This is a genomic window from Hansschlegelia beijingensis, assembly GCF_014196425.1.
Taxonomy (GTDB): domain Bacteria; phylum Pseudomonadota; class Alphaproteobacteria; order Rhizobiales; family Methylopilaceae; genus Methylopila; species Methylopila beijingensis.
The window spans coordinates 1-57671 of record NZ_JACIDR010000001.1; the positions used below are offsets into that span (position 1 = coordinate 1).

The 57671-nt window shown below is 68.7% G+C and carries 44 protein-coding genes, 1 tRNA gene and 1 pseudogene (1 of these 46 running past the window's edge); 27 read left to right on the forward strand and 19 right to left on the reverse strand.

What is annotated here, in order from left to right:
- From GGR24_RS00005 to GGR24_RS00015, 3 genes and pseudogenes are all read left to right on the forward strand, one after another.
- A partial coding sequence (locus tag GGR24_RS00005) for an aminomethyl transferase family protein (protein WP_183393257.1) occupies positions 1-541 on the forward strand: 541 nt, incomplete at its 5' end.
- Positions 542-630: 89 nt separating this feature from the next.
- A complete protein-coding gene (locus tag GGR24_RS00010) occupies positions 631-1995 on the forward strand; it encodes an NAD(P)-binding domain-containing protein (protein WP_183393258.1) in 1365 nt (454 codons plus the stop codon).
- Positions 1996-2113: 118 nt separating this feature from the next.
- Positions 2114-4366, forward strand: a pseudogene (locus GGR24_RS00015) (trimethylamine N-oxide demethylase); the annotation flags it as partial.
- Positions 4367-4513: 147 nt separating this feature from the next.
- On the opposite strand, the gene GGR24_RS00020 reads toward GGR24_RS00015, so the two are convergent.
- From GGR24_RS00020 to GGR24_RS00035, 4 genes are all read right to left on the reverse strand, one after another.
- Positions 4514-5212 carry a DNA-3-methyladenine glycosylase gene (locus GGR24_RS00020; RefSeq protein ID WP_183393260.1) on the reverse strand — a complete coding sequence of 233 codons (699 nt, stop codon included), beginning with the start codon at positions 5210-5212 and terminating at the stop codon, positions 4514-4516.
- A 93-nt stretch (positions 5213-5305) separates the two neighbouring features.
- A complete protein-coding gene (locus GGR24_RS00025) occupies positions 5306-6418 on the reverse strand; it encodes an ABC transporter permease (protein WP_183393261.1) in 1113 nt (370 codons plus the stop codon).
- Positions 6419-6423: 5 nt separating this feature from the next.
- Entirely contained in the window at positions 6424-9180 is a 2757-nt protein-coding gene (gene rbbA, locus GGR24_RS00030) for a ribosome-associated ATPase/putative transporter RbbA (RefSeq protein WP_183393262.1), read from the reverse strand.
- On the reverse strand, positions 9177-10244 hold the full coding sequence (locus tag GGR24_RS00035; protein ID WP_183393263.1) for an HlyD family secretion protein: 1068 nt from the start codon (positions 10242-10244) through the stop codon (positions 9177-9179). Before GGR24_RS00035 ends, rbbA begins: the two co-directional genes overlap by 4 nt.
- Before the next feature lie 361 nt (positions 10245-10605).
- Here GGR24_RS00035 and GGR24_RS00040 point away from each other — a divergent pair, with 361 nt between their 5' ends.
- Genes GGR24_RS00040 through GGR24_RS00050 form a run of 3 tightly spaced genes read left to right on the forward strand, consistent with a single transcriptional unit; the run spans position 10606 to position 15020 of the window.
- Positions 10606-12396 carry a PHA/PHB synthase family protein gene (locus GGR24_RS00040; protein WP_183393264.1) on the forward strand — a complete coding sequence of 597 codons (1791 nt, stop codon included), beginning with the start codon at positions 10606-10608 and terminating at the stop codon, positions 12394-12396.
- 9 nt (positions 12397-12405) lie between these two features.
- Positions 12406-13812 carry a bifunctional enoyl-CoA hydratase/phosphate acetyltransferase gene (locus tag GGR24_RS00045; protein ID WP_183393265.1) on the forward strand — a complete coding sequence of 469 codons (1407 nt, stop codon included), beginning with the start codon at positions 12406-12408 and terminating at the stop codon, positions 13810-13812.
- Positions 13809-15020, forward strand: a complete 1212-nt coding sequence (locus GGR24_RS00050; protein WP_183393266.1) for an acetate/propionate family kinase — start codon at positions 13809-13811, stop codon at positions 15018-15020. Before GGR24_RS00045 ends, GGR24_RS00050 begins: the two co-directional genes overlap by 4 nt.
- A 21-nt stretch (positions 15021-15041) precedes the next feature.
- On the opposite strand, the gene GGR24_RS00055 is transcribed toward GGR24_RS00050, so the two are convergent.
- Positions 15042-17441: a phosphoketolase family protein gene (locus tag GGR24_RS00055; RefSeq protein WP_183393267.1), complete on the reverse strand. Its 2400-nt coding sequence runs from the start codon at positions 17439-17441 to the stop codon at positions 15042-15044.
- A gap of 234 nt (positions 17442-17675) precedes the next feature.
- On the opposite strand from GGR24_RS00055, the gene GGR24_RS00060 reads away from it, so the two are divergent.
- From GGR24_RS00060 to GGR24_RS00105, 10 genes are all read left to right on the forward strand, one after another.
- The gene (locus GGR24_RS00060; protein ID WP_183393268.1) at positions 17676-18107 is read left to right on the forward strand and encodes a hypothetical protein; all 432 of its coding nucleotides are present in this window, start codon (positions 17676-17678) and stop codon (positions 18105-18107) included.
- 399 nt (positions 18108-18506) lie between these two features.
- Positions 18507-21245 carry a nitrate/nitrite transporter gene (locus tag GGR24_RS00065; RefSeq protein ID WP_183394404.1) on the forward strand — a complete coding sequence of 913 codons (2739 nt, stop codon included), beginning with the start codon at positions 18507-18509 and terminating at the stop codon, positions 21243-21245.
- Positions 21242-25009 carry a nitrate reductase subunit alpha gene (locus GGR24_RS00070; RefSeq protein ID WP_183393269.1) on the forward strand — a complete coding sequence of 1256 codons (3768 nt, stop codon included), beginning with the start codon at positions 21242-21244 and terminating at the stop codon, positions 25007-25009. The genes GGR24_RS00065 and GGR24_RS00070 overlap by 4 nt, the downstream gene beginning before the upstream one ends.
- On the forward strand, positions 25006-26532 hold the full coding sequence (gene narH, locus GGR24_RS00075; protein ID WP_183393270.1) for a nitrate reductase subunit beta: 1527 nt from the start codon (positions 25006-25008) through the stop codon (positions 26530-26532). Before GGR24_RS00070 ends, narH begins: the two co-directional genes overlap by 4 nt.
- Positions 26529-27227, forward strand: coding sequence for a nitrate reductase molybdenum cofactor assembly chaperone (gene narJ, locus GGR24_RS00080; RefSeq protein WP_183393271.1), 699 nt, complete (start codon positions 26529-26531; stop codon positions 27225-27227). Before narH ends, narJ begins: the two co-directional genes overlap by 4 nt.
- Before the next feature lies 1 nt (position 27228).
- Positions 27229-28002 (forward strand): respiratory nitrate reductase subunit gamma, encoded by a 774-nt coding sequence (gene narI / locus GGR24_RS00085; protein WP_183393272.1) that lies wholly within the window; start codon positions 27229-27231, stop codon positions 28000-28002.
- A complete protein-coding gene (locus GGR24_RS00090; RefSeq protein WP_183393273.1) occupies positions 27999-28949 on the forward strand; it encodes a peptidylprolyl isomerase in 951 nt (316 codons plus the stop codon). The genes narI and GGR24_RS00090 overlap by 4 nt, the downstream gene beginning before the upstream one ends.
- 12 nt (positions 28950-28961) lie before the next feature.
- Positions 28962-29165 carry a hypothetical protein gene (locus GGR24_RS00095; RefSeq protein ID WP_183393274.1) on the forward strand — a complete coding sequence of 68 codons (204 nt, stop codon included), beginning with the start codon at positions 28962-28964 and terminating at the stop codon, positions 29163-29165.
- A 509-nt stretch (positions 29166-29674) separates the two neighbouring features.
- Positions 29675-30286, forward strand: coding sequence for a response regulator FixJ (gene fixJ, locus GGR24_RS00100; RefSeq protein WP_183393275.1), 612 nt, complete (start codon positions 29675-29677; stop codon positions 30284-30286).
- Positions 30287-30479: 193 nt separating this feature from the next.
- On the forward strand, positions 30480-31235 hold the full coding sequence (locus GGR24_RS00105) for a Crp/Fnr family transcriptional regulator (protein ID WP_183393276.1): 756 nt from the start codon (positions 30480-30482) through the stop codon (positions 31233-31235).
- 78 nt (positions 31236-31313) lie between these two features.
- On the opposite strand, the gene GGR24_RS00110 is transcribed toward GGR24_RS00105, so the two are convergent.
- The 7 genes from GGR24_RS00110 to GGR24_RS00140 form a co-directional block, all read right to left on the reverse strand.
- Positions 31314-32156: a metal ABC transporter permease gene (locus GGR24_RS00110; RefSeq protein ID WP_183393277.1), complete on the reverse strand. Its 843-nt coding sequence runs from the start codon at positions 32154-32156 to the stop codon at positions 31314-31316.
- On the reverse strand, positions 32153-33013 hold the full coding sequence (locus tag GGR24_RS00115) for a metal ABC transporter permease (protein ID WP_343066152.1): 861 nt from the start codon (positions 33011-33013) through the stop codon (positions 32153-32155). The genes GGR24_RS00110 and GGR24_RS00115 overlap by 4 nt, the downstream gene beginning before the upstream one ends.
- Entirely contained in the window at positions 33010-33900 is an 891-nt protein-coding gene (locus GGR24_RS00120) for a manganese/iron ABC transporter ATP-binding protein (RefSeq protein WP_343066153.1), read from the reverse strand. The genes GGR24_RS00115 and GGR24_RS00120 overlap by 4 nt, the downstream gene beginning before the upstream one ends.
- Positions 33897-34832 carry a metal ABC transporter substrate-binding protein gene (locus tag GGR24_RS00125; RefSeq protein WP_428978215.1) on the reverse strand — a complete coding sequence of 312 codons (936 nt, stop codon included), beginning with the start codon at positions 34830-34832 and terminating at the stop codon, positions 33897-33899. Before GGR24_RS00125 ends, GGR24_RS00120 begins: the two co-directional genes overlap by 4 nt.
- A 476-nt stretch (positions 34833-35308) precedes the next feature.
- Positions 35309-36091: a L,D-transpeptidase family protein gene (locus GGR24_RS00130; RefSeq protein WP_246397882.1), complete on the reverse strand. Its 783-nt coding sequence runs from the start codon at positions 36089-36091 to the stop codon at positions 35309-35311.
- Positions 36092-36647: 556 nt separating this feature from the next.
- A tRNA-Ala gene (locus GGR24_RS00135) sits at positions 36648-36723 on the reverse strand.
- A gap of 151 nt (positions 36724-36874) precedes the next feature.
- The gene (locus GGR24_RS00140; protein WP_183393278.1) at positions 36875-37300 is read right to left on the reverse strand and encodes a TIGR02300 family protein; all 426 of its coding nucleotides are present in this window, start codon (positions 37298-37300) and stop codon (positions 36875-36877) included.
- A 129-nt stretch (positions 37301-37429) separates the two neighbouring features.
- Between GGR24_RS00140 and aroA the strand changes: the two genes are divergently transcribed.
- From aroA to GGR24_RS00170, 6 genes are all read left to right on the forward strand, one after another.
- Positions 37430-38785 (forward strand): 3-phosphoshikimate 1-carboxyvinyltransferase, encoded by a 1356-nt coding sequence (gene aroA, locus GGR24_RS00145; protein WP_183393279.1) that lies wholly within the window; start codon positions 37430-37432, stop codon positions 38783-38785.
- Positions 38782-39447, forward strand: coding sequence for a (d)CMP kinase (gene cmk, locus GGR24_RS00150; protein WP_183393280.1), 666 nt, complete (start codon positions 38782-38784; stop codon positions 39445-39447). The genes aroA and cmk overlap by 4 nt, the downstream gene beginning before the upstream one ends.
- A gap of 240 nt (positions 39448-39687) precedes the next feature.
- The gene (rpsA, locus tag GGR24_RS00155; RefSeq protein ID WP_183393281.1) at positions 39688-41406 is read left to right on the forward strand and encodes a 30S ribosomal protein S1; all 1719 of its coding nucleotides are present in this window, start codon (positions 39688-39690) and stop codon (positions 41404-41406) included.
- Positions 41407-41540: 134 nt separating this feature from the next.
- A complete protein-coding gene (gene sppA, locus GGR24_RS00160) occupies positions 41541-42494 on the forward strand; it encodes a signal peptide peptidase SppA (RefSeq protein ID WP_183393282.1) in 954 nt (317 codons plus the stop codon).
- 40 nt (positions 42495-42534) lie between these two features.
- Positions 42535-42861 carry an integration host factor subunit beta gene (gene ihfB, locus GGR24_RS00165; RefSeq protein ID WP_343066210.1) on the forward strand — a complete coding sequence of 109 codons (327 nt, stop codon included), beginning with the start codon at positions 42535-42537 and terminating at the stop codon, positions 42859-42861.
- Positions 42858-43205 carry a lipopolysaccharide assembly protein LapA domain-containing protein gene (locus GGR24_RS00170; RefSeq protein ID WP_183393284.1) on the forward strand — a complete coding sequence of 116 codons (348 nt, stop codon included), beginning with the start codon at positions 42858-42860 and terminating at the stop codon, positions 43203-43205. Before ihfB ends, GGR24_RS00170 begins: the two co-directional genes overlap by 4 nt.
- A gap of 2 nt (positions 43206-43207) precedes the next feature.
- Here the strand turns inward: GGR24_RS00170 and cysW are convergent, their stop codons facing one another.
- The 3 genes from cysW to cysP form a co-directional block, all read right to left on the reverse strand.
- Positions 43208-44044, reverse strand: a complete 837-nt coding sequence (cysW, locus tag GGR24_RS00175) for a sulfate ABC transporter permease subunit CysW (RefSeq protein ID WP_183393285.1) — start codon at positions 44042-44044, stop codon at positions 43208-43210.
- The gene (gene cysT, locus GGR24_RS00180) at positions 44041-44862 is read right to left on the reverse strand and encodes a sulfate ABC transporter permease subunit CysT (RefSeq protein WP_183393286.1); all 822 of its coding nucleotides are present in this window, start codon (positions 44860-44862) and stop codon (positions 44041-44043) included. The genes cysW and cysT overlap by 4 nt, the downstream gene beginning before the upstream one ends.
- Positions 44863-44989: 127 nt before the next feature.
- The gene (cysP, locus tag GGR24_RS00185) at positions 44990-46006 is read right to left on the reverse strand and encodes a thiosulfate ABC transporter substrate-binding protein CysP (protein ID WP_183393287.1); all 1017 of its coding nucleotides are present in this window, start codon (positions 46004-46006) and stop codon (positions 44990-44992) included.
- A gap of 212 nt (positions 46007-46218) precedes the next feature.
- Between cysP and GGR24_RS00190 the strand changes: the two genes are divergently transcribed.
- The 5 genes from GGR24_RS00190 (at position 46219) to GGR24_RS00210 (ending at position 51313) form a co-directional block, all read left to right on the forward strand.
- Positions 46219-46881 carry a phosphoribosylanthranilate isomerase gene (locus GGR24_RS00190; protein ID WP_183394408.1) on the forward strand — a complete coding sequence of 221 codons (663 nt, stop codon included), beginning with the start codon at positions 46219-46221 and terminating at the stop codon, positions 46879-46881.
- Between the two features lie 5 nt (positions 46882-46886).
- Positions 46887-48104: a tryptophan synthase subunit beta gene (trpB, locus tag GGR24_RS00195; protein ID WP_183393288.1), complete on the forward strand. Its 1218-nt coding sequence runs from the start codon at positions 46887-46889 to the stop codon at positions 48102-48104.
- A 91-nt stretch (positions 48105-48195) separates the two neighbouring features.
- Positions 48196-49029, forward strand: coding sequence for a tryptophan synthase subunit alpha (trpA, locus tag GGR24_RS00200; RefSeq protein ID WP_183393289.1), 834 nt, complete (start codon positions 48196-48198; stop codon positions 49027-49029).
- A gap of 32 nt (positions 49030-49061) precedes the next feature.
- Positions 49062-49967 carry an acetyl-CoA carboxylase, carboxyltransferase subunit beta gene (gene accD, locus GGR24_RS00205; protein WP_183393290.1) on the forward strand — a complete coding sequence of 302 codons (906 nt, stop codon included), beginning with the start codon at positions 49062-49064 and terminating at the stop codon, positions 49965-49967.
- A complete protein-coding gene (locus GGR24_RS00210; RefSeq protein ID WP_183393291.1) occupies positions 49964-51313 on the forward strand; it encodes a glutamate ligase domain-containing protein in 1350 nt (449 codons plus the stop codon). The genes accD and GGR24_RS00210 overlap by 4 nt, the downstream gene beginning before the upstream one ends.
- 18 nt (positions 51314-51331) lie before the next feature.
- Here the strand turns inward: GGR24_RS00210 and GGR24_RS00215 are convergent, their stop codons facing one another.
- From GGR24_RS00215 to addB, 4 genes are all read right to left on the reverse strand, one after another.
- A complete protein-coding gene (locus tag GGR24_RS00215) occupies positions 51332-52429 on the reverse strand; it encodes a hypothetical protein (RefSeq protein ID WP_183393292.1) in 1098 nt (365 codons plus the stop codon).
- A 102-nt stretch (positions 52430-52531) separates the two neighbouring features.
- On the reverse strand, positions 52532-52852 hold the full coding sequence (trxA, locus tag GGR24_RS00220; protein ID WP_183393293.1) for a thioredoxin: 321 nt from the start codon (positions 52850-52852) through the stop codon (positions 52532-52534).
- Positions 52853-52992: 140 nt separating this feature from the next.
- Positions 52993-56424, reverse strand: a complete 3432-nt coding sequence (gene addA / locus GGR24_RS00225; protein ID WP_183393294.1) for a double-strand break repair helicase AddA — start codon at positions 56422-56424, stop codon at positions 52993-52995.
- A protein-coding gene (gene addB, locus GGR24_RS00230; RefSeq protein ID WP_183393295.1) for a double-strand break repair protein AddB crosses the window boundary here: on the reverse strand, positions 56421-57671 show its 3' end. It continues 1830 nt past the right edge of the window; 1251 of the gene's 3081 nt are visible here — the last part of the coding sequence; the start codon falls outside the window, past its right edge; its stop codon occupies positions 56421-56423. The genes addA and addB overlap by 4 nt, the downstream gene beginning before the upstream one ends.

Below are 57671 nucleotides of genomic sequence, written 5' to 3' on the forward strand. Positions count from 1 at the left end.
CTATGAGGTGTTCTGCTCGGCCGCTGACGCGCCCTTCCTGTGGGACAGCATCATGGAGGCCGGAAAACCCTACGGGGCGTGCGCGGCGTCCTGGGGCTGCCTCGACATCATCCGGGTGGAGGGCGGCCTGCTGTTCTTCCCGTTCGACATGCCGAAGGGCGACGAGACGCCCTGGGAGGTCGGCGCGGAGTGGACGGTCGACCTGTCGAAGCCCGACTTCCACGGCAAGGCGGCGCTCGAGCGGCGCAGGAACGAGATCCGCGTCGCCAATGTGGGGCTCGAGATCGACGCCCATGAGGCGATCGAGCCGGGCGCCCGGATCATGAAGGACGGCGAGCAGGTCGGAACCGTCAACTCCACCGCCTACAGCCGCCACCTGATGAAATCGATCGCTCTCGGCCATGTGAAGCCCGAGCTGAAAGCCTGGGGAACCCCGCTCGAGATCGTCTCCGAACGCGGAACCTTCCCGGCCTATGTCGTCCGGACCCCGTTCTACGACCCCCACCGCATCAGAACACACCCCCTCGAAGAACGCGCCTGAAGAACAGCTCCGAGGGGCCTCGCTCCGAACTGCAGACGACAGACAATCAGGATCGATCACGGGCGTCACGGACGCCGAGGAGAACCAAGATGGCCTCACGCATCGCAGTCATCGGCGCCGGCCCGAGCGGTCTGGCCGCTCTTCGGGCCTTCGAGTCCGCCCGCCGGAAGGGCGCGGAGGTCCCGGAGATCGTCTGCTACGAGAAGCAGTCGAACTGGGGCGGGCTCTGGAACTACACATGGCGGACCGGCCTCGACGAGTTCGGCGAGCCGGTGCACGGCTCGATGTACCGCTATCTCTGGTCGAACGGCCCGAAGGAGTGCCTAGAGTTCGCGGACTACTCCTTCGAGGAGCATTTCGGTCGGCCGATCCCATCCTACCCGCCGCGCGCCGTGCTGCACGACTATATCGCCGGCCGCGTCGAGAAATCGGACGTGCGCAAATACTGCAAGTTCAACCACGCCGTCCGCGACGTGGAGTATGACGACGCGACCGGCAAGTTCACGGTGACGGTGAAGGATCTGGTCGCCAAGAAGCGCTTTTCGGAAGAGTTCGATTACGTCATCGTCGCGAACGGCCACTTCTCGACGCCAAACGTGCCGTATTTCGAGGGCGTCGAAAAGTTCCTCGGACGGGTGCTGCACGCGCACGACTTCCGCTGCGCTGACGAGTTCGCCGGCAAACACGTGCTGATGATCGGCTCGAGCTATTCGGCCGAGGACATCGGCACCCAGTGCCACAAATACGGCGCCCGGAAGATCACCTTCAGCTACCGCACCAAGCCGATGGGCTTCGACTGGCCTGAGGGCTTCGAGGAGAAGCCGCTGCTGACCAAGGTCGTCGGCCGCACCTGCCACTTCAAGGACGGCTCGTCGGTCGACGACGTCGACGCCATCATCTTCTGCACGGGCTATCTCAATCACTACCCCTTCCTGCCCGACGATCTCCGTCTGGAGACGCGCAACCGGCTGTTCCCGCCGAACCTCTACAAGGGGATCTTCTGGGAGCCGAACCCGAAGCTGATGTATATCGGCGCGCAGGATCAGTACTACACGTTCAACATGTTCGACGCGCAGGCGTGGTACGCCCGCGACGTCGTGCTCGGCCGCATCGCCCTGCCGGACCGCGCCGCGATGCATGAGGACAGCGAGTCCTGGGTGCGCCGCGAGGAGGCGCTCGAGGATCCGTACCAGGCGATCGACTTCCAGACCGACTATGTCCGCGACCTGCTGAGCGCGACCGACTATCCGCGTCTGGACGTCGACCGCGTCGCGGAGCTGTTCAAGGAGTGGGAGCACCACAAGGTCGAGGGCATCCTGACCTATCGTGACCGCTCCTATCCCTCGACCATCACGGGCAACATGGCGCCGGTCCACCACACGGTGTGGATGAAGGCGATGGACGACTCGCTGGAGGCGTTCCTCAACCAGCCGAGCCAGCAAGCGGCCGAGTGATCGGCCGCCTCGAAGGCTGGCCTGCGCCGCAAGGACGGCGCTTTCGCGCGGGCGGCCGGGGCCCGCGGCCGCAAGACGGGACGGCCCCCAAAGCCGCCGCCGCTCAGGGAGAATGGTCATGGACGCTGTGTCCGATCGTGAAACGTGGCGCGCCGCCAGCCTGGTGGCCCGCGGCGGCGAGCCGCTGGTGCTCGACCTCGCGGCCGGAGACCGCTGCCGCGTCGTCGATCCGGAGGGCGGCCAGCCCGGCCTGCTGTTCCTGAGCTCCGACGCGCTTTCGGGGAACGCCGCTCTCGAGCCGATCGGCGGAGAGCACGCCGAGGCGGGGCGCGCCGCCAGGGCCGCGCTCGCCGCCCGCGGCGTCGATCCGGATCGCGTCGTGGGCTTCCGGCTCCTCGGCGCAGACACGGAGCCCGGCGCCGAGAGCGGCTTCGAGATGGCCGCGCAGGCGCTCTGCGCCATCGTTCCCGCGGGCGGCCCGATGGACCCGGACCAGCAGACCCCGCCGACCGACCTGAAGGTCGAGATCGAAAGCCACGCTCCTGCTCAGGGCGTCGCGCCGGCGCCCCTGGCGGAGCCGAAGCTTGACCTGCGGATCAGGGCGGCCACCGCTTCCGCCTACCGGGTGGCGGCGGGCGACTACATCCAGATCATCGACGTCGACGGACGGCAGTGCTCGGACTTCCTGGCGTTCGACGCCGCCGCCCTCGAGCGCGGCGAGGAGTTCGGCCTCGATCCGACCGTCACCCGCACCCTGATGGGCACGGCCAATCCGGGCCCCGGGCTGCACTCCAAATATTTCGACGCACGGATGACGCCGCTGGTGGAGATCGTGCGCGACACGGTCGGCCGGCACGACGCCTTCCTGCTCGCCTGCACGCCGAAATACTACGAGGACATGGGGTATCCGGGGCACGACAACTGCACCGAGAACTTCAACCGCACGCTGAAGCCCTACGGGGTCGCGCCGCGCGCCGGTTGGCCGGCGATCAACTTCTTCTACAACACCTTCGTCAGGGCCGACGACTCCATCGGCATGGACGAGCCCTGGTCGCGGCCCGGCGACTACGTTCTGCTCAGGGCGCTGACCGACCTGGTCTGCGCCTCGTCGTCCTGCACCGACGACATCGATCCCGCCAATGGCTGGTCGCCGACGGACATCCATGTCCGCGTCTACGACAAGTCGGAAAACTTCTCCAAAGGCATAGCGCACCGCATGACGCCCGACGCCGAGCCCAGGCTGACCCGCGAAACCGGGTTCCACCCGCGCACCGCCGCGCTCACCCGCAAGTTCTCCGAATATCGCGGGTTCTGGCTCGCGGACTGCTACTCGGACGAGGGCCCGATCGCCGAATACTGGGCCTGCCGCGAGCGGGTCGCGATCATGGACCTGTCGCCCCTGCGCAAGTTTGAGGTGATCGGCCCGGACGCCGAGGCGCTGATGCAGCTCGCCGTCACGCGCAACATCAAGAAGCTCGCCATCAACCAGGTGGTCTATACGGCCATGTGCTACGAGCATGGCGGCATGATCGACGACGGGACCGTGTTCCGCCTCGGGCAGAACAACTTCCGCTGGATCTGCGGCGAGGACTATTGCGGGGTCCATCTGCGCGAACTCGCCCGCAAGCACGGGCTGAAGGTCTGGGTGAAGACCGCGACCGACCAGCTCCACAATGTCGGCGTCCAGGGCCCCCGCTCGCGGGATGTGCTGGCGAGCCTCGTGGTGACGCCCCCAGCGGAGCCCACGGTCAGCGAGCTGAAGTGGTTCCGCTTCACCGTCGGGCGGCTCAGCGGGGTCCCGGTCGTGGTGTCGCGCACCGGCTATACGGGCGAGCTCGGCTATGAGGTGTTCTGTCATCCCGCCCGCGCCCCGGAAGTCTGGGACGCCATCATGCAGGCGGGCGCGCCGCACGGCATAAAGCCGCTTGGCCTCCAGGCGCTCGACATGCTGCGCATCGAAGCGGGCCTCGCCTTCGCGGGCTACGAGTTCTGCGACCAGACCGACCCGTTCGAGGCCGGCATCGGCTTCGCGGTGCCGAAGGAGAAGACCGACCCTTATGTGGGCGCGCAGGCGCTTCAGCGGCGGCACGAGACGCCGTCCAGAAAGCTGGTCGGGCTCGACATCGACAGCAACGAGGCGATCGGCCATGGCGACTGCGTCCATGTCGGACGCGCGCAGATCGGCGTTGTGACGAGCGCGACGAGGTCGCCGATCCTCGGCAGGACGATCGCGCTCGCCCGCCTCGACGTGACCTATGCGGAGCTCGGCGCGCAGGTCGAGATCGGCAAGCTCGACGGTCAGCAGAAGCGCATCGGCGCGACCGTCGTGGCCTTCCCGCACTACGACCCGCAAAAGACCCGCGTGCGCACGGAAGCGCCCGCGCCGGACGCCTCGGCGCCGGCGGCCTCGCCGGATTCCGCGCAGGCGCAGGAGCCCCGCGGCAGCCAGGTGCGGGCCTGACGCTCCAGGACGTGACGCCGAGGCGCCGGGATGCCCGGCGCGCACGGCTTCGGCGGTTCACGCGTTGAGCCGCCGCGGCCCGCTCACGTAAGGGCTGTCGCGAACGTAGAAACGCAGCAGGCGGTCCGCCTCGCGCGAGATCCCGATCCTGACGCTTTCGCCGATCTCGTGGGCGGCCGCGTCGCCGCGCGCCAGCCACAGCGGGCCCCGGCGGCAGAGATCCAGTCCGTCGAGCGAGCGGTCGATCCGCAATGCGGCGGCCAGCCGTCCGGGGCCGCGCGCCAGGTCGCGTAGCGGGCCGGTCCCGCGGTTGAGCCTCATGATGGAGACCCCGTCGCGCGGCTCGATCGCCCGGATCAGGACGCCGGCGCCGATGCCGGGGGTCTCGGCCGAGACGTTCAGCATCCAGGAGCGGCCGTAGATGAAATACACATAGGCGTGGCCGCGTTCGAGAAACAGAGAACGGTTGCGCTCGGTCAGGCCGCTGAAGGCGTGGCCCGCCGCGTCGCCGACGCCATAGGCCTCGGTCTCCACGATCCTGCCGCTGACGACGCCCTCGGGCAGCGCGCGCGCCACGACCTTGCCGATGAGGAAGCGGGCGAGGGCTGCGGTCTCGACCGGAAGCTCGGAGCGGTCGAGCGGCGCGAGAGGGTCCGGACCGTCGCGTCCGGCGCCGCCGCTCGCCGGAGCCGGCGGATCAGGCGCCTCGCGCGAGCGGGCCGCGGAGGTGATGGGGCTCGCGGGCGACCTCGCCATCCGGACTTCCATGATGCTGACGCGTGGGCGGGCAGCCCGTCATAGCGCGCGCCATGCCGTGCGATCCAGAGGCCGCCGGATCGCCGTCCCGCGTCACCGGAGGAAGGCTCTGAAGCGCCGCAGCGACAGCGCGAACAGGATCGACCCGATTGCGAACAGCGCCAGGAACTGCGGCCACACCACGCCGAGGTCCGCGCCACGGAACAGAATGGATTGCGCGAGCATGACGAAGTGCGTGTTCGGCGCCGGATACATGATGATCTGGATGATCTCCGGCATGCTCTCGCGCGGCGTCATCGCGCCGGAGAGGAGCTGCAGGGGAAGCATCACCATGATGAGCAGCATCCCGAACTGGGGCATCGAGCCCGCCACCGTCGCGAGGAAGACGCCGAGCGACGTCGTCGCGAAGAGATGCAGGGCGGTCGCCGCCACAAAGAGCGCGACCGACCCTCCGATCGGCACCGCGAGAAGTCCCTGCACCACGAAGACGAGCGAGGCCGCGGACGCCAGCAGCACCACGAGGCCCATAGACCAGATCTTGCTCAGCATGATCTCGACCGCGGTGACCGGCATCACGAGCAGGTGCTCGATGGTGCCGTGTTCGCGCTCGCGGATCAGCGCGGCCCCCGTCAGGATGATGGACAGCATCGTGACCGACTGGATGAGGTTGCTGATCGCCCCGAACCACCGCTTGTCGAGGTCCGGGTTGAAGCGCGCCCTCAAGACCAGCTCGACTGGCGCGGTCGTCGCGGTCCGGTAGCGGTTGACGAAGGCCGAAACCTCTCCCGAGACGATGGACTGGATGTAGCCGCCCCCGCTGAAGGCCTGCGTCATGCGGGTGGCGTCGACGTTGAGCTGGATCGTCGGAACGCGGCCCGCCAGCAGGTCGCGCTGGAAGTTCGGCGGAATGTCGAGCGCGAAAGTGTCGAGGCCGGCGTCCATCCGCGCGTCCATCTCCGGCTGGGAGATGAATTGCGGGAACACGAACAGGGGCGGGTAGAACGCGCCGGCGATGCGGTTGGAGACAGGCGACTGGTCCTCGTCGACGATCGCGATCGCGGCCCTGTTCAGCGTCTCCGGCATCGCGCGGGACGCCGTGTAGATCGAAGCCGAGAAGGAGTAGACCACGAGGAGGAGCAGCATCGGGTCGCGGGCGAGCCCCCGCAGTTCCTTGATCCCGAGGTTGAAGACGTTGGCGAGCCGCATCGGAGTCACCGCGCCTGTTTGCGCAGCAGCGCGGAGGCGAGGCCGATCATGACCGGCGCCGCGATCCCGAGCGGGACAAGCGAGCGCCAGAGATCGTCGAAGCCCAGGCCCTTCGAGAACGTGCCCCGGGAGATCGTGACGAAGTGGGTGGCGGGAAAGACGTCGCCGATGAAGCGGCCGGCCCCCTCGAGCGAGGAGACGGGCTCGATGATCCCGGAGAACTGCAAGGCGGGGATCATGGTCAGAAGCGCGGTTCCGAAGATCGCGGCGATCTGGCTGTTCATGAAAGACGAGATGAGCAGCCCCATGGCGGTCGCGGCGCATGCGTAGAGGACGGCTGCGGCCGCGTAGAACGCCAGGCCGCCCGTGAACGGAACCCGGAACACGAAGGTGGCGAAAGCCGTGAGCAGCGCGAAGTTCAGCATCGCGACGGCCACGTAGGGGAGCTGCTTGCCGAGCAGGAACTCCAGCCGGGTCACGGGCGTGACGTAGAAGTTGATGATGGAGCCGAGCTCCTTCTCCCGGACGACGCTGAGCGCTGTCAGCATCGCGGGGATCATCAGCAGCAGGATGGGAATGACCGCGGGGGCCATCGCGACGATGGACCGGACGTCCGGATTGTAGCGGTAGCGCAAGGCGGTCTGGAACGCGCCGAACGACGCTCCCGGGTCCTGCCCCTCCCGCGACTTCTCCGCCAGCCAGCTCGCGTGCATTCCCTGCACATAGCCGCGCACGGTCTCCGCCCGCGACGGCATCGCGCCATCCATCCACGCGCCGATCTCCACGTGGACGCCGCGATCGAGGTTCTTGCCGAAGTTGGGCGGGATCTCGAGGGCGAGGCTCAATCCGCCGTCCTTCATGCGGCGATCGAGTTCCTCGTAGTCCACCAGCGGCTGCTGCTCGGTGAAGTAGCGCGAGCCGGATATCTGCTGGACGTAGTTCCGGCTGGCCACCGTGTCGTCGCGGTCAAGAACCGCGAAGGTGAGGTTCTCGACGTCCATGTTCACGCCGTAGCCGATCACGAACATCAGCAGCATGCTTCCGATGATCGCGAGCGCGGCCCGGATCGGATCGCGCCGGAGCTCGAGCGCCTCCCTTCGGCTGTAGGCGAACATCCGGCGCGGGTCGAACGAGCGGCGCGCCGCCGTCGCCGCGGCGCGGGCGGGCGCCGGCGACCCGGCTTCGCTTTGCGCCGAGCTGGCCTCCGCGCTTCGCGGCGGCGGCGCGCCGGCGGCCTCCTCCAGATAGGCGACGAAGGCCTCTTCGAGGTCGGCCGCATGGCGGCTTCGGGTGATCTCGGCCGGCGTGTCGCTGATCAGCACCTTGCCTGCATGCATCAGCGAGATGCGGTCGCAGAGCTCCGCCTCGTTCATGAAGTGGGTCGAGACGAAGATCGTCACGCCGTGCTTCCGCGACAGCTCGGCGAGGATCCGCCAGAAATTGTCGCGCGCGATCGGGTCCACGCCGGAGGTCGGCTCATCCAGGATCAGGATTTCCGGGCCGTGGATCATGGCGACGGCGAGCGACAGCCGTTGCCGGACGCCGAGGGGCAGGGCGTCCGGCCAGGCGTCCATGACGTCGACCAGGCCGAAACGGCTCGCCATCTCGTCGACGCGCGCCGGGATCGCGGCGGGGTCCATGCTGAACAGCCGGGCGTGCAGATCGAGGTTCTGCCGCACCGTCAGTTCGCCGTAGAGCGAGAACGCCTGGCTCATGTAGCCGACGCGGCGCCGGACGGCCATGTCCCTCGGATCGACCTCTGAGCCGAACAGACGCGCGGTTCCTTCGCTCGCCGCCAGGAGGCCGGTGAGCATCTTCATGGTGGTCGACTTCCCGCAACCGTTGGACCCGAGGAAGCCGAAGATCTCGCCGCGCAATATGCGGAAGCTGACATGGTCGACAGCCGTGAAGTCGCCGAAGCGCATCGTGAGGCCCTCAGCCTCGATGGCCACGACCTCGTCTGCTCCTTCGGCTCGCGGAGGGATGACGACGGCCTCGTGGCCGCGGCGCTTGGCCTCTGGCAGCAGGGCGATGAAGGCGGCGTCCAGCGTCGCCGCGGAGGCGCGGGCCTTGAGCTCCGCCGGAGAGCCGGTCGCCAGCACCTGGCCCGCGTCCATCGCGATCAGGTGATCGAAGCGCTCGGCCTCCTCCATGTAGGCGGTGGCGACGATCACGCTCATGCCCCGCCGCTCCCGACGGATGCCCTCGATGAGCTCCCAGAACTGGCGGCGCGACAGCGGGTCAACGCCGGTGGTGGGCTCGTCGAGGATGAGCAGGTCGGGATCGTGGATCAGCGCGCAGCAGAGACCCAGCTTCTGTTTCATTCCCCCGGAAAGCTTGGCGGCGGGGCGGCCCGAGAACGGAGCGAGGCCGGTGCTCTCGAGAAGCTCGCCGATGCGCCGCTCGCGTTCGAGCCGGTCGTGGCCGAACAGCCGTCCGAAGAAGTCGACGTTCTCGAACACCGAGAGCGTCGGGTAGAGGTTCTTGCCAAGCCCCTGCGGCATGTAGGCGATGCGCGGATAGCTCCGCTGGCGATGGTCGGAGTCCGACATGTCGCCGCCGAGCGCCTCCACGACGCCGGTCTGCACCACGCGGGCGCCGGAGACGAGGGATAGCAGGCTCGACTTGCCGACCCCGTCCGGGCCGATCAGCCCGACCATGCGGCCGACCGGCAGCTCGAGCGAGACAGCGTCCAGCGCGCGCCGCGACCCGTAGACGAGGGTGACGTCGCGCAGTCGCGCGACAGGCGCCTCCGCGTTCATTCGGCGGGCTTGCGCTTGAGCATGTCAGGCCATTGGGCGTCGCTCGCCAGCTTCACGTATGCGACGCCGGGCAACCCGGTCTTCACCTGCCTGATGTGCTGCTCCAGGAGCGCCTGCGGTATCCTCGCCTTCACCCGGAACATGAGCTTCAGGCGCTCCTCCTCGGTCTCGACGGTCTTCGGCGTGAACTGGGCGACGTCGGCGACATAGGTCACCGTGGCCGGGATGACGTATTGAGGCACGGCGTCGAGCACGAGGCGCACCTCGGCGCCGAGCGCGAGGCGGCCCGCCTGAGCGGTGGGCAGGAAGAACGTCATGTAGACGTCGCTAAGGTCCACAAGGTTCAGCACCCGCCCGCCGGGCGAAAGCACCTCGCCCGGCTGGGCGACCCGGTACTGCACCCGCCCGTCACGCGGGGAGATCAGGACCGTGTCCACGAGATCGGCGTCGATGCTCTCGATCGCGGCCTGCGTCGCGTCCACGCCCGCTCCGGCGTCGATCACCTGCGCCTGCGCCGCGCTGATGGCGGCCTCCGTGGCGGCGAGCTGGGCCTTCGCGGCGCCGACCCCCGCCCGCGCGCCCTTCTCGGCCGCCCGATCGTCGTCCAGCGTCTGGTACGAGGCCGCGTTAGTCTTCACGAGATGCTCGGTGCGCGCCAGCTTGCTCACCGCAGCGTCGAGCTCCGCCTCGCGCTGCGCGACGACGGCCTGCGCCGCCGTGTGCTCCGCCTCACGCTGCTTCACCACGCTTTTCGCGGTCTCCACGCCGATCTTTGCCCGCTGGAGCTGAGCCACAGCCTGCCGACGCTGCGCCTCGAGCTGCAGCGTGTCCATGCGCGCCAGCGGCTGGTTGGCGGTCACGAAGTCGCCTTCGTCGACCAGGATCTCGTGGATGCGTCCGGCGGTCTTTGTCGCGATGTCGATCTCGACCGCCTCGATGCGGCCATTGGCCTTGACGATGCCGGGGGGCAGGCCGCTTCCCGCGAACCGCGCCCAGTAAAGATAGCCTCCGACGGCGGCAGCCACGACGAGCGCAACAACAAGCCAGCGCCTCGACACGGACATCAGGCGGCTCCCATCAACTCTCGAGAGCGCGCCCTAGTCTTTATCAAGAATAAAACCGCGTTCTCGCAGGGCTGCTCGCACACAGGACAGGTGGCGCACGGCGAGCGGAAGGAAACGCTTCCGAGTTGTGGACCGGTCATCCGCCTCCCGGAATCCCCCCGGTCGCCCTTCGAGGCGACCGTCCGCGATCCCGAACCCACTCTGTTTCCAGGGTCGAGGCTCCACCTTGATCCACGTCAATCCCTCTCGCCCGACCCGGGACGTAGTGTGGGAGAATGACTTGTCCCGCCGGCTCGTCCGGCCGCCGACTCCCTCCGTTCGGGGTGCAGGGTCACGCGCCCGGCGGCAGCGAGGCTAGAGTATGGTGAGCGAAACCGGGCGCGGAGGGTCTTTGGACCGATCGGCCCGGGGCGAGGAGCCGCTGGGCGACGAAGCCTTCGCTGCGATCGACCGGATGACCGAAGCCCTCTGGGGACGGCTGACGGGCGGCCTGTCGCCGATGGCGTGCTCGCTGGCGCTGTTCGACTGGTCGATCCATCTCGCCGGCGCGCCCGGCAAGCGCGCGGAGCTTCTCGACAAGGCCGCGCGCAAGGCGGCCCGCTTCTGGGTCTACGCGGCGGCCGTCGCCGCAGGAGACAAGGACGCCCCCCCGTGCATCGAGCCGCTGCCCGGGGACCGTCGCTTCGCCGATGAGGGGTGGACCACGCCGCCCTACAGCCTGATTGCGCAGTCGTTCCTGCTGAACCAGCAATGGTGGCACAACGTCACGCATGACGTGCCGGGCGTCGCCAAGCACCACGAGGAGGTGGTGTCGTTCGCGGCGCGCCAGCTGCTCGACATGTTCTCGCCCTCGAACAGTCCGTTCCTGAACCCTGCGATCGTCAGGAAGACGGCGGAGAGCGCAGGCGCGAACTTCGCAAGGGGCTTCCGCAACTGGCTGGAGGACGCCAGCAGGCTGGCGTCTGGCCGGCCTCCGGTGGGAGCCGAGGACTTCAAGGTTGGCCGCGACGTCGCGGTGACGCCCGGAAAGGTCGTCTTCCGCAACCATCTCTTCGAGCTGATCCAGTACGCGCCGCAGACCGAGACGGTCGCGGCCGAGCCGGTGCTCATCGTGCCGGCCTGGATCATGAAGTACTACATCCTGGACCTGTCTCCGCGGAACTCGCTCGTCCGGCATCTCGTGGCGGCCGGGCGCACCGTCTTCTGCATCTCCTGGCGCAACCCCGGGCCGGAGGATCGCGATCTCGCCTTCGACGACTACCGCCGGCTCGGGGTCATGGCGGCGCTCGACGCGGTGGGGGCGATCGTGCCGGCCACGAAGATTCACGCGGCGGGCTATTGCCTCGGCGGCACGCTGCTGGCGATCGCCGCCGCGGCCATGGCGCGGACCGGAGACGACAGGCTCGCGACGATGACGCTGCTCGCGGCGCAGACCGACTTCACCGAGCCCGGGGAGCTCGCGCTGTTTGTCGACCACAGCCAGCTCCGCTTCCTCGACAGCATGATGTGGAACCGCGGCTATCTGTCAGCCGACCAGATGGCGGGCGCCTTCCAGCTGCTGCGCTCGAACGACCTCGTCTGGTCGCGGCTGGTGCAGGACTACATGATGGGCGAGCGCCGTCCGATGATCGATCTGATGGCCTGGAACGCGGACTCGACCCGGATGCCCTATCGCATGCACTCCGAGTATCTGCGCCGGCTCTATCTCGACAACGAGCTCGCAGGAGGCCGCTTCATGGTCGACGGACGCCCGGTGGCGCTGCAGAACATCCGCGTCCCGCTGTTTGTCGTCGGCACGGAGCGCGACCACGTCGCGCCGTGGCGGTCCGTCTACAAGATCCACCAGCTCACCGACACCGGCGTCACCTTCGTGCTGACAAGCGGCGGCCATAACGCCGGCATCGTGAGCGAGCCCGGGCATCCCGGACGGCGATACCGCGTCGCGCGCAAGACCGCCGCCGATCCCTGCCTCGGCGCCGACGAATGGGCCGCCGCCGCGACGGTCAGGGACGGCTCGTGGTGGAGCGAGTGGGCGGAGTGGCTCGACGGTCACTCGACGCCGGACCGCAGGGCGCCTCCCGCCATGGGAGCGCCGGACAGGAACTATGCGATCCTGGCGGACGCTCCCGGCGACTATGTGCTGGAGCGCTGAAAGCCTGGGATGACCGAGACCGTTCTGAGAAACCGCACCTTTGACGAGCTCGCGATCGGCGACACGGCCTCGCTGATGCGCGTCGTGGGGCGCGACGACATCGATCTGTTCGCGGCGGTGTCCGGCGACGTCAATCCGGCGCATCTCGACGCCGCCTTCGCGTCCACGGACATGTTCGGCCATGTGGTCGCGCACGGCATGTGGACCGGAGCTCTGGTCTCGGCGGTGCTGGGCGCCAAGCTGCCGGGTCCCGGCACGATTTACCTCGAGCAGCATATCCGCTTCCGCCGTCCGGTCTTCCCCGGAGACACCATCACGGTGACGGTCACCGTCAAGGAGAAGCGGCCGGCCCGGCGGATCGTGCTGCTCGACACGGTCGCGACGAACCAGCGCGGCGAGGAGGTTCTCACCGGCGTCGCGACCGTGATCGCGCCCGAGAAGAGCATCGAATGGCCGCGCGCCGAGCTGCCCGAGGTCAGGCTCCGGCGGCACGACCGGTATGAGGAATTCGTCGCGGAAGCTCGCGGCCTGCCGCCGATCGGAGCGGCGATCGTGCATCCCTGCTCGCGCGAGGCGATCCTCGGCATGATCGAGGCGCGCGACCAGGGCCTGCTCGATCCGCTGCTGATCGGTCCTGAGGGCAAGATCCGGGCGGCCGCCGAAGCCGCCGGGGTTTCTCTCGCCGGGATCCCGATCGAACCCGTGGCGCACAGCCACGCCGCCGCGGCGCGCGCGGTGGAGCTCGCGGTCTCGGGCGCGGTCGGCGCCCTCGTGAAGGGAAGCCTCCATACAGATGAGCTGCTCGGCGCCGTGGTGGCCTCCGGCTCCGGGCTGCGCACCGAGCGCCGGATCAGCCACGTCTACGCCATGGACGTTCCGGCCTACGCCAAGCCGCTGGTGGTGACCGACGCGGCCATCAACATCCAGCCCAGCCTCCAGCAGAAGCGCGACATCTGCCAGAACGCCGTAGACATGCTGCGGCTGCTCGGCGTCGAGCAACCGCGCGTCGCCGTGCTGGCCGCCGTCGAGACCGTCAGCGCCAAGATGCCGTCGACGCTCGACGCGGCGGCGCTGACCGTCATGGCCGCGCGCGGCCAGATCACGGGCGCGCTGGTGGACGGGCCGCTCGCCTTCGACAACGCCGTCAGCCCGGACGCAGCAAGGACCAAGGGCATCGTCTCGCAGGTCGCCGGCCAGGCGGACGTGCTGCTCGTGCCCGATCTCGAAGCCGGCAACATGCTGGCGAAGCAGCTGATCTATTTCGCGGGCGCGGACGCCGCCGGGCTCGTGCTCGGCGCCCGGGTCCCGGTCGTGGTCACCAGCCGGTCCGACTCCCTCAGGACGCGCATCGCATCCGCGGCGCTAGCCAAGCTCATGGCCTCCCGCCAGACCCTCGCCGGAAAGATGCCCCGATGAGCGAACGGCTGCTGATCACCTTCAACGCCGGCTCCTCCACCGTGAAGATCGGCCTGTTCGAGCTCGAGGGCGGGCCGCGCCGGGTGGGCAAGGGCATGATCGACTTCCGGCGCGCGCCGCTGCGCTTCGAGCTGACGGAGGGGCCGGACCGGTTCGACGTGACGCTCGAGGCCCCGCCCGGCAGCGAGATGCACGAGGTGCTGGAGGAAGCTTTCGACCGCCTGTCCTGGCACTTCGACCTCGGGCTCGTCGAGGCGGTCGGCCACCGCGTCGTCCATGGCGGGGACGCGTTCTCCGGGCCCGTCAGGATCGACGAGGCCGTTCTCGCCCAGCTGGAGGGCCTCACCGCGCTCGCCCCCTTGCACCAGCCTCAGGCGCTTCGGCTGATCCATGCGATCGCGCGGCTGCGTCCAGAGCTCCCGCAGACCGCCTCCTTCGACACGGCCTTCCATCGCACCAACGCCGAACTGACGCAGCGCTTCGCGCTGCCGCGGGCGCTGCACGACGAGGGCGTGAAGCGCTACGGCTTTCACGGCCTCTCCTACAAGCACATCGCGGGCGAGCTGGGGCGGCGGCATCCGGAGGCCGCCGGGGGCAAGATCGTCGTGGCCCATCTCGGCTCAGGCGCAAGCCTGTGCGGGCTCGAGAACGGCGTCGGCCGCGACACCAGCATGGGGTTCTCGACCCTCGACGGCATCCCGATGGCGACGCGATGCGGCGCGCTCGATCCGGGCGTGCTGCTCCACCTTCTGGGTCAGCAAAATCGCAGCCTAAAGGATGTCGAGGACATGCTCTACCACTGGTCGGGGCTGCTGGGGGTCTCGGGCGTCAGCGCGGACAGCCGGGAGCTCATCGCAAGCGACCAGCCGGAGGCCCGGGAGGCGATCGAACTGTTCGCGTTCCGCATCGCCGGGGAGACGGCCCGGATCGCGTCGACGCTCGGCGGCTTCGACGCGTTGGTGTTCACGGCCGGCATCGGCGAGCACCAGCCCGAGATCCGATCCCTCGTTGCCGGGCGTCTGGCGTGGCTCGGCCTTACGCTCGACGAAGCCGCCAACGCCGCGAACGCCGGCCTGATCAGCGCGGCGGAGAGCCGGGTGGCGGCTTTCGTCATCCCCACCGACGAAGAGCAGGTGATCGCCGACGAGGCGGCCTCGGCGCTCGGCGCGAAGGACGTCCCCGTCGCACAGGCGGCCGGCCGCGTCTGATCGACGGGCCGGCCTTCGGCGTCACTCCGCAGCCGGCGCGGGCGCCCAGCGCCAGTTGCGGACCTCCGGCATGTCCTGGCCGTTCTCCCGCACATAGAGCGCGTGCTCCGTCAGCTTCTCCTGAAGGTGGCGGATCACGTGAGCGGCGGAGTCCGCCAGACCCGGCACGCGGGCCATCGCCTCCATCGCCAGATGGAACCTGTCGAGCTCGTTCAGCACCGCCATGTCGAACGGGGTGGTGGTGGTGCCTTCCTCCTGGTACCCGCGCACATGCATCCGCGCGTGGTTGGGCCGGTCATAGGTCAGGCGGTGGATGAGATACGGGTAGCCGTGGAAGGCGAAGATCACCGGTTTGTCGCGGGTGAACAGGGCCTCGAACTCGCGGTCCTCCAGCCCGTGGGGGTGCTGCCGCTTGGTCTGCAGGGCCATGAGGTCGACGACATTGACGACGCGGATCCTCAGCGCCGGAAGCGCCTTGCGCAGGATGTCCACCGCCGCGAGCGTCTCCACGGTGGGCACGTCGCCGGCGCAGGCCATCACGACGTCCGGCTCCAGACCCGCGACCTCCGTCCCGGCCCAGTCCCACACTCCGGCGCCCCTGGCGCAATGCAGCGCCGCCTGCTCGATGTCGAGCCACTGGGGCGCCGGCGCCTTGCCGGCGACGATGACGTTGATCCGGTCGTATGTCCGCAGGCAGTGATCGGTCACCCAGAGCAGGCAATTGGCGTCGGGGGGGAAGTAGATCCGCGCGATGTCCGCCTTCTTGTTGGCGACGAGGTCCACGAAGCCCGGGTCCTGGTGGCTGAAGCCGTTATGGTCCTGCTGCCAGACATGCGAGGTCAGCAGGTAGTTCAACGAGGAGATCGGGCGGCGCCAGGGAATCTCGCGCGTCACCTTCAGCCACTTGGCGTGCTGGTTGACCATCGAATCCACGATGTGGATGAAGGCCTCGTAGCATGAGAACAGGCCGTGGCGGCCGGTCAGCAGATAGCCTTCGAGCCAGCCCTGGCAGAGGTGCTCGCTCAGGATCTCCATCACGCGCCCCTCTTTGGCGAGGTGAAGATCGGGGGGCTCGATCGGCTCCATCCAGACGCGGTCCGTGACGTCGAAGACGGCGTCGAGCCGGTTCGACGTGGTCTCGTCCGGTCCCATCAGACGGAAGTTCCGGGCCTCGGCGTTGAGGCTGATCACCTCTCTCAGAAGCCTGCCCATCGCCCGGGTGGCCTCGGCCGAGACGCCGCCGGGTTGCGGCACGTCGACCGCGTGGGCCCGGAAGTCGGGCATCTTCAGCTCCCGCCGCAGGACGCCGCCATTCGCATGCGGGTTCGAGCCCATGCGGCGATCGCCACTGGGGGCCAGCGCCTGCAGCTCCGGCCGGAGCCGGCCTCCTTCGTCGAACAGCGTCTCCGGACGGTAGCTCCGCATCCAGGTCTCGAGCACCTCCATGTGAGCCGGGTCGTTGCGGGCGTTCGCGACCGGCACCTGATGCGAGCGCCACGAGCCCTCGACCTGATGGCCGTCGACCTCCTTCGGCCCGGTCCAGCCCTTCGGGCTGCGCAGCACGATCATCGGCCAGCGCGGCCATCCGCTTTCGTTTCCTTCTCGCCACGCCGACTGGATCGCGCGGATGCGGTCGAACACCCGGTCCAGCGCGTCCGCCATCAGCAGGTGCATCGCCTCCGGCGCCGAGCCTTCGACGAAGACGGGGTCGTAGCCGTAGCCGACGAACAGGCTCTGGAGCTCGTCATCGGTCATCCGGCCGAGCACGGTCGGGTTGGCGATCTTGTAGCCGTTGAGGTGCAGGATCGGCAGGACGGCGCCGTCATTCGCCGGGTTGAGGAATTTTGACGAATGCCATGAGGCCGCGAGCGGCCCGGTCTCGGCCTCGCCGTCCCCGACGACGCAGGCCACAACCAGGTCAGGATTGTCGAAAGCCGCGCCGAAGGCATGCGTCAGCGCGTAGCCAAGCTCTCCGCCTTCGTGGATGGACCCTGGCGTCTCGGGCGCGACGTGGCTCGGGATCCCGCCGGGGAAGGAGAACTGGCGGCACAGCTTCCGCAGGCCGTCGATGTCCTGGCCGATGGCCGGATAGACCTCGCTGTAGGAGCCTTCCAGGTAGGTGTTCGCCACGAGTCCCGGACCGCCGTGCCCAGGCCCGCAGACGTAGAGGACTCCCTGGTCGCGGGCCCGGATGATCCTGTTCAGGTGGGCGTAGATGAAGTTCAGGCCGGGCGTGGTGCCCCAATGGCCGAGCAGGCGCGGCTTGATGTGCTCCGGTCTCAAGGGTTCGCGCAGCAATGGATTGTCGAGAAGATAGATCTGTCCGACGGACAGATAGTTCGCCGCCCGCCAGTAGGCGTCGATCAGATGGAGCTCCTCGTCACCCAGAGGGGTAGAGGCGCTTGGGCCGAAATCGTCCATTCCGCCACCATTGTATTAAGCGCGAACGCTCGGTTCCAGAACCTTCCCGGACGCTATCCAGCTGCGCGCGCTGGCCAATTGAGGCAGATCAAAGCCGTCCGTCAAAGGGGCGAGTAGCGTCACCCTACCATAAACGCACCGAGCGCCCTCGCGCTCATTGAGCGACAGCCGATACGCACCATGCGCGTCCGGACCAGCCAATCTGAGCGACCTCGCCGCCCTCTGAGCTGCCGGTTGAAACGCGTGCTGCTTCACCTCGTCCATGGCGGGGGCCAGCTTCACCCGAGCAGGCGACATGGCTACGACATCGTGGCGCCGCTCGACGAGGACGGCCGGTTGAACACCGATCTCTGGCGGTCGCATTGGGCGTACTGCCGGGTCATCCGCTTCTGGGGAGATTCTCCCTCTATGGCGGGCATGCTCAGATACCGGCCTGCAGCGCTCGAGGAAGAAGGCTGGTTCCTGGACTTCGACCCGAACTCGAAAGACGACGACCAGTTCGGGTACCGCCTCGACATCCGGAAATTCATGCCGGGCGGATATCTGTCGTTGCACGACCGGCATGATGACGTGTGCAAGTTCCAGATCGTGAACGTCTCGGAGCTGCCGGCGCAGGAGGCGCCTGCGAGCCGTCCGGAGGCCGCAGCCTCCGGAGCCGCATCATGAGCAGCTTCAGGGAGAGACCGTCGCCTCGGACGCCAGGACTGCGCTTCGCCGGCGCCCCTCGCCTCCATGCAGGAGCAGGCGGCCGGAGTCTGCCCGTCCTTCGTCGTATAATCCACGGCTATAGGAAGAAATCAGGATTTCCTGTCCAATAACTGATTATCAAAGGCCTGTACGTGGCCGGAAGATGTCGCTACATTTTTCTTTATGACTACGTTAGTTCTCCGGGTTATGTAGTTTTCGCGCCGGGCGCTAGGTTATGTATATCTACTCTCTGCTTTCAGGGCGGAGATTGTATAAGTGCTTTGCTGGATCTGACGAGTTTTTCTGAGGGGTGATCATGCGCTTCAGCGCGCGAGGTCGCTCGTGCGCTGTGAGAGCGGAGAAATCGTCGTGGCGGTGTTGGACTCCTCACCAAACGGGTCGGCGGAAGCCGCCAATCGCGCCCTCTGGGCGAGCACGATCGCATTCACGGCGAGCTTCGCCGTCTGGACGATCTTCGCCATCATCGGCATCGGGATCCGGGACGAGCTTGACCTCTCGGAGACGCAGTTCGGCCTCCTGGTGGGAACGCCGATCCTCTCCGGATCGCTTTCGCGGCTCTTCCTGGGCATGTGGTCGGACCGCTACGGCGGCCGCAAGATCTTCGCCGCGCTGATGTTCATCTCCGCGGCCGCGACCTTCGCCCTGATCTGGGCGGACAACTACCCCAAGATGCTGCTCGCGGGCCTCGTCGTGGGGCTCGCCGGCGGCACCTTCTCGGTCGGCATTCCCTACGTTTCGCGGTTCTTCTCCCCTGAAAAACAGGGCACCGCGCTTGGCATCTTCGGAGCCGGCAACGTCGGAGCGGCGGTCACCAAGTTCCTCGCCCCGTTCGTGATGGTCGCGATGGGCTGGCGCGGCGTCGCGGAGGTCTGGGCGGTTGGCCTCGCGCTTACCGCGGTCGTCTTCCTGCTCGTCACCAAGGACGAGCCGGCCGACACGGCCCGGGCGCCCGAGGCGTTCCTCGACCAGTTCAAGGTGCTCGTCCACGCGCAGGTCTGGCGTTTCTCGCTCTACTACTTCTTCGTGTTCGGCGGGTTCGTCGCGCTGGCCCTGTGGCTGCCGCACTACCTGGTCTCGACCTACGGCCTGTCGCTGTCCTCCGCCGGCATGCTGGCCGCCTTCTACTCGGTGCCGGCCAGCCTGTTCCGCGTCTATGGCGGCGTGCTGTCCGACCGATACGGCGCCCGCGCGGTGCTGTACTGGACCTTCGCGGTCGGCGTCGTGTCGACCTTCATGCTGTCCTATCCGCCGACGACCTACATCATCGAGGGGATCAGGGAGCCGATCCGCTTCTCTACGAGCATGGGGCTCGCCCCGTTCCTGATCATCATGTTCGTCCTTGGCTTCTTCATGAGCCTCGGCAAGGCCGCCGTGTACAAGCACGTGCCGGTCTACTACCCGCACGAGGTCGGCGCCGTCGGCGGACTGGTCGGGATGATCGGCGGGCTCGGCGGCTTCCTCCTGCCGGTCGCCTTCGGCGTGCTGGAGGACCTGACGGGCGTCCGGACAGCCTGCTTCGCGCTGCTGTTCCTGATCGCGATCGCGTCGCTGATCTGGATGCATGTGTCGGTCCTGAGCCTGAACCGCGAGAAGGCTCAGCCTGCAGCGCCGGCGAGCGCGCCGGCGCTCCCGCTCGCTGAGCCAGCGCTCCCGCTCGGTGAGCCGGGAGCGGCGACGGACGAACGGCGCGCGCCCGAGCAGGCGGCGCAGAAGGCGCAGGAGGCGCGCGATCCGCACCTGCTGACCGACTGGCGCCCGGAGGACCCACAATTCTGGGAGAGCACCGGTCGAGCCATCGCCCGGCGCAATCTCTGGATCTCGACCTATTGTCTCGCGCTGGCGTTCGCCGTCTGGCAGATCTGGAGCATCGTCGTGGCGTGGTTGCCGGCGGCAGGCTTCCAGTTCACCTCGAACCAGCTCTTCTGGCTCGCCGCGGCGCCTGGAATCTCGGGCGCCACGCTGCGCATCTTCTACTCCTTCCTGGTGCCCGTGTTCGGCGGGCGGTTGTGGACGGCTCTCTCGACCGGGCTGCTTCTCATTCCCGCCTTCGGCCTCGGCTATGCCATCCAGAACCCCGAGACGCCCTATCTGATCTTCCTCGCGCTCGCGCTCCTCTGCGGCTTCGGCGGCGGCAACTTCGCCTCGTCCGTCTCGAACATCTCCTTCTTCTTCCCCAGGAAGGAGAAGGGCCGCGCCCTCGCGATCAATTCCGGGATCGGCAATCTGGGCGTCAGCGTCATGCAGATGGTCGTGCCCATCGTCATCTCGATGGGCATCTTCGGCTATCTCTCCGGATCGCCGCAGACGACGCCCGACGGCGCGACGGTCTGGCTGCAGAACGCCGGCTTCTTCTGGGTGCCGCTGATCGTGGTCGGCGTCCTCGCGGCCTGGTTCGGCATGGACGACATCGCCTCCGCCAAGGCCTCGTTCACCGAGCAGATGGTCATCTTCCGACACCTGCACACCTGGGTGATGTGCTGGCTCTACACGGGGACGTTCGGGACCTTCATCGGAATGTCCGCGGGCTTCCCGCTGCTGACACGGCTCGTCTTTCCGCAGGTCGACGCGCTGAATTACGCCTTCGTCGGACCTTTGGTGGGCGCCCTCTCGCGCGCCTTTTCGGGAGGCCTGTCCGACCGGCTCGGCGGCGAGCGCGTGTCGTTCTGGGTCTTCGTTTCGATGATCGTCTTCACGTTCCTGCTCATCTGGGGCCTCAAGATCGAGAGCTTCACGATCTTCTTCTCCATGACCCTGCTGCTCTTCTTCGCGAGCGGCGTCGGCAACGCCTCGACCTTCCAGATGGTGCCCGGGATCATGGCGCGGGTCGTCGAAACCCAGGCGCCGCACGCGACCGCCGAGGAGCGCCGTCACAGGGCGGAGTTCGAGAGCGCGGCGATCACCGGCTTCATCTCCGCCATCGCGGCCTATGGCGGCTTCTACATTCCCAAAGCTCTTGGGACCTCGATCGCCGTCTCCGGGAACGCCGACGCGGCGCTCTACGGTTTCGCCGTCTTCTTCATCACCTGCGCCCTGGCGACCTGGTTCTTCTACACCGGACCGCGCGGGCTGTTCAGGACGACGGAGCCACGCGCATGAGTCACTTTCTTGATCGGCTGACCTTCTTCCGGCAGCACCGCGAGACCTTCTCGGACGGGTGGGGCGTCGCGACGGACGAGCCGCGCGCCTGGGAGAACGCCTACCGGAAGCGCTGGGCGTCGGACAAGATCGTCCGCTCCACCCACGGCGTGAACTGCACCGGCTCCTGCTCGTGGAAGATCTACGTCAAGGGCGGCATCGTCACCTGGGAGACCCAGCAGACCGACTACCCCCGCACGCGCCCTGATCTGCCCAATCACGAGCCGCGCGGCTGCCCCCGCGGCGCGAGCTACAGCTGGTACCTCTATTCGGGAACGCGCATCAAATATCCGCTCGTGCGCGCGCGGATGCTGAGGGCATGGCGCCGGGCGCGCGCGACCCTCGCTCCGGTCGAGGCGTGGCGCGAGATCGTCACGGACGCGGACACGCGCGCGGACTGGGTGACGCGCCGCGGCCGTGGCGGCTTCGTGCGCGCAAGCTGGGACGAGGTCTCCGAGATCATCGCCGCGGCGAACATCTACACGATCAAGGAATACGGTCCGGACCGGATCACCGGCTTCTCGCCCATTCCGGCCATGTCGATGGTCTCCTATGCGGCGGGCACGCGCTACCTGTCCCTAATCGGCGGCAGTTGTCTCAGCTTCTACGACTGGTATTGCGACCTGCCGCCGGCCTCCCCGCAGACCTGGGGCGAACAGACGGACGTTCCGGAGAGCGCCGACTGGTACAATGCGGGCTTCCTGCTCGTCTGGGGCTCGAATATCCCGCAGACCCGGTCGCCGGACGCGCACTTCTACACGGAGGCCCGCTACAAGGGCGCCAAGAGCGTCGTCATCTCGCCGGATTACAGCGAGGCCTGCAAGTTCGCCGATATGTGGCTGCACCCCAAGCAGGGCACGGACGCCGCGCTGGCGCTCGCCCTCGGCCATATCGTGCTCAAGGAATTCTACATCGACCGGCAGGTCCCGTACTTCCAGGACTATGCGCGCCGCTACAGCGACATGCCCTTCCTGGTGAAGCTGGTCGAACGCGCCGGCCAGCTGGTCCCGGAACGCTTCCTCCGCGCCGCCGACTTCCCCGACGCGCTCGGGGAGGAGGCGAACCCCGACTGGAAGACCGTCGCCATGGACGAGGACGGGCGCATCGTCTGTCCGCGCGGGTCGGCCGGGTTCCGCTGGGGCGATCCGGGCAAATGGAACCTCGAGGAGAAGGACGGCGCCGGCGCGCCGGCGTCCTTGCGGCTCTCGATGGTCGGCGTCGACGACGAGCTCGCCCCCGTGAGCTTCCCCTATTTCGGCGGCAACGCGCCGGGCGCCTTCGTTTCGACCGGTCATTCGGAGGTGCTGAACCGCGTCACGCCGGTGCGCCTCCTCGAGCTCAAGGACGGCGAGGCGCTCGTCGCCACCGTGTTCGACCTGCTCTGCGCGAATTACGGCGTGGACCGCGGCTTCGGCGGGGGCGACGTCGCCCCGACCTACGATGATGACGTGCCGTTCAGCCCGGCCTGGGCCGAGCGCATCTGCGGCGTGCCGCGGCAGGCGATCCTCCAGACGGCGCGCGAATTCGCCGAGACCGCGGAGAAGACCAACGGGCGCGCGATGGCGATCGTCGGCGCGGGGATCAACCACTGGTACCACATGGACATGAGCTATCGCGGCATCATCGCGTTGCTCGTCATGTGCGGCTGCGTGGGCCAGTCCGGCGGCGGCTGGGCGCATTATGTCGGCCAGGAGAAGCTGCGCCCGGTGACAGGCTGGCTGCCTCTCGCGTTCGCGCTCGACTGGACGCGCCCGCCAAGACAGGTGAACGGCACGTCGTTCTTCTACACGCACACGGACCAGTGGCGCTACGAGACGCTCAAGGTCTCGGACATCCTTTCCCCGACGGCTCCGGCCGGGGACTGGTCTGGCTCCATGCTCGACTACAACCTCCGCGCGGTGCGCATGGGTTGGCTGCCCTCCTCGCCGCAGCTCAACACCAATCCTCTTGCGCTGGCGCGTGATCTGGAGGCGCGCGGCCAGGATCCCGCCAAGGCCCTGCCCGGCATGCTGAAGTCCGGCGAAGTCGCCTTCGCCATGGCCGACCCGGACGCGCCCCAGAACTGGCCGCGGAACATGTTCTTCTGGCGCTCCAACGTGCTCGGAGCCAGCGGCAAGGGTCACGAATACTTCCTGAAGCATCTGATCGGCTCCCTCCACGGCGTCGTCGGCAGAGAGGAGGGGGGGCGGCCCGATGAGGTCGTCTGGCGCGAGGAGGCTCCGAAGGGCAAGCTCGACCTGATGGTCACCATCGACTTTCGCATGTCGACGACCAGCATCTACTCCGACATCGTTCTTCCGACCGCGACCTGGTACGAGAAGCACGACCTCAATACTTCAGACATGCATCCCTTCATCCACCCGCTGTCGGCGGCGATCGATCCGGTGTGGGAGTCGCGGACGGACTGGGACATCTTCCGAACCATCGCGCAGACCTTCTCGCGGCTGGCCGAGGGGCAACTCGGGGTCGAGAAGGACATCGTCCTGACCCCGATCCAGCACGACAGCCCGGACGAGCTCGCCCAGCCCTATGCCCCGCTCGACTGGGGCCGCGACGACATCGATCCGGAGCCGGGGCGGACCATGGCCACCGTCTCCATCGTCGAGCGTGACTATCCCGCCACCTATGCGCGCTTCACGTCGCTGGGCCCGAAGCTCGAGGCGCTGGGGAACGGCGGCAAGGGCCTGAACTGGCCGACCAAGGAGGAAGTGGCGGCGGTCGGCGCGCTGAACGGCCGCGTCGAGACGGGGCCGACCGCCGGGAGGCCGAACGTCCTCACCGACATCGACGCCTGCGAGACGATCCTGATGCTGGCGCCGGAAACCAACGGTCAGGTCGCGATCAAGGCGTGGGAAGCTCTCGGGAAGGCGACCGGGCGCGATCACACGCATCTTGCGGCCGGCAAGGAGGAGGAGAAGATCAGGTTCCGGGACGTCGTGGCCCAACCCCGCAAGATCATCTCCTCTCCGATCTGGTCCGGCCTCGAGAGCGAGAAGGTTTGCTACAACGCCGGCTACACCAACGTCCATGAACTCATCCCCTGGCGCACGCTGACCGGCCGGCAGCAGCTCTTCCTCGACCATGAGTGGATCCTGGCGTTCGGCGAGGGCTTCGTGACCTGGCGGCCTCCGATCGACACCAGGACGGTCGCGCAGGTCGTCGGGAAACTGCCGAACGGCAATCCCGAGATCCAGCTCAACATCCTCACGCCGCACCAGAAATGGGGCATCCACTCGACCTATTCCGAGAGCCTTCTGCTTCTCAGCCTCAATCGCGGCGGGCCCGCGATCTGGATCAGCGAAGTGGACGCCCGGAAAGCCGGAATAGAGGACAACGACTGGATCGAGGCGTTCAACGTGAACGGGGCGGTGACGGCGCGGGCGATCGTTTCGCAGCGCGTGATGGAAGGCACGGCGATCATGTATCACGCGCAGGAAAAGCTCGTGAATACTGTCGGGTCCGAGATTACCAGCCAGCGCGGCGGCGTGCACAACTCGATCACCCGCATCAACATGAAGCCCACTCACATGATCGGCGGGTACGTCCAGTTCGCCTACGGCTTCAACTATTACGGGACGGTCGGAGCGAACCGCGATGAGTTCGTCATCGTTCGCAAGATGAACAACGTAAACTGGTTCGATAAGGCCGTAGACGACGCGTTCAACCTGGACGCCACCGCCGATTGGGGCGGACACAGCGCCGCGTCAAAGGAAAAAGTGACATGAGAGTCCGCGCGCAGATCGGGATGGTGCTGAATCTCGACAAATGCATCGGGTGCCATACCTGCTCGATAACTTGCAAGAACGTCTGGACCAACCGCGAAGGCGTCGAATACGCCTGGTTCAACAATGTCGAGTCGAAGCCCGGAATCGGCTATCCGAAGGATTGGGAGAACCAGAGCCGGTGGAAGGGCGGTTGGGTCCGCAAGGCGAACGGCCGCATCGAGCCTAAGATCGGCGCCAAGTGGCGGGTTTTGGCCAAGATTTTCGCCAATCCGGATCTGCCCGAGATCGACGACTTCTACGAGCCCTACACTTTCGAATACGCCTGGCTGCAGAAGGCGCCCGAGCTTCAGGCGCAGCCGTCCGCCAAGCCGCGCTCGCTCATCACCGGCGAGGTGATGAACAAGATCGAATGGTCGGGCAACTGGGAGGACGATCTCGGAGGAGAGTTCGAGCGGCGCTCGCAGGATCATAATTTCGAGGGCATCGAGAAGGAAATCTACGGGCAGTTCGAGAAGACGTTCCTGATGTATCTGCCGAGGCTTTGCGAGCATTGCCTCAATCCGTCCTGCGTCGCGTCCTGCCCGTCCGGAGCCATCTACAAGCGCGAAGAGGATGGCATCGTCCTGATCGACCAGGAGAAGTGCCGAGGCTGGCGCATGTGCGTCTCGGGCTGCCCCTACAAGAAGATCTACTACAACTGGTCCTCGGGAAAATCCGAGAAGTGCATCTTCTGCTTCCCGCGCATCGAGGCCGGCCAGCCGACCGTGTGCTCGGAAACCTGCGTCGGACGCATCCGCTATCTCGGCGTCATGCTCTACGACGCGGATCGGATCGAGGAGGCGGCGTCGGTCGAGAACCCGCAGTCGCTCTATGAGTCGCAGCTCTCGATCTTCCTCAATCCCCGAGATCCCGAGGTCCGCAAGCAGGCGCTGGCCGACGGGGTGCCGGAAGAATGGCTCGACGCCGCCATCCTCTCGCCCGTCTACAAGATGGCGATGGAGTGGAAGGTCGCCTTCCCGCTCCATCCCGAATTCCGCACCCTGCCGATGGTCTGGTACGTGCCGCCGCTTTCGCCGATCCAGTCCGCGGCCGAGGCCGGAAAGATCTCGGCCAAGAACGGCATGCCGGACATCGAGAGCCTGCGCATCCCGATGCGCTATCTCGCGAACATGCTCACCGCGGGCGAGGAGGCGCCGATCATCTCCGCGCTCAAGCGGATGCTGGCGATGCGCGCCTTCATGCGGGCCAAGACGGTCGACGGCCGCCTCGACGAGGGCATCGCGCAGGAGGTCGGGCTCACCGCCCTCCAGGTCGAGGAGATGTACCGCTACATGGCGCTCGCGGCCTATGAGGATCGCTACGTCATCCCGACCAGCCATCGCGAGGTGGACGAAAACGCCTACCACCTGCGCGGCTCGGGCGGCTTCGCCTTCGACGAGCCGACCAACGGGGCGACCAAGACGAACCTGTTCGGCGGCGCCAAGCGCACGCCGCGCAAGCCCTACATGGACGTGCCGCTATGAAGTACACGCTGCGCGGCCTTTCGGCTCTGATCGCCTATCCGAGCGAGGAGCTTCAAACGCATATCGGCGGCGTCCGCGCCGCCTTGCATCAGGAGGCGGAGCTTTCCCCCGAGGCGCTGGCGCGCCTCGAGCCGGTCTTCGACGCCTTCGGGCGAGACGATCTGTTCGACCTGCAGTCCCATTACTGCGAGCTGTTCGACAGTTCGCGCGCGCTCTCTCTCCATCTCTTCGAGCATGTCCACGGCGACGGCCGCCAGCGCGGCCAGGCCATGATCGATCTCGGGCAGGCCTATCTCGCCCGCGGCTTCATGATGCGGGAGACGGAGCTTCCCGATTACCTGCCGATGTTCCTGGAGTTCCTTTCGGTTCTGCCGAAGGAGGAAGCGGAGGAATGGCTCGGCCAGCCGGCCCATGTGCTGGCGGCGCTGGAGCAACGCCTCGCCGAGCGGGAAAGCTACTACGCCGGCGTGCTGCACAGCCTTGTGCGGCTCGCTGAGCGGCGCCCTGCGCCGGAGGCCGCCCCCGACCTTCCCGATTATCGGGACCCGGCGACGCCCGAGGAAGTCGACCGCGCGTGGGAGGATGCTCCCATCAACTTCAACGCCCCTCTTGGGGAGTCGGCCGAGCCGTCCCGGCTGATTACGCGCCTGCGCGCCGCGCAACGCGACGCGAACGTGCAAGCAAAAGGAGGCTGAGATGTGGGAGACAGTGAACTACCTCCTCTTCGGCTGGTACCCTTATCTGGCCGTCACCGTCCTGGTGTTCGGAAGCATCCTGCGCTTCGATCGGGCGCAGTATTCCTGGCGCTCGGAATCCTCGCAGTTCCTCCGGCGCAAGCAGATGCTGGTCGGATCGAACCTGTTCCACCTGGGCATCCTGGTGATCCTGGTCGGACACTTCGTCGGCCTGCTCACCCCGATCGCGGTCTTCGAGCAGTTCGGCATAAGCCACACGGCGAAGCAGGTGATGGCCATCGCGGTGGGCGGAATCGCCGGCATCGCGGCCCTCATCGGTTGCTCGCTGCTGCTTCACCGCCGGCTGTTCGACGCCCGCATCCGGCGCAGCTCCTCGATCGGCGACATCCTCGTGCTCACCCTGATCTGGGTACAGCTGATCGTCGGAATCGGCAGCTTCTACTGGACGTTCCAGGCGCTCGACGGGCACGAGATGGTGCGCTTCATGGGGTGGGCGCAAGGCCTCCTGACCTTCAAGCCGGACGCGTCGAACCTGCTGATGGAGACCGCGCTCGTCTACCGTCTGCACATCGTCATCGGCCTGACGATCTTCCTGATCACCCCGTTCACCCGGCTCGTGCACGTCTTCAGCGCACCGATCTGGTACCTGTTCCGACCAGGCTATCAGGTGGTGCGGTCGCGCCGCGGGCCCTCGCAACCAGTCCAGGATCCATTCGGCGGCGCGGTCAGCGGCGCCGTCTCGATCGGTCGGGCTCAGGCGGAGAGCGCACAATGAGCGCCACCGTGGTCATCGACCGCCGTTCCGAGCCGGTCATGCCGAGCAGCTGCGGCAGCGGCTGCGGCTGCGCCTCCGCGTCTAAGCCGGCCGTTCAGCCGCCCCCCGAAGGCAAGGTCTCCGTCAACGGCGTGGAGATCGAGGCCGAGGCGATCGCCCGCGAGATCCAGAACCATCCGGCCGGCGACGGCGCGGCCGCCTGGAGGTCAGCCGCTCAGGCGCTCGTCCTGCGGGAGCTGATGCTTCAGGCCGCCCGCGCGGCGGGACTGGACCCCAGACCGGAAAAGGATCACGCCGGACGCCTCGAAACGGAGGAGGAGGCGCTGATCCGCGCGATCCTCGATCTCGCTCCCGAACCGCAGAAGGCCGGCGACGCGGAGTGCCGGCGGTACTACGACGCGAACCCTCACCGGTTCCGTATGCCGAGCCTCATCGAGGCGTCGCACATCCTGCTGGAGCCGGGCTCCGGCGATCCGGACGGTTGGGAGAAGGCGGAGCGGGAGGCCCGGGCGCTCGCGGCCGAACTCGGCGACGACGCCGCAGACTTCGCCGCCGCCGCACGCGCCTTTTCGGCCTGTCCGACGTCCCGGCAGGACGGCTCGCTCGGCCAGGTGCGCCCGGGCGAGCTGGTCGCCGAAATCCAGAGCGTTCTGGAGCAGTTGCCGGAGCAGACGACCTCGCGGGCGCCCGTGCGGTCGCGCTTCGGCTGGCATGTCCTGCGGCACCACCGAAGCATCCCGGGCAAGACGCTGCCCTACGAGATGGCGGCGGGAAAGATCGCCGAGATGCTGGACGCGCGGGCCTGGATGATGAGCGTCGCGGCCTACGTCCTGCAGTTGGCGAGGGAAGCGGACATAGAGGGCGTCGTTCTCGATCCGGACAGCATGGCGGTCGCCTCGCCGCCGCCCCCGCGCGCAACGGGCGGACCCATGTCAGCCTCGCTATAGAAGGCGTGATTCATGAGCGATCAACGGCCCTCGGACACTCAGCAACTCAACCCGTCGCTGCGAAGCGCCGATGACGGCAGCCACGACACGAGCCGCACGGCCGCGCCGATGGAGAGCATCTCCATCCGCAAGCCGCACGGCGGCGGCTGGGCCTGGGTCGCGCTCGCCGTGTTCATCCTTTGCGTCGTCGTTTCGGCGATCCTCATCTTCGGATGAGGCGCCTTCGATAGTCGCGACAGCGGCCCGCGGCGAAACGCGGCCGGAGGGCTGCAGACGGAAGCTCCATCGACCGTGGCAGCGGACGCCAATGACAGGCGTCCCTCCACGGAACGCCGAGTCTCGAGCCGACACGCGTCCCAGGAAATTTGGGCCGGGCCTCAGACCTGCACGATTGACGTGTGGTGGGCATGGTTCCAAATCCAGAAGGTGGTAATGTGGTCCGGGGTGGTCGAAGCCATGCGGAACGACCCTCGGCGGAAAGCGGTCTCCGCGTTCGAGGCCGACGGCCAGGGCTCATCGTCGAGGAGACGGGAGCTCGTGCGACGGAGCGGCGCGCCTGATCCTCGGCTTTCTCTCGATCGTCACAGTCGCGAGTTGCGGCGGGTTTACTGTGGGGCGCACAGAAGCCGCCGGCCTCGGGGGGACGCGGCGGGGCCGAGCGCCCGCAGCCGCGCGCCGCTCGACCCACGCGGCCCAAGGGGCCGCGAGGGCAGGGACGCAACCCCATGACGAGCCCTGTCGTGCATATCGTCGACGATGATCTGGACCTCCGGCGCTCGCTCGCCTTCCTGGTCGCCTCCGACGGCTTCGCGGTGCGGCTCTACGAGGGTGCGGAAAGCTTCCTCAATGAGTTCGACGACGCCCAGGACGGGTGTGTTCTGGTCGACGTCCTGATGCCCGGGATCAACGGGCTGGAGCTCATCACGATCCTGCGCCGGCTCGGCTCCACGATCCCGGTCATCGTCATGACGGGGCATGCCGACGTGGACCTGGCGGTCGAGGCGATGAAGCGAGGGGCCGTCGATTTCATCGCGAAGCCATTTGATCTCGCCACGCTGCTTGGCGCGATCCGGGACGCCCTGCAGCGCTCGAACAGGCATGTCGAAACCGACGCGAGCGTTCAGGCCGTCCGTGAGCGCCTGGCCAGCCTGTCCAAACGGGAGAGGGAGGTGCTCGATAGGCTGCTCGCGGGCAAGGCGAACAAGATGATCGCCTTCGACCTGGAGATCAGTCCGCGCACCGTCGAGATCTACCGCGCCAACGTCATGTCGAAAATGGGCGCGAAGAGTCTGTCGGCCCTTATCCGCCTTGCGATGTCGGCGACCCAGGAGCCTTGACTCCATCTCCGGGGAGGTGGCGTCAAGAAGTCACCGCGCATTAGACGGAACGCTCGGAATTCCGAGATCCCGACGCAGACGCCGAAACCCCGATAGGGGCGCGTTAAGGGTATCTACCTAGGTACTTCATCTGGATTTCGTCCGTTCCCAGCCTCTTTAGGGTCGATCCTCCGGCTAGGCAGAGGAGGGGTCCATGGTCCAGGTTCGGGTCGCGGCGTATCCCGTCAACGGAATCGACGAATTTCTGGCGGGCACGCGCTCTGACCCAGCCTCGCATTGCGTGAACTGTTCGGCCCGCCACCTCAGCGTTTGCAGCGCTCTCAAGCCCGAAGACCTGCTCTATACTCATCAGCTCTCGGAGACGGTCCGCATTCCGGCCGGCGAAACTGTCTTCATCGCCGGCGAGCCCGCTCGCTCTGTCTACACGATCAAGTCGGGCACGTTGCGGCTCTACCGGATACTCCCGGATGGCCGCCGGCAGATCGTCGGGTTCATCGGGGCGGGCGACTTCCTCGGCCTGGCGCTGGCTGGCCGCTACTCCTATTCGGCCGACGCCGTGGATGAAGTGTGCGCATGCCGCATCGACCGCGGACTCTACATGTCGTTCATGTCGAAGCGGCCGCATCTTCTGCGACGCCTGCACGAGGTGGCGAACCAGGAGCTGATCCTGGCCCACGACCACATGGTGCTGCTCGGGCGCCGGTCCGCGGAGGAGAAGGTGGCGGCTTTCCTCCTCTCCCTGCGGGAGCGGATGCGCCGCCTCGGCACGAGCATGGTCACTCTGGCTCTGCCGATGAGCCGGGCGGACCTCGCGGACTATCTGGGTCTCACCATCGAGACGGTCTGCCGCGTGGTGTCGAAACTCGCCCGTCAGAAAATCCTGCTCGTCGTCCCGCACGGCGTGCGTCTGCTCGATCCGCGGCGGCTCGAGGAGATCGGCGCAAGCTGACCCTGGCGAGGCGGGACGGCCGTTCGAACGCCGCGGCTCCCCGCGCCCGCAGGCCTCAACCTGAAGCCCGAAGGGCGCTCAGCCGTGCGCTGTCTCGACCGCGCGAGCTCTCCAGCTGGCGCGCAGGAAGGCGGCCATGAAGGCCAGCGACAGCGTAAGCACGATGGTCGAGGCGGGCGCGCTGTCGATGAAGAAGGACGCGTAGACGCCGACGAAGCTGCCGGCGGCGGCGACCAGAACGGCCACTGCGAGCATCGCGCTGAAGCGGCGGGTCAACAGAAAGGCGATCGCGCCCGGCGCGATCAGCATGGCGATCGCGAGGATCAGGCCGACCGCCTTGAGCGCGCCGACGACCGTGAGCGAGATCAGCGCGAGCAGCCCGTAATGCAGCAGGCCGACCCGCAGCCCGACGGCCTTGGCCTGCGTCGGGTCGAAGGCGTGGAGGAGGAAGTCCTTCCACTTCAGGCCGATGACCGCGACCGTCACGGCCGCCACGGCCGCCGCCTCCGCGACGTCGCGCCAGGCGACGCCGAGCATGTCGCCGAACAGGATGTGGTCGAGATGCACGTCCGGCCTGATCTTGACGTAGAGCACGAGGCCGAAGCCGAACATGCCGGAGAACACGACGCCCATCACCGTGTCCTGCTTGATGCGGCTGTTGTCCTTGAGGAAACCGGTCGCGGCCGCGCACAGCATGCCGGCCGCGAAGGCGCCCACCGCGTAGGGCGCGCCGACCGCATAGGCGATGACGACGCCGGGGAAGATCGCGTGGCTGATCGCGTCGCCCATCAGCGACCAGCCCTTGATGACGAGGAAGCAGGACAGGAGCGCCATCGGGACCGCGATCAGCGTCGCGATGACGAGCGCCGTCACCATGAAGTCGAACTGGAACGGCGAGGCGAGGGTCTCGAGAAGGCTCATCGCGCGGCCTCCGGCGTCCGGGCGGCGCGGCGGCGGGCCGCGATCATTCCGTGCTTCGGCGCGAACAGGAAAGCGGCGAGGAAGATCGCCGTCTGCAGCGTGACGATGACGCCGCCGGTCGCGCCGTCGAGGAAGTAGCTCACATAGGCGCCGACGAAGCTGGTCGCGGCGCCGATCGCGACGGCGATCACGAGCAGGCGCGGGAAGCGGTCGGTCAGCAGGTAGGCCGTCGCGCCGGGCGTCACCACCATGCAGATGACCAGGAAGGCGCCGACCGTCTGCAGCGCCGCGACCGTCGAGGCCGAGAGCAGCGTGAAAAACAGAACCTTGAGCCAGGTCGGGTTGAGGCCGATCGTGCGCGCGTGGCTCTCGTCGAAGAACACCACCATCAGATCCTTCCACTTGGCGAGAAGGATCGCGAGCGAGACGAAGCCGATGACGGCGAGCTGCAGCGTGTCCTCGGGCGTGATCGCGAGGATGTTGCCGAGCACGATGGTCTGGATGTTGACGGACATCGGCGACAGCGACGCCATGAACAGGCCGAGGCCGAAGAAGGACGAGAAGATCAGCCCGATGATGGCGTCCTCCTTGAGCCGCGTCCGCTGGTTCAGGAACAGCATCGCAGCCGCCGCGAGCCCGCCGGAGAAGAAGGCGCCGATCGAGAACGGCAGGCCGAGCAGGTAGGCGCCGGCGACGCCGGGCACGATGGAGTGCGAAAGCGCGTCGCCGATCAGGGACCAGCCCTTGAGCATCAGGTAGCAGGAGAGGAAGCCGCAGACGCCGCCGACCAGCGCCGACACCCACATGGCGTTGACCATGTAGCCATAGGCGAAGGGTTCGAGCAGCGCGGCGGTCACGCGCGGTCGCTCCCGGCGGCGTCGGGGGCGCGCAGCGTCGCGCGGCCCTCATGGAGGATGAGCGGCCGCTCGTCGTCGGTGAACACGCCGAACGGCGCCGCCTGGCCGCCCTTGGCCTGGTTCAGCACGAAGTGCCGCAGAACGCCCCCGAACGTCGCCTCGAGATTGGCCTGGGTGAAGGTCTCTTCCGTCGGGCCATAGGCCAGCACCGTGCCCTTGATCAGGATGGTGCGGTCGCAAAACTCCGGCACCGAGCCAAGGTTGTGGGTCGAGACCAGCATCACCCGGCCCTCGTCGCGAAGCTCGCGCAGCAGCGCGATGATCTGGTCTTCGGTCGTGACGTCGACGCCGGTGAAGGGCTCGTCGAGCAGGATGACGCGCGCGTCCTGCGCCAGAGCGCGGGCGAGGAAAACGCGCTTCTTCTGGCCGCCCGAAAGCTCGCCGATCTGGCGCTTGCGGAAGTCGCTCATGTTGACGCGGTCGAGCGCGGAGGCGACCGCCTCGCGATCGGCGGCGCGGGGAATGCGGAGCATGCCCATGCCGCCATATCGGCCCATCATGACCACGTCCTCGACCAGGACGGGGAAGTTCCAGTCCACCTCCTCGGCCTGGGGGACATAGGCCACGAGATTCTTTCGCAGGGCCTCAGGGACCGACATGCCGAGCACGCGGATCTCGCCCTTGGCGAGCCGCAGGAAGCCCATGACGGCCTTGAACAGCGTCGACTTGCCCGAACCGTTCACCCCGACCAGCGCCGCGATCGTTCCGGTCGGGATCTCGAAGCTCGCGTCGCGCAGCGCTGTGTGCCCGTTGCGGTAGGTCACCGTCGCGCCGCGGACCGCGACGCCCGAACCGTCGTGGGTCGAGACGGGCACAGGCGCGCTCACTGAGTCAGGCCGCTGGCGAGGCCCTTCTGGATGGTCTCCGAGGTCACGCGCAGCAGGTCGATATAGGTCGGCACCGGTCCGCCGGCGTCGCTCAGCGAGTCGACATAGAGCACGCCGCCATAGGCGGCCCCGGTCTCGCGGGCGACCTGCCGGGCCGGCTTGTCCGAAACCGTGCTCTCGCTGAACACCGCCGGGATCCTGTTCGCCTTCACAACGTCGATGACCTTGCGGACCTGCCGCGGCGTGCCCTGCTCGTCGGCGTTGATCGGCCAGAGATAGAGCTCCTTCATCCCGAAATCACGCGCCAGATACGAGAAGGCGCCCTCGCTCGAGACCAGCCAGCGCCTGTCTTCCGGGATCTCGGCCAGCTTCTCCTGGATCGGCCCGACCGCGGCCTGGATCTTCGCCTTGTAGGCCTCGGCGTTGGCCTTGTAGGTCTCGGCGTTCGCCGGGTCGTTCGCCACGAAGGCGTCGCGGATGTTGTCGACGTAGGTGAGCGCGCTCCTGGGCGACATCCAGGCGTGCGGGTTCGGCTTGCCCCGATAGGGCCCCTCCGCGATGCCGATCGGCTCGACGCCGGTGGAGACCACCGCCTGCGGCACGTCCTTGAGGTTCTGGAAGAATTTCTCGAACCAGAGCTCGAGGTTCAGCCCGTTCCACAGAATCAGCTTGGCGCCCTGCGCCCGGCGGATGTCGCCCGGCGTCGGCGCGTAATTGTGAATCTCCGCGCCCGGCTTCGTGATCGACTCCACCACCGCGGCGTCGCCGGCCACGTTTCTCGCCATGTCGGCGATGACCGTGAAAGTGGTGACCGCCTTGAACTTCTCGGCCGCGGACACGGGAAGCGTGAGCGCCATTGCGGCCGCGAGTCCGGCCAACGCTGCGACCCCGATGCGCCCCGCGCGCATCGTCGTGAGAATTCTGGCGGTCATGTCCTCGGCCCGTGCTGCGAATTTTCGGAACGGATCGGCTCGGGTCATCTCGTCTGCTCCACGGGACTTCTGCGGCCGCTCGGTCGCCAAGCCCGTAGTTGAGAATGACCCGCAATTGCATCGTTCCCGATCATGCGGGCTCTGTCAACGGTCTTGCAACTCATTCGCAAAAGCAGCGCCGACGGGAGTCGCGCGCGCCGAGACAACCGGCGGCCAGCGAGATCACGCGGCGGCGACCGGACGGGGCCATAGGAGAGTTTCGGGAGGGACGGGGACGGACGCGGCAGCGTCGGGCGTCTGGCGCTCCGGCGGCGTCGCGCCCTCACGCGCTGCCGTCGCCGCCGGCGTCACGAGCGGGCGGAGCCCAGCGAGTCGCGAAGGCGGGCTCATGCGCCGCCCACTGCGCCGGAGCCTCGCGAGGCGCGGGGAGCTGTCGTGGGGGGCGAGTCCACGCGGGCTATTGGCCCCGCCTGACCCTAGAGGGCGGCGTAGCTCGCCGCCGCCTCGCAGATCTCGGCGTCGCTCGCCTGCCGCCAGTGCGGGTCCGTCGTGAACTTGTAGCTGCCCGGACAAGCGGCGACGCGCGGCGGAACGCCCGTCTGTGCGAAGGCGTCATAGCCGACCTTCAGCATCTCCCAGAACGGCATGTTCGGGTTGTCGGCGTGGCGCATCATGTTCTCTTCCGTCATCCGGAAGGGGAAAGCCTGGATCGGGATCGAGCGTTGCCCCGACAGCAGCGCCTCACGAACCAGGCCGTAGATCTCCTCCATCCGCCGATGGGTCATGGCGTAGCAGCCGACCGATTTGCAGCCGCCATGCACCATCAGATGGCTGCCGGTGCGGCCGAGCGAGCGGTCATAGGCGTTGGGGAAGCCGATGTTGAAGGCGAGATGGTTGCGCGAGAACGGGTTCAGGCTGCCGCGATCGATCTCGTAGAAGCCTTCCGGCGCCTGACGATCGCCCTCTCGCTCCTTTGGCCCGAGCGTGCCTGAGAACTGGCAGATCGGGTAGCTGCGGAGCAGGCCGTAACGGCCGTCGCGCTCCTGCTTCCAGACCTCGAGCACCGCCTCTTCCTTGAAGATGCGGATGAGAATCGGCGCCGAGCGCGGCATGTCGAGGCGGCTCATCAGGCTCACCGTCGCGATCGAGACCGATCCCGTCTTGATCCTGGCCTGCCGGCCGGACGAGCACGCCCCGAGCGCGGCCGCCATGAGGATGACCAGCGCGACCGCGAACGGGCGCGCGCGCAACGACGACATACTCAAATCGTCGACTCCGAACTATGCGAACCGCAATACTGGCGCGGTCCGAGCGGCCGCCGGCGCGGCCGGACCCTCCGCATTCACTTCGCCGAAAAAGGCGCGGGATCAGCGTCGGCCTTCGGCCCCTAACGGCATGTTAATGCGACCGGCCGCGCTGCCGCCGGATCGTGAGGCGGCCGAAGGGCGCGGCGTCGCCCCCGCAGAACGATTCGCCGCGAGGCCCGTCGAGAATCGCGAGCCGCGGCCGGCCGAATCAGACAGGCCGGCGCGCTCCTGCGCACAGCCCGAATCCAACTCTGATGGCCGTGGTCGCTCACCGTCGCCGCGGAGGCGCTGGCTGCAGCCGCGGATCATCGCGTTCGCGCGGCCGCAGCCTGAGGGGCTCCGCCACGCGATCGATTCGCTCTGCGCAGGCGTGGTCGGTCGGCGCTGTCGCGCGCCAGATGGCCATCTGGCCCAGAGATGCGGAACGGGGAGAGAAGGGAGGCCTGGGTCCCGGACGCCGCGCGGCGATGATCATCGCGCCGCCAACCCAAGGTCCTCAGAAAGTGTTTGGTGGAGCCAGGCGGAATCGAACCGCCGACCTCTTGAATGCCATTCAAGCGCTCTCCCAACTGAGCTATGGCCCCACCGGGGTGCGGTCCGAAGGCGGGCGTTGGGATCGCCCTCGGGCCGGACGTCTCACGCCTCTTGCGAGACGTGTCGCCGGATCTCTCCGGCCAGTTCTCCGCGTCGGCTAGGCCGGCGCGGCGCATCTTCCATCACGTTTCGGCTCGCCGTTCAAGCCTCGTCGTCTTTTTCTCGGTCGCCGATGATATCGGTCATGTCGTCGTCGCTGTCCTCGTCCGGCTCGAGGAAGGTCTCGTCCGGCTCGTCGTCGTCGTCGACCGTCTCGATCTCGACCTCGTCGTCATCCTCCGAGGTGGACACCTTATCGCTCGCGGAGGCCTCCTCGTCGGCGTCCTCGAGCGAGATCGCCTCCACGTCCTCCTCGACGTCGAGCTTCTCGACGTCGTCGTCGTCCACCACCGCGGCCTTGCGGGCCTCGGCCTTGGCCGCCCGGGCCACCGCGGCGCTCGACATGATCGCCGTGGCGACGAAGGTCGCGCCGCATTTGGGGCAGACCGGAGGGTCGCGCCTCAGGTCGTAATATTTGGCGCCGCAGGACTGGCAGGTCCGTTTCACGCCGAGTTCAGGCTTGGCCAAAGCGTCATTCCGGGCTGTCGAAGCGAGGCGGTGGATTGACGTGACGGGACCGGGCTGTCAAGAGCCAATCCGCAGCAAATCCGCCCGCGAGCGCCTCGCCGCGCCGCCAGACGAAGCGCATCCAGTCCCGTGTCCTCAGCCTCCGCCGCCGTCCCCGCGCACGCCAGCCGTTCGCCCTCCCTCAAGGGGCGGGTGCGTGTCCCGGGCGACAAGTCGATCTCGCACCGGGCCCTGATCCTCGGGTTGCTCGCGGTCGGCGAGACGCGAATCGAGGGTCTTCTCGAGGGCGACGACGTGCTCGCGACCGCCCGCGCCTGCGAGGCGCTGGGCGCCGGCGTCGTGCGCCTCGGGGAGGGCAGCTGGCGGGTCCGGGGCGTCGGCGTCGGGGGGCTCGCGTCGCCTGCGGCCCCGCTCGATTTCGGCAACGCCGGCACCGGTTCGCGCCTGATGATGGGCGTGGTGGCGGGCCACCCGATCGAGGCGACCTTCGACGGAGACGCCTCGCTGCGGTCCCGGCCGATGCGGCGCATCCTCGATCCGCTCGAACGGATGGGCGCGACCGTCGTCTCCTGCGCCGAGGGCGGCAGACTGCCGCTCACCTTGCGCGGCGCCGAACGCGCGCTCCCCGTCGAATATGAGAGCCCGGTGCCGTCCGCGCAGGTGAAATCCGCGGTGCTGCTGGCCGGGCTCAACGCGCCGGGCCAGACCGTGGTGCTCGAGCGCGAGGCGACCCGCGACCATACCGAGCGCATGCTGCGCGCCTTCGGCGCCGAGGTCTCGGTCGAGCCCTGGGGCGCGCATGGCCGACGCGTCGCGCTGAGCGGCGAGCCGGAGCTCTCGGCCGTCGACGTGATCGTCCCCGCAGACCCCTCTTCGGCGGCCTTCCCGCTCGTCGCCGCCCTGGTCGCGCCGGGCTCGGAGGTGACGCTCGAGGGCGTGATGACCAATCCGCTGCGCTCGGGCCTGCTGACGACGCTGCTCGAGATGGGCGCCGACATCCGGCTCGAGAACGCCCGCGAGGAGGGCGGCGAGGAGGTCGCCGATCTCCTCGTCCGCGGCGGTCGCCTCTCGGGCGTGGACGTTCCCCCCGAGCGGGCCCCCTCGATGATCGACGAATATCCGATCCTTGCCGTCGCGGCGGCCTACGCCACCGGCGAGACCCGGATGCGCGGCCTGCACGAATTGCGGGTGAAGGAGAGCGACCGGCTGGCGGCGGTTCACGCCGGCCTCATCGCCTGCGGGGTGGAGGCGCGGATCGAGGGCGACGACCTCGTGGTCGTGGGCCACGGCCGCGTGCCCGGCGGCGGGCCGGCGATCGCCACCCATCTCGACCACCGCATCGCGATGAGCTTCCTCGTCATGGGGCTCGGCGCCGAACGCCCTGTCGCGGTCGACGACGCGGCGATGATCGCCACCAGCTTCCCGGCCTTCGGGCCGCTGATGCGCGAGCTCGGCGCGGAGATTCATCTGGAGGCCGGCGCATGATCATCGCCATCGACGGTCCCGCGGCGTCCGGCAAGGGCACGCTCGCCCGCCGGCTGGCGGAACGCTATCGGCTGAAGCACCTCGATTCCGGCGTGCTGTATCGCGCCGTCGCGCAGCGGATGATCGACCTCGGCCTCGACCTCGCCGATCCGGCGGCCGCCGCGAAGGCCGCCCGCGAGATCGATCCGGCGCGCTTCGACGATCCCGCGCTTCGCAGCCGGCGCACGGGGGAGGGCGCGTCGATCGTGTCCGCGGTCCCGGAGGTGAGGGCCGCGCTGCTCGACTTCCAGCGCCGCTTCGCGGCCGAGCCGCCCGGCGCGGTGATCGACGGCCGCGACATCGGCACCGTCATCTGTCCGGACGCAGACGTGAAGCTGTTCGTGATCGCGTCCCCCGAGGAGCGCGCCCGGCGCCGCGCGCTCGAGCTCACGAGGGCCGGCGAGCCGGTCGACGAGGCCGCGATCCTGCTCGACATCCGGGCGCGCGACGAGCGCGACATGAACCGCGCCACGGCGCCGTTGAAGCCGGCCGAGGACGCGATCCGCATCGACACCACCACGCTCGACGCCGACGCCGCCTTCGACGCCGCTGTGTCGATCATCGAGCGACGGATGGCCGAGCGGCCGGCCGGGGCCGACGCGGCGTTGCGCGCCAACGCCTGATCTGCTAACGACGCGCGCATCCGGACAGCCTTCTGACCGGGACCGACGAACGGTCGCGCCTCGTGCGCCCTTTTCGCGTTTCCCGTACGCTATGGCCCCGGTGGATTCTTCGCGGTTGCTGCGTCGCCGAGCGCCGGCCCGCCCCCGAACCGGGGCGGCCATCTGGCGTGGCGATCGCGCCGGAATCCCGTTCCACGCAAACGCCGGCGCCGATAAGCCCGAAGACGGGCAGGAGATTGAATGAACGCCACCGCCGCTGCAGCCGCCCCGTCGCGCGATGATTTCGCCGCGATGCTGGAGGAGTCCTTCGACAAGCACGACGTAGCCGAAGGCACGGTCGTCAAGGGCACCGTCACTGCGATCGAGAAGGACATGGCCGTCATCGACGTCGGCCTGAAGACCGAGGGCCGCGTGGCGGTCAAGGAGTTCTCCGGCCACGGCCGCGAGAACCCGCTCAAGGTCGGCGACGTCGTCGAGGTCTATCTGGAGCGCGTCGAGAACGCGCTCGGGGAAGCCGTGCTGTCGCGCGACAAGGCGCGCCGCGAGGAGAGCTGGGTCAAGCTCGAGGTCGCCTTCAACGAGAACCAGAAGGTCGAAGGCGTCATCTTCAACCAGGTCAAGGGCGGCTTCACGGTCGACCTCGAGGGCGCGACCGCCTTCCTGCCGCGCTCGCAGGTCGACATCCGCCCGGTGCGCGACGTCGGCCCGCTCATGGGCACGCCGCAGCCCTTCCAGATCCTCAAGATGGATCGTCGCCGCGGCAACATCGTCGTGTCGCGCCGCACCGTTCTTGAAGAGTCCCGCGCCGAGATGCGCCAGGAGCTGGTCCAGAACCTCGAAGAGGGCCAGGTCATCGAGGGCGTCGTCAAGAACATCACCGACTACGGCGCGTTCGTGGACCTCGGCGGCATCGACGGCCTGCTGCATGTCACCGACATCGCGTGGCGCCGCGTCAATCACCCGACCGAGCTGCTCCAGATCGGGCAGCAGGTGAAGGTGAAGATCATCAAGATCAACCACGAGACGCACCGCATCTCGCTGGGCATGAAGCAGCTGCTCGACGATCCGTGGCAGGGCATCGAGGCCAAGTACCCGGCCGGCGCCCGCTTCACGGGCCGCGTCACGAACATCACCGACTATGGCGCGTTCGTGGAGCTCGAGCCGGGCATCGAAGGTCTGATCCACGTCTCCGAGATGTCGTGGACCAAGAAGAACGTCCATCCGGGCAAGATCGTCGCCACCTCCCAGGAGGTCGAGGTGATGGTGCTCGAGGTCGATCCGGTGAAGCGCCGCATCTCGCTTGGTCTCAAGCAGACCATGCAGAACCCCTGGGAGGCGTTCCTCGAGAACCACCCGGTCGGCTCCGAGGTCGAGGGCGAGGTCAAGAACAAGACCGAGTTCGGCCTGTTCCTGGGCCTCGACGGCGACGTCGACGGCATGGTCCACCTGTCGGATCTCGACTGGAACCGTGCGGGCGAGCTCGTCATCGAGGAGTTCAAGAAGGGCGACATCGTCCGCGCCCAGGTTCTCGACGTCGACGTCGAGAAGGAGCGCATCTCGCTCGGCGTGAAGCAGCTCGGCGGCGATCCGTTCGTCGACACCACCGGCGAAATGCGCAAGGGCTCGGTCGTCACCTGCGAAGTGCTTGAGGTCAAGGAAGGCGGTCTTGAGGTCAAGATCGTCGACACCGAGCTCACCGCCTTCATCCGCCGCGCCGATCTCGCCCGCGACCGCGCCGATCAGCGGCCCGAGCGGTTCTCGGTCGGCCAGAAGTTCGACGCCCGCATCACCCAGTTCGACAAGAAGGCCCACAAGGTCGCCCTGTCGATCAAGGCGCTGGAGATCGCCGAGGAGAAGGAAGCCGTCGCGCAGTACGGTTCGTCCGACTCCGGCGCTTCGCTCGGCGACATCCTGGGCGCGGCCCTGCGCAAGCGCACCGAGGGCGGCTCGGAGGAGTGATCCTCCGCCCGCCGGCGAACGCCTGCTGACTTCGAAGGCCCGCGCGGAGGTTCCGCGCGGGCCTTTCTCATGTTAGGCCATCGGCTCACGATCGGCGTCGCATCGGGCGGCGCGCCATTTCAGAGCCTCATCCCATGGCACTCGACACCGACGCGATTCTGGAGCGCCGGGCGTTGCGGCGGCGGCTCGCCTTCTGGCGGGTGGGCGCGGTGGCGCTGGTGGGCGCGCTCGTCATCGTCGCGGCTCTCGCGATGCGCGACCGGTCCGGGCCGGACGGCCCCCGCGGCGCGCACATCGCCAAGGTCAACATTTCGGGCGTCATCCTCGACGACGAGAAGCGCCAGAAGCTGCTCAAGGACGTCGCCAAGAGCCACGCCAAGGGCGTGCTGCTGATGATCGACAGCCCCGGCGGCGGCGTCACCGCCTCCGAAGAGATCTATGACGCGGTGCGCAACATCGCCAAGGACCGGCCGGTCGTCGCGGTCGTCGGCTCGCTCGCCGCGTCCGGCGGCTACATCGCGGCGATCGCCGCCGACCACATCGTGGCGCACAAGACCTCGATCACCGGCTCGATCGGCGTGCTCGCGCAATATCCGAACTTCACCGGCCTGCTGAAGAACGTCGGGGTCGAGGTCGAGGCCATCAAGTCGTCGCCGCTCAAGGCTTCGCCGAACGGGTTCGAGCCCACGAGCCCCGAGGCCCGCAAGGCGATCGAGTCGCTGATCCTCGACAGCTTCGCCTGGTTCAAGGGCATCGTGCAGGAGCGGCGGGGCCTCGATCCGGCGGCGCTCGCGAACGTCTCCGACGGGCGCGTCTTCACGGGCCGGCAGGCGCTCGGGCTGAAGCTCGTCGACGAGATCGGCGGCGAGCAGGAGGCGATCGCCTGGCTCGGCTCGAAGGGCGTCAACACCTCGCTCCCGGTGCGGGAGTGGAAGCCGAAATCGAGCGGCTTCGAGATGTTCGGCGTCAGCGGCGCGGCGGCGGCGCTCGCGGACGCCTTCGGGCTGACTTCGCTCGCCAACGCGCTGCGCCGCAGCGGCGAAGGGGTCGTTCTTGACGGTCTACTCGCGATCTGGCAGCCTTCTTAACAATTATTAAATCTGTCGTTGCCGTGTGTCGAAAAGAACAATCCGGTCTGGGTCGGAGGGAACAATGATCAAGTCGGAACTCGTGGCGCGCATCGCCGAGATGAACCCGCATCTCTACCAGCGCGACGTCGAGAACATCGTCAACGCTATACTTGACGGGATCGCTGACGCTCTGGCCCGAGGGGATCGGGTGGAGCTGCGCGGATTCGGAGCGTTCTCGGTCAAGGCGCGGCCGGCGCGGCTCGGTCGGAACCCGCGCACCGGAGAGCACGTTCCGGTCGACGGCAAGGTCGTTCCGTTCTTCAAAACCGGCAAGGAGATGCGCGTGCGCCTGAACAAGGACGAGGCCGAGGGCGCCATCGCATGACGTTCCGACGGTTCCTCGCCGGGCTGGTCGGCATTCCGCTCGCCCTGATCATCGTGCTGTTCGCGGTCGCGAACCGCAGGACGGTCGTCGTCGGCTTCGACCCGTTCTCTCCGGACGCGCCGGCGCTGTCGGTCAGCCTGCCGCTGTTCATCGTGATCCTGATCTCGCTGATGATCGGCGTGCTCGTCGGGGGCGTCGCCTCCTGGGCGAAGCAGGCCAAGTGGCGCCGCGAGGCGCGCCGGCGGCGGACCGAGGTCGCCCGACTGGAGAACGAGCGCGAGGCGGCCCGCCGCGAGGCCTCCGTCGCGCGCGCCGCCCTGCCGGCGCCGCAGCGCGCCGCCTGAGCTCAGCCGGCGCGCGCCGGCTCGTTCCGCTCGACGATGATCTTCGCCACGATGGTGAGCAGCGCGATCGCGGCCAGCACGGTCGCGGCCGCGAAAGCCCCCGCGGAATTGTAGTCGTGGTAGAGCAGCTCGATCTGCAGCGGCAACGTGTTGGTCACGCCCCGGATGTTGCCGGAGACGACCGAGACCGCGCCGAATTCGCCCATCACGCGGGCGTTGGTCAGCACCACGCCGTAGAGCAGCGCCCAGCGGATGTTGGGCAGCGTGACGCTCCAGAGCGTCCGCCAGCCTGACGCGCCAAGCGTCAGCGCCGCCTCTTCCTCTGCCGAGCCCTGCGCCTGCATCAGCGGCAGGATTTCGCGCGCCACGAACGGCGCGGTGACGAACAGGCTGGCCAGCACGATCGCCGGATAGGCGAACATGACCTTGATCCCGTGATCGAGCAGCCACGGCCCGAGCCAGCCCTGCGCCCCATAGACGAACAGATAGGCGACGCCCGCGACGATCGGCGAGACCGAGAACGGCAGTTCGATCAGGGCGGTCAGCAGACCCTTGCCGCGGAACTCGAACTTCGCGATCGCCCAGGCGGCCGCGATCCCGAAGGCGGTGTTGACCGGGACGGCGACCAGCGCGGTCGCGACCGTCAGCAGGATGGCGTGCCGCGTGTCGGGCGTGGCGAGGTTTTCGAGATAGGGGCCGAAGCCCGCGCGGAACGCCTCGCTGAAGATCACCGCGAGCGGGCCGCCGATCAGCAGCGCCGCGATCGAGACCGCGGCGCCTATGATCAGCGTGCGCGCGAGGAGGGAGTCGCCGACCCGCGGCCGCGCCTGTCTGCTCATGAGGGCCTTCCGTAACGCAGCCGCCAAAGCTGGATGGCGTTGGTGACGAGCAGCATCAGAAAGGCTGCGGCGAGCAACACGGTCGCGATCGCGGCGGCCGTCTGATAGTCGTATTCCTCGAGCCGGATGAACACGAGCAGCGCGGCGATCTCGGTGCGGAACGGCTGGTTTCCGGCGATGAAGATCACCGCTCCGAACTCGCCGAGCGAGCGCGCGAAGGCGAGGCTGCACCCCGCCAGGAACGCCGGGAAGATCTCCGGGAACAGCACGCTGCGGAAGATGCGCCAGGGGCCGGCGCCGAGCGTCTCGGCCGCCTCCTCATAGTCGCCGGTCAGGTCCTGCAGCACCGGCTGGACCGAGCGCACCACGAAGGGCAGGCTGGTGAACGCCATCGCGACCACGATCCCGAGCGGCGCATAGGCGACCTTCACGCCGAGCGGCTCCAGCACCGAGCCGTACCAGCCGTTGCCGGCGAACAGGGCGGTGAGCGCGACGCCCGCGACCGCGGTCGGCAGCGCGAACGGCACGTCGACCAGCGCGTCGAGCAGCCGCTTGCCCGGAAACTCGTAGCGGACCAGCGCCCAGGCGAGCGCCAGCCCGAGGATGGCGTTCAGGGCGGTCGCCGCCAGCGCCGCCAGCACCGTGATCCTGAACGCGGCGAGGGCCCGGTCGCCGGTCACGACGGCGATGAAGCGGGCGGCTCCCATGCCGCGCGTCTCGAGCACGAGCGCCGCCAGCGGCAACAGCACGATCACGCCCAGATAGGCGAGCGTCAGGCCGAGCGCGAGGCGGAAGCCGGGAAGGGGCGAGCGGGGCATGAGGACTCGGGCGTCATCCCGGACGGCCGCGAGGCCGGACCCGGATCATCGGCGGGACGACGCCTTATAGGGAACGCGGTCCCGGATCGCGAGCTTTCGGCGCGTCCGGGAGGCGGCTGAGGAGGCGTCAGCGCCCGACGAACACCTGGTCGAGCTTGCCCCCGGAAGCGAAATGGGTCTCGCTGGCCTTCTTCCAGCCCCCGAAGACCTCGTCGACCGTCAGCAGTTCGACGTTGGGGAAGCGGTCCTTGTTGGCCTCCATGATCTTCGGATCCTGCACCCGGTTGTTGAACGAGGCGATGATCTCCTGGCCCTTCGGGCTGTAGAGGTAGTTCAGGTACTCGGTCGCAAGCGCCCGGCTGCCCCGGCGGTCGACCACCTTGTCCACGACCGCGACGGGGAATTCTGCCAGCAGGCTGAGCGGGGGCACCACCACGTCGACCTTGTCGGCGCCGTACTCCTTCTTCACCGCCGCGGTCTCGGCCTCGAACGTCACGAGGACGTCGCCGATGCCGCGCTCGACGAAGGTCGTCGTCGAGCCGCGCCCGCCGGTGTCGAACACCGGGACGTTGCTCAGCAGCTTCTTCACGAAGGCGTCGGCCTTGGCCTCGTCGCCGCCATTCTGCTTCAGGGCGAAGGCGTAGGCGGCCAGATAGGTGTAGCGGGCGTTGCCCGAGGTCTTGGGGTTCGGGAACACCACCTTGACGTCGTCGCGGACGAGGTCGTCCCAGTTCTTCACGTTCTTCGGATTGCCGGAGCGCACGACGAAGGCGGGCAGCGAGTAGTAGGGCGAGGCGTTGTTGGGGAACTTGCTCTTCCAGTCCGGAGAGACGAGCGCGCCCTTGTCGGCGAGGAGCTGGACGTCCAGTTCCTGGTTGAAGGTCACGACGTCCGCCTCGAGCCCTTCGAGGACGGCGCGCGCCTGCTTCGAGGTGCCTGCATGGCTCTGGTTGACGGTGACGTCCCGGCCGTCCTTGGCCTTCTGGTCAGCCGAGAACTGCTTGTTGATCGCGCCGTAGAGCTCCCGGCCGATGTCGTAGGAGACATTGAGAATCGTGTCGGGCCCGTCCGCCCAGGCGGGGGCCGTGGTCAGGCCGAGCAGGCTCAAGGCGAGAACGGTGCGGCGGGCGAACGAGGCGGGCATTGGTGCGGCTCCGAAGCGGCTGTCGCGGATGCGCGACGGCGCGGGCTTCCGGCCCGCGCCACCGATCTACAGATGTACAGCTTAAATGTCGAATTTAATTATAAATACGTATCATCAGTGTTGAATTCGGCGCTTGCTCAGGGTGCGATATTCGCGTTGGACCTCGGCGGCGCTCCATGCGAAGCGAACGCGTGAAGGAGGCCGGAGCGGCGATGTCTCTGGAGGTCAAGATCTGCGGGCTTTCCGAGCCCCGGACGCTGGACGCTGCGCTGGACGCCGGCGCCGACGTCGTCGGGTTGGTGTCCTTCCCGAAAAGCCCGCGGCATGTCTCGGTCGAGCAGGCCGCCACGCTCGCCGCGCGGGCCCGGGGACGCGCCCGGGTGGCGCTGCTGACGGTCGACGCGACGGACAACCTCATCGCGGAGCTCGTCGCCGCCACGATGGCCGACATTCTGCAACTGCACGGTCAGGAGAGCCCCGAGCGGGTTCGGGCGCTGCGGCTGATCTTCGGCCGCGAGGTCTGGAAGGCCGTGCCGATCGGCGAGGCCGCCGACGTGGCGCTCGCGCAGCCCTATTGGGATGTCGCTGACCGGGTGCTGTTCGACGCCAGGCCGCCCGCCGGCGCGAGCCTGCCCGGGGGCAACGGCGTCGCCTTCGACTGGCGGCTGCTCGCCGACCTTGACCCCAAGCAGTCCTTCGTGCTTTCCGGAGGCCTTACGCCGGACAGCGTGGTCGAAGCCGTCCAGACCACGCGCGCGCGCGCCGTCGACGTCTCTTCGGGCGTCGAGCGCGGGCCCGGCGTCAAGGATCCGGATCTGATCGCCGCCTTCGTGACGCGCGCGCGGTCGGCCGCGGTCTCGTCCAGCCAAAGGTGATCGCCTTGACCGCGCAGCCGCAGCCGAATTCTTTCCGGACCGGGCCCGACGAGCGCGGGCGTTTCGGCATCTATGGCGGCCGGTTCGTCGCCGAGACGCTGATGCCGCTGATCCTCCAGCTCGAGGCCGAATACCGCTCGGCCAAGGACGATCCGGCGTTCCAGGCCGAGATGGGCTCCTATCGCACGCATTATATCGGCCGGCCGAGCCCGCTTTATTTCGCCGAGCGTCTCACCGAGCATCTTGGCGGCGCCAAGGTGTATCTGAAGCGCGAGGAGCTGAACCACACCGGCTCCCACAAGGTGAACAACGTGCTCGGGCAGATCCTGCTCGCGCGCCGCATGGGCAAGAAGCGCATCATCGCCGAGACCGGCGCGGGCTCGCACGGCGTCGCCACGGCGACGCTCTGCGCGCGGTTCGGGCTGCAGTGCGTCGTCTACATGGGCGCGGTCGACGTCGCCCGTCAGGCGCCGAACGTGTTCCGCATGAAGATGCTGGGCGCCGAGGTCGTGCCGGTCGAGTCCGGCTCCAGGACTCTGAAGGACGCCCTCAACGAGGCGCTGCGCGACTGGGTGTCGAACGTCCACGACACCTTCTATTGCATCGGCACCGTCGCGGGCCCGCACCCCTATCCGGAGATGGTGCGCGACTTCCAGTCGGTGATCGGCGAAGAGACCCGGGCGCAGATGCTGGAGGCCGAGGGGCGGCTGCCGGACAGCCTGTTCGCCTGCGTGGGCGGCGGCTCCAACGCGATCGGCCTGTTCCATCCGTTCCTCGACGACACCGACGTCGCGATCTACGGCGTGGAGGCGGCGGGCTTCGGCCTGTCCGGCCTCAACGCGGCGTCGATCGCGGGCGGCGCGCCCGGCATCCTGCACGGCAACCGCACCTACCTGTTGATGGACAAGGACGGGCAGATCGAGGAAGGCCACTCGATCTCGGCCGGCCTCGACTATCCGGGCGTCGGTCCGGAGCACGCCTGGCTGAACGATATCGGCCGCGTGAAGTACCTCTCCGCCACGGACGACGAGGCCGTGAACGCCTTCCAGGTCCTGACCAAACTCGAAGGCATCATCCCGGCGCTCGAAAGCGCCCATGCGATCGCCAAGGTGCTGGAGCTCGCGCCGGGGCTGCCCAAGGACCACCTGATGGTGGTCAACCTCTCGGGCCGCGGAGACAAGGACGTGCCCCAGATCGCCGAACGCCTCGGGACCAAGCTGTGACCACGACACGATCGAGCGCGCGCCTCCGGCCGGTCGGCGCGGGGCGCAGCGGTGCTGCGGACGAAGCCGTTTGCGTCCGGTGGAGCCTCGCATGAGCGACCGGATCGGTGCGCGGTTCGCGCAGACCGCCCGGGAAGGCCGCGCGGCGCTGGTGACCTTCGTCACGGCGGGCGACCCGGACCATGAAACCTCGCTCGAGATCCTGCGCGCGCTTCCCGGCGCGGGCGCGGACGTGATCGAGCTTGGCATGCCGTTCACCGACCCGATGGCGGACGGACCCGCGATCCAGGCCGCCGGGCTGAGGGCGCTCGCCGGCGGCGAGACGCTGGTGAAGACCCTTGATCTGGTGCGCGCCTTCCGGGAGCAGGACCAGGCCACGCCGCTCGTGCTGATGGGCTACTACAACCCGATCTACGTCCATGGCGTGCAGCGCTTCCTCCAGGAAGCCAAGGAGGCCGGCGCCGACGGGCTGATCGTGGTCGATCTGCCGCCCGAGGAGGACGAGGAGCTTTGCCTGCCGGCGCTCGAGGCCGGTCTCGCCTTCATCCGTCTGGCGACGCCGACGACCGATGACGCGCGCCTGCCGATGGTGCTGAAGAACACCGCGGGCTTCGTCTATTACGTCTCGATCGCCGGCATCACCGGCGCCGCGACGCCCGACTTCACCGTGGTCGCCGAGGCGGTCGCTCGCCTCAAGCGCCACACCACGCTGCCGGTCGCGGTCGGCTTCGGGGTCAAGACGCCGGAACACGCCGCCGCCATCGCCGCGGGGGCGGACGGCGTGGTGGTCGGCTCGGCCCTCGTCGACGCCGTCAGGTCCAGCCTCGACGGCCAGGGCCGCGCCACCGAAAAGACCGTTGCGGCTGTCACCGATCTTGTCGCCGCGCTCGCCGCCGGCGTCCGCCGCGCCCGGGCCGCCGCATGAGCGACGACCGCGCCGAAGGAGTCTCCAGGCCGATGAACTGGCTGGTCAACGTCGTCCGTCCGAAGATCAACAGTCTCTGGACCCGACGCGAAAGCACCCCCGACAATCTCTGGATCAAGTGTCCGGAAACCGGGCAGCTCGTGTTCCACAAGGATGTGGAGGCCAATGACTGGGTGATCCCCGGATCGGGCTACCACATGCGCATGGGCGCCAAGCGCCGGCTGGTGGCCACGCTGGACGCCGGCTTCGAGGACATCGGCCTGCCGGAGGTCGCAGCCGATCCGCTGCGTTTCCGCGACGAGAAGAAGTACGTCGACCGTCTGAAGGACGCCCGCAGCAAGACCGGAATGGCTGACGCCGTGAAGGTCGCGGTCGGGACGATCGAGGGCGCGCCCGCGACTGTCGTGGTGCAGGACTTCGACTTCATGGGCGGGTCGCTCGGCATGGCGGCCGGCGAGGCGATCGTGCGCGGCTTCGAGACCGCGCTCGAGCGCGGCACGCCGCTGGTGCTGTTCGCGGCCTCCGGCGGCGCCCGCATGCAGGAGGGAATCCTGTCGCTGATGCAGATGCCGCGCACCACCGTGGGCGTCGAAATGCTCCGCGAGGCCCGGCTGCCCTACATCGTGGTCCTCACCAACCCCACGACCGGCGGCGTCACCGCCTCCTACGCGATGCTGGGCGACGTCCACATCGCGGAGCCCGGGGCGCTGATCGGCTTCGCCGGCCCGCGCGTGATCGAGCAGACGATCCGCGAGAAGCTGCCGGAAGGCTTCCAGCGCGCCGAATATCTCAAGGACCACGGCATGGTCGACATGGTCGTGCATCGCAAGGACATGCGGGCGACGCTGGCGCGGCTGTGCCGGCTGCTGACCAAGGCGCCGGGGCGCGAGTCGGAGCAGCCCTCCGGCGAGATCCAGGCGGCGGCCGCCCACGCGTGAGCGCCCTGCCAGCACGGACATCGTCGCTCGGTCCGAGCGACGCCTATCTCGAGCGCTTCCTCGCGCTGCACCCGAAGGAGATCGACCTCTCCCTGGGCCGCGTCGGGGGGCTGCTGGCCGCGCTCGGCCGGCCGCAGGCCTCGATGCCGCCGGCGATCCAGATCGCCGGCACGAACGGCAAGGGCTCCACGACCGCCTTCCTGCGCGCGATGCTGGAGGCGGCTGGCAAGAGCGTCCACGTCTACACCTCGCCGCATCTGGTGCGCTTCCACGAGCGCATAAGGCTCGGCTCGCCGGAAGGCGGCGCCTTCGTGGACGAGGACCGGCTGGCGGCGACCTTCGAGGAGGTCGACCGGGTCAATGACGGCCGGCCGATCACGCTGTTCGAGATCACCACGGCCGCGGCCCTGCTGCTGTTCGCCCGCAACCCCGCGGACGTGTTGCTGCTCGAGGTGGGCCTCGGCGGGCGCTATGACGCGACCAATGTAGTGACCAACGCGCTCGCCGGCGTGATCACGCCGGTCAGCCTCGATCATCAGAAGTTTCTCGGCGACACGCTGTCCGCGATCGCGCACGAGAAGGCCGGCATCCTGAAGAGCCTGGTGCCCGCCGTGATCGCGCGGCAGGAGCAGGAATCGCTCGCGGCGATCGAGCGCGAGGCCGCGCGTGTCGGCTCGCCGCTCGCGATCTCGGGCCAGGACTGGCAGGCGCGCGAGGAGCGCGGCCGGCTGGTGTTCGAGGACGGCGACGGGCTGCTCGACCTGCCGCTGCCGCGGCTTGTCGGCCGCCATCAGATCGAGAACGCCGGGGCCGCGATCGCGACCCTGCGCAGCCTGCCCGCGTTGGGCGTCGACGCCGCCGCGATCGAGGCCGGGCTCGGGACCGTCAACTGGCCTGCCCGCATGCAGCGGATCGCTTCGGGAGCGCTGCACGATCTGCTGCCGCAGGGCGCCGAGCTCTGGCTCGACGGCGGCCACAATCCCGACGGCGGCCGCGCGGTGGCCTCCACCCTCGCAGAGCTGGACGAGCGCTCTCCCAAGCCGATCGTGCTCGTGGTGGGCATGCTGAACACCAAGGACTCGGACGGCTTCCTCGAGGCCTTCGCGGGGCTGGCCGGACGCGTCTACACGGTGCCCATCGGCTCCTCGACGGCGGCGCTGCCGCCGGAGGAGGTGGTCGAGGCCGCCGAACGCGCCGGGCTCGCGGCCGAGGCCTGCGGCTCCATCGAGGAAGCGCTCAGCAAGGCGGCGCGCGCCGCGGGGCCGGTGGCGCCGCGCGTGCTGATCATCGGGTCGCTCTATCTCGCCGGGGACGCGCTCGCGGCGAACGGCACGCCGCCCGCCTGAGCGGGCGCCGCGCGGAGCTCAGATCGCCTGCGTCGGGAGCAGCCGCTTGCGCAGGCGGCGGCCGCCCTGCAGCAGGCGCTTTGCGCCGTGCGCCAGCCGGAGGCGCAGCGCGTCGGGCGCCGTCTTGCGCGCGGCGAACTCCAGCAGCTCCGCCACGGCCGGCGTCGCGGCGAGCGCCGCGCCGTCGTAATAGGTCCAGCTGTCAGGCTCGGAGCGGAAGATCCTGTCGCCTGTCGGAAGGGGGCGCATCTGCGCCGAGAGCGCGCGGAGCAGGCGCTCCTCCAGGGCGAGCAACTCGGGCGTCTGGCGGCTGACCGCGATCGTCCGCCGCGCGGCCGCGCCGTCTGTCCGGACCGTCTCGACGATCGTCCGCCGCTCTTCGTCCGAGAGCAGATAGCGGACGCTCTCGCCGATGTTCAGCGCCCCGCCGCCGGTCAGGTGGAGGCTGCGCGCCGACAGCAGCCGGATGAACTCGGTCATCTCGATCGGCAGCCGCTCGTTGGCGTCGGCCTTTCGCCGGGGCTGCAATCCGGAGACGCCCAGAATCTCCTCGCAGAACACCGAGAAGATATCGAGCTTCCGCCGCACGATCTCGTCGTAGAGCAGGAAGCTGTAGGGCAGGCCGCGCCGCATCATCGGCTCGATCTCGATCAGCGGATTGAGGATCCGCGACCGCTCGTTCTTCCGCTGGTGGCGTTCGATCCAGCCTGGCAGGTCCTCGGTCCCGCCGAGCTTCACCGCCTGCGCCCAGAGCGAATACATCACGCTCACCGGGTCGCGCAGCGTGTAGACGAGGCGGAGATCATGGGGCTGCGCGATCTGGCGCAGCGCCTCGTAGTGCCGCGGCCGCCAGCGCCGGAAGCCTTCCGAGGACAGCAGGACGTCGAGGCCCTTGCGGGACGCTTCGACGATGCGGACCAGGTCGGCGTGGGCCGAGCCCTGGCCGGCGATCAGGTGCTCGCGGTGATCCGAGATGTCGTGGTGGGCGACGCCGACGCGCTCGCCCGTGGCCGGATAGAGCCAGCCGCGCCGGCGGAGCGCCGCCCGCTGCGCATGAAAGTTCGCCTGGAGATATGTGGTCGCGGTCTTATGCGGACCGACATGCAGGACCATCATGAGCGGAGCGCCCCGGGAGCGACCGCTCGCACAACGAAAAAGCTCCCCGGCCGGGGCCGGAGAGCTTCAGCGACATGAACAGCGCTCAGGCGCCTCGCTCCGTCAGACGGAGGTCTCGATCCAGCTGACGAGCTTCGACTTCGGCGCGGCGCCGCGCTGCGTGGCTACGTGCTGGCCGTCCTTGAACATCATCAGCATCGGGATCGCCGAAATGCCGAAGCGGCTCGCCGTCTCGGGATTCTCGTCGACGTTCAGCTTCACGATCTTCACCTTGCCGGCCATCTCGTTCGAGATTTCCTCGAGCGCGGGGGCGATCGCGCGGCAGGGGCCGCACCATTCCGCCCAGAAGTCGACGACGACGGGTTCGGCCGACTTCAGAACTTCCTGCTCGAAGTTGGCGTCGGAGATCTTGGCGGTGGCCATGAAAGCACCTCTGTGTGAGATCGGCCGCGCCTTGCGGCGGCGCCCTCTCTGTTTCGCAGCGGAAGGTATGGAGGCCCCCCGTGAGCGTCAAGCAACGCGCCGTCGCGGCGGCGGCGCGCCCGGCGCAGCCCTGAGTCCGTTCAGCCGAGCGAGAGGCTGAGCTGGGCGGCGGCCGGCCCCGGCTCCGGCAGGAGGTCGAGTCGCGGCGCCGCGGTCCACAGAATCGCTGCGCGGACCGGGCGGTCCGGCCAGATCTGCCGCAGCAGCTCCGCATAGGCGCCGAGCTGGGCCGCGTAGGGTCCGGGCGGCGGCTCGCCAGCCGGCGGCGGGTCGCGGTCAGTCTTGTAGTCGACCACCAGCACCCGCTCCTCGCTGACCGACAGGCGGTCGATCCGGCCCGAAACCGCCCGTCCGTCCGCCAGCCGGCCGACCACCGGGACCTCGCCGCGGCCGCCGGGAGCGAACACCTCCGCAAAACGCTCGTCCGCCAGCACCGCGAGCGCCGCGCGCACGATCTCGGCGCGCGCCTCCTCCCCAAGGACGCCCGCCGCGGTTTCGACGATCCGGACCGCGGCGTCCCCCCGCCGCTGTTCGGGGACCTCCGGCAGCGCCTTGAGCAGGCGGTGAAGCAGGACGCCGCGCAGGCGCGCCGCCTCGGCGCCAGGGCCGGGAACGAAGGCGGGCGCTTCGCCATCCTCGGCCACCAGCGCCGAGGGCGAAAGCGGCGGGCCCGGCGCGGCCTCGAATGACGCAGGCTCGGCGAGCCAGGCCGGCGGAGGCTCGGAGCGGGGCCGCTCGGGAAGCGGAGCGGCGGGCGCCTCGGCCGCCTCGCCGGATTTCAGGCGCAGCAGCACGGCGCCGTCTTCCGTCTCGATGCGCTCGACGTCCGGCGCCGCCGCGAGGCCGTCGCAGACGAGGTCGTACCAGGCGCCCTCGGGCCGCTTGCGGGGCGTTTCGTGGCCGCAGACGATCAGCCGGTCCTTGGCGCGCGTCATCGCGACATAGAGCAGCCGCCGGTGCTCGGCTTCCGCCCGGGCGGCCACGACCGCGCGGGCGGAAGCGAGCGCCGGAGGATCGTCGTCCTTGCGGCCGGCCCATACGGGGATCTCCGGCGCGTCCTGGCCCGCATGCGGACGCGGCAGCATGATGATCGGCGAGCCGCGACCGGCCGAGGCGCCGCCGCAAGTGTCGGCAAGGATCACCAGACCGGCTTCGAGCCCCTTGGCCCCGTGCACGGTCATGACCCGCACCTCGCCCGACGAGACGTCGAGGTCGCGCTTGATCTCGGCCGGCGCCGCCCGCATCCAGCGCAGGAAGCCCGCGAGAGTCGGGGGATGCGAGCGGCCGAACTCGGCGGCGAGGTCCAGGAAGGCGTCGAGCGGATCGTCGACCTCATGGCCGAGCCGCGCCCGATAGGCGCGCCGCGCGCCGGCCTTCGAGAGAAGATGCGAGAAGAAGCCGAAGGGCGTGCGGCCCCGGGCCTCGGCCTCATAAGCCCGGTAGGCCTCGTAGGCGGCCCTGGCGCGAGGCGGCCCGGCGCGCAGCGCCTCCAGGAGCCGCCCCGGCCGGCGCGGCGCGACTTCCAGCAGATCGCTGTCGTCGAGCCCGAACAGCGGGCTTTTCAGCGCGCAGGCGAGCGCGAGGTCGTCGTCCGGCGTCACCAGCGCGTCGCCGAGCGCGAGCAGGTCCATCACCGCGATGTGCTCGCCCACGATCAGCCGGTCCGCGCCCGCGACCGGCACGCCGCGCGCCTTGAGGGCCCGCAGGACCGCCTCGAACAGCGCCTTGCGCTGGCGGACGAGGATCAGGATCTCGCCGAACGGCGTCCCGTCCTCGCGGTTGGCGCGGGCGATCTCGTCGGCGATCCGCTGCGCAAGCCGCACCACCGCGCTCTGCGGGTTCACCCGGTCGAAGGGCGCGTCCCACGCCTCCTCGGCGAACACGGCCTTCTCGGCGGTGACGATCGGCCAGGCCTCCACCGAGCCCGGCGCGTTCAGCCGCGTCGTGAAGTGCACCGTGCCGACGGCCTCGTCGGTGGACAGCCCCTGATGCGCGGCGGGGCGCGCGAACACCGCGTCGACGCCCTTCAGCACGGCGGCCGTCGAGCGGAAGCTCTCCTGCAGCCGAACGTCCTCGAACGCCTTCTCGACCGTCTGGTGCGCCGCCTGATAGGCGCGCCGGGTGGCGCCGAAGGCGGCGGGCTCGGCGCCCTGGAAGCCGAAGATCGACTGCTTTTCGTCCCCGACCGCGAACACGGTGCGGTGCGACGGGCGCGCGCTCGCGCCGGCGAGGAAATCCTCGGTCAGGCGCTGCACGATGTCCCACTGCGCGGGCGAGGTGTCCTGCGCCTCGTCGACCAGGATGTGGTCGAGCCCCCCGTCGAGCTTGAACAGCACCCAGGCTGCGTCCGTGCGGGAGAGCAGGGCGCGGGCGCGCGAGATCAGGTCGTCATAGTCGAGCAGGCCCCGCGCGGCCTTGGCGCGGCCATAGGCTTCGATCGCGGCGTCCGCCAGCGTCAGCAGCGCGTGCGTGCGCTCGACGATCACGGCCGCCTTGAGCCGCGGCAGCAGGCTTGCGAGCCGCGCCATCTCGGCGTCGAGCGCGGCGGCGAGCGTCGGCCGCGCCTTGCGGGTCGCGGCGGTGACGAACCGGCTCTGGGCGCGCATGCCGCCGGTCGAGGTCGTGAACACGCAGAGATAGGCCGCGCGGCGGCCGGCCTCGTCGCGCGCGGCCGCGGCCGCCGAGAAGGCTGCGGCGAGGTCGCAGTCGGTCTTGGAGCCGGTCGCGAGTTCCGCCGCCAGCGCCGGCCACTCCGAGGCCGCTATGCCGTCGCCGAGGATCGCCGCCTCGAGCGTCGCCTCAGTGTCCGCGGGCCCGAGCGAGAACATCGACCGCAGCTCGCGCGCCGCGCCCGCAGCGTCTCCGACGCCGCCGGGGCCGGTGAACAGCTTGCGGATCACGTCCCGCTCCGCCACGGCGCCGGAGAGCGCGTCGTCGATCGTCTGCTCGCCGAACCGGGCCACAAGGTAGCCGAGCGCCCGCCCGACGGCTCCGTCGGGCCGCCGCGCGGCCTGGCCCAGCACCTGCGCGCGCGCCTCCGCCATCAACTCGGCCTGATCGCGGTCGTCGAGCTCCGCGAAGCCCGCCGGCACGTTCGCCTCGAACGGGAACTGGTGCAGCAGCCGGCCGCAGAAGGCGTGGATCGTGTAGATCTTGAGGCCGCCGGGGGTTTCGAGCGCGCGCGCGAACAGCTTGCGGGCGAGGGCGAGGCGGGCCGCGTCCGGCCGCTGGCCCTCGAGCGCGCCGATCTCCGCCGCAAGCGCGGCGTCGGAGGCGGTCGCCCAGCCGCGCAGTCGCTCGACCACGCGGTTCTGCATGTTGGCCGCCGCCGCCTTGGTGAAGGTCAGGCACAGGATGCGCGACGGCTCCGCGCCGGCGAGCAGCAGCCGGACGACACGCTGCACCAGCACGTAGGTCTTGCCGGAGCCGGCGTTGGCCGAGACCCAGGCGGACCTGCGCGGATCCGAGGCCGCGGCCTGCCGGGTCAGGGTTTCGGCGCTCGGACCGCTCATTCGCCGTCGCCCTCCGAGGCGCCGCCGGTCGCGGACCATTCCTTGACGCGGGCGAGGTGGCCGTAAGGCCCTTCCGGCCGGGCGAGGAACTTGGGATGCGACAGCGAGCGATAGGGCTCGTCCGGGTTCTCGAAGCGGTCCACCACCTGGCGGAAGCGGTCGAGCGCCTTGGCGGCGATCTCCTCGGGCGCTTCGGTCTCGCCGCGGATCTCCACCAACTCGCCGGCGGGGTCGCGGCCGATCAGCTTCACGAAGGCGAGCTCGCTCACCGTCGCGCCCTTGGCCGCGGCGTCCGCGAAGCCCCCTTCCTGAAGGATGGCGCCTTCCAGCGGCAGCTGCGGCGCGAAGCCCGCGAGAGCCTGCTTGAGGCCCGGGACCGCGCCTGTCTTGTAGTCGAGGAAGGCGAATGTGCCGTCCTTCAGCGCGTCGATGTGGTCCGCCCGGGCGCTCAGGCTGAAGCTCCGGCCGGCGGCGGTCTCGAAACGGATCTCGCCGCGTTTCTCGACGTGGGACGTCTCGACCCTCTCGGCGCGGCCGCGGTGGAAGGCGAGCGTCCAGTCGGCGATCCGCTCGAAGCGCGGCCACCACAGCGTTCTGGCGTCCTCGCGCTCGAGCAGCGCCCCGAAGGCCTCGCGCCCGAAATCCAGCAGCCGCTCCCGGGCGTCGGCCGCGTCGAGCGCGAAGCCCGCCTTGGCGAAGCGCTCCAGCGCGCCGTGGATCGCGTTGCCGAGATCGGCCGCGTTGGGCTCCGGCCCGACGGCGCCGAGCTCCTCGAGATCGAGGATGTGGCGGGCATAGATCGCGTAGGGATCGCGCAGCCAGGTCTCCACCGAGGTGACGCTCATGCGGCTCGGCCTGAGCTCGAGCGGCGGCCGCGGCTCGGGCGGCCGCGGCGCGGGCTCGCGCTCCGCGTGGCCGAGTTGTTCCGCGAGCGTGACCAGCTGGCGCCCGCGTTCGAGGGCCGCCTGATGGGCCGGGCCGGCCGCCACCGCGGCGATGCGCTGCAGCCACCGTGACGGGATGGTCGGGGCGCCGCCGACCTTGGCGGCGCGGGTGAGAACGACCTCCGCCGCGCCGAGCCCCTGGGAGAAGTCGTGAGCCGAAAGGCCGATGCGGCGCTCCGGCGGCGCCAGGCCGAGGAGCGCGCGCAACGGCCGGTTGATCCACGGGTCGGCCTGCGGGACGGGCGGCCACACGCCCTCGTTGAGGCCGCCCAGCACGACCCGGTCGAACCGCAGCAGGCGGGC

What these genes read in the sequence shown, in the direction of transcription:
- GGR24_RS00170 (WP_183393284.1), top strand. Translation starts at nt 42,858, where the DNA reads ATGACGTTCCGACGGTTCCTCGCCGGGCTGGTCGGCATTCCGCTCGCC.
- addA (WP_183393294.1), bottom strand. Translation starts at nt 56,424, where the DNA reads ATGAGCGGTCCGAGCGCCGAAACCCTGACCCGGCAGGCCGCGGCCTCG.
- narI (WP_183393272.1), top strand. Translation starts at nt 27,229, where the DNA reads ATGTGGGAGACAGTGAACTACCTCCTCTTCGGCTGGTACCCTTATCTG.
- GGR24_RS00020 (WP_183393260.1), bottom strand. Translation starts at nt 5,212, where the DNA reads ATGGCGAGGTCGCCCGCGAGCCCCATCACCTCCGCGGCCCGCTCGCGC.
- fixJ (WP_183393275.1), top strand. Translation starts at nt 29,675, where the DNA reads ATGACGAGCCCTGTCGTGCATATCGTCGACGATGATCTGGACCTCCGG.
- GGR24_RS00025 (WP_183393261.1), bottom strand. Translation starts at nt 6,418, where the DNA reads ATGCGGCTCGCCAACGTCTTCAACCTCGGGATCAAGGAACTGCGGGGG.
- GGR24_RS00010 (WP_183393258.1), top strand. Translation starts at nt 631, where the DNA reads ATGGCCTCACGCATCGCAGTCATCGGCGCCGGCCCGAGCGGTCTGGCC.
- cmk (WP_183393280.1), top strand. Translation starts at nt 38,782, where the DNA reads ATGATCATCGCCATCGACGGTCCCGCGGCGTCCGGCAAGGGCACGCTC.
- cysW (WP_183393285.1), bottom strand. Translation starts at nt 44,044, where the DNA reads ATGAGCAGACAGGCGCGGCCGCGGGTCGGCGACTCCCTCCTCGCGCGC.
- rbbA (WP_183393262.1), bottom strand. Translation starts at nt 9,180, where the DNA reads ATGAACGCGGAGGCGCCTGTCGCGCGACTGCGCGACGTCACCCTCGTC.
- narH (WP_183393270.1), top strand. Translation starts at nt 25,006, where the DNA reads ATGAGAGTCCGCGCGCAGATCGGGATGGTGCTGAATCTCGACAAATGC.
- GGR24_RS00090 (WP_183393273.1), top strand. Translation starts at nt 27,999, where the DNA reads ATGAGCGCCACCGTGGTCATCGACCGCCGTTCCGAGCCGGTCATGCCG.
- GGR24_RS00070 (WP_183393269.1), top strand. Translation starts at nt 21,242, where the DNA reads ATGAGTCACTTTCTTGATCGGCTGACCTTCTTCCGGCAGCACCGCGAG.
- GGR24_RS00045 (WP_183393265.1), top strand. Translation starts at nt 12,406, where the DNA reads ATGACCGAGACCGTTCTGAGAAACCGCACCTTTGACGAGCTCGCGATC.
- GGR24_RS00215 (WP_183393292.1), bottom strand. Translation starts at nt 52,429, where the DNA reads ATGATGGTCCTGCATGTCGGTCCGCATAAGACCGCGACCACATATCTC.
- trpA (WP_183393289.1), top strand. Translation starts at nt 48,196, where the DNA reads ATGAGCGACCGGATCGGTGCGCGGTTCGCGCAGACCGCCCGGGAAGGC.
- GGR24_RS00055 (WP_183393267.1), bottom strand. Translation starts at nt 17,441, where the DNA reads ATGGACGATTTCGGCCCAAGCGCCTCTACCCCTCTGGGTGACGAGGAG.
- GGR24_RS00105 (WP_183393276.1), top strand. Translation starts at nt 30,480, where the DNA reads ATGGTCCAGGTTCGGGTCGCGGCGTATCCCGTCAACGGAATCGACGAA.
- narJ (WP_183393271.1), top strand. Translation starts at nt 26,529, where the DNA reads ATGAAGTACACGCTGCGCGGCCTTTCGGCTCTGATCGCCTATCCGAGC.
- GGR24_RS00130 (WP_246397882.1), bottom strand. Translation starts at nt 36,091, where the DNA reads ATGTCGTCGTTGCGCGCGCGCCCGTTCGCGGTCGCGCTGGTCATCCTC.
- cysP (WP_183393287.1), bottom strand. Translation starts at nt 46,006, where the DNA reads ATGCCCGCCTCGTTCGCCCGCCGCACCGTTCTCGCCTTGAGCCTGCTC.
- GGR24_RS00110 (WP_183393277.1), bottom strand. Translation starts at nt 32,156, where the DNA reads ATGAGCCTTCTCGAGACCCTCGCCTCGCCGTTCCAGTTCGACTTCATG.
- GGR24_RS00095 (WP_183393274.1), top strand. Translation starts at nt 28,962, where the DNA reads ATGAGCGATCAACGGCCCTCGGACACTCAGCAACTCAACCCGTCGCTG.
- GGR24_RS00050 (WP_183393266.1), top strand. Translation starts at nt 13,809, where the DNA reads ATGAGCGAACGGCTGCTGATCACCTTCAACGCCGGCTCCTCCACCGTG.
- cysT (WP_183393286.1), bottom strand. Translation starts at nt 44,862, where the DNA reads ATGCCCCGCTCGCCCCTTCCCGGCTTCCGCCTCGCGCTCGGCCTGACG.
- GGR24_RS00035 (WP_183393263.1), bottom strand. Translation starts at nt 10,244, where the DNA reads ATGTCCGTGTCGAGGCGCTGGCTTGTTGTTGCGCTCGTCGTGGCTGCC.
- sppA (WP_183393282.1), top strand. Translation starts at nt 41,541, where the DNA reads ATGGCACTCGACACCGACGCGATTCTGGAGCGCCGGGCGTTGCGGCGG.
- GGR24_RS00190 (WP_183394408.1), top strand. Translation starts at nt 46,219, where the DNA reads ATGTCTCTGGAGGTCAAGATCTGCGGGCTTTCCGAGCCCCGGACGCTG.
- trxA (WP_183393293.1), bottom strand. Translation starts at nt 52,852, where the DNA reads ATGGCCACCGCCAAGATCTCCGACGCCAACTTCGAGCAGGAAGTTCTG.
- rpsA (WP_183393281.1), top strand. Translation starts at nt 39,688, where the DNA reads ATGAACGCCACCGCCGCTGCAGCCGCCCCGTCGCGCGATGATTTCGCC.
- GGR24_RS00125 (WP_428978215.1), bottom strand. Translation starts at nt 34,832, where the DNA reads ATGACCGCCAGAATTCTCACGACGATGCGCGCGGGGCGCATCGGGGTC.
- GGR24_RS00040 (WP_183393264.1), top strand. Translation starts at nt 10,606, where the DNA reads ATGGTGAGCGAAACCGGGCGCGGAGGGTCTTTGGACCGATCGGCCCGG.
- accD (WP_183393290.1), top strand. Translation starts at nt 49,062, where the DNA reads ATGAACTGGCTGGTCAACGTCGTCCGTCCGAAGATCAACAGTCTCTGG.